65 protein-coding genes (2 of these 65 running past the window's edge) are annotated in these 53,940 nt (G+C 70.3%); 59 read left to right on the plus strand and 6 right to left on the minus strand.

Going from position 1 to position 53,940, the window contains the following annotated elements:
* The 47 genes from WFJ01_RS05540 to WFJ01_RS05770 form a co-directional block, all read left to right on the plus strand.
* Positions 1–1,616: the 3' portion of a phage tail protein gene (locus WFJ01_RS05540; protein ID WP_336628445.1), read on the plus strand. The gene continues 1,261 nt to the left of window position 1, outside the view; 1,616 of the gene's 2,877 nt are visible here — the last part of the coding sequence; the start codon falls outside the window, past its left edge; its stop codon occupies positions 1,614–1,616.
* Positions 1,617–1,636: 20 nt separating this feature from the next.
* Complete coding sequence (locus WFJ01_RS05545) at positions 1,637–2,503, plus strand: hypothetical protein (protein ID WP_336628446.1); 867 nt, start codon at positions 1,637–1,639, stop codon at positions 2,501–2,503.
* Positions 2,500–4,200 (plus strand): Gp37-like protein, encoded by a 1,701-nt coding sequence (locus WFJ01_RS05550; RefSeq protein WP_336628447.1) that lies wholly within the window; start codon positions 2,500–2,502, stop codon positions 4,198–4,200. The genes WFJ01_RS05545 and WFJ01_RS05550 overlap by 4 nt, the downstream gene beginning before the upstream one ends.
* A gap of 76 nt (positions 4,201–4,276) precedes the next feature.
* On the plus strand, positions 4,277–5,170 hold the full coding sequence (locus WFJ01_RS05555) for a hypothetical protein (RefSeq protein WP_336628448.1): 894 nt from the start codon (positions 4,277–4,279) through the stop codon (positions 5,168–5,170).
* 3 nt (positions 5,171–5,173) lie between these two features.
* The gene (locus WFJ01_RS05560) at positions 5,174–5,986 is read left to right on the plus strand and encodes a fibronectin type III domain-containing protein (protein ID WP_336628449.1); all 813 of its coding nucleotides are present in this window, start codon (positions 5,174–5,176) and stop codon (positions 5,984–5,986) included.
* 69 nt (positions 5,987–6,055) lie between these two features.
* Positions 6,056–7,504 (plus strand): peptidoglycan-binding protein, encoded by a 1,449-nt coding sequence (locus WFJ01_RS05565; RefSeq protein WP_336628450.1) that lies wholly within the window; start codon positions 6,056–6,058, stop codon positions 7,502–7,504.
* Positions 7,501–7,749, plus strand: coding sequence for a hypothetical protein (locus WFJ01_RS05570; RefSeq protein ID WP_336628451.1), 249 nt, complete (start codon positions 7,501–7,503; stop codon positions 7,747–7,749). Before WFJ01_RS05565 ends, WFJ01_RS05570 begins: the two co-directional genes overlap by 4 nt.
* A gap of 8 nt (positions 7,750–7,757) precedes the next feature.
* Positions 7,758–10,520 carry a hypothetical protein gene (locus tag WFJ01_RS05575; RefSeq protein WP_336628452.1) on the plus strand — a complete coding sequence of 921 codons (2,763 nt, stop codon included), beginning with the start codon at positions 7,758–7,760 and terminating at the stop codon, positions 10,518–10,520.
* Positions 10,517–10,846: a hypothetical protein gene (locus WFJ01_RS05580; RefSeq protein WP_336628453.1), complete on the plus strand. Its 330-nt coding sequence runs from the start codon at positions 10,517–10,519 to the stop codon at positions 10,844–10,846. The genes WFJ01_RS05575 and WFJ01_RS05580 overlap by 4 nt, the downstream gene beginning before the upstream one ends.
* Entirely contained in the window at positions 10,843–11,118 is a 276-nt protein-coding gene (locus WFJ01_RS05585) for a holin (protein WP_336628454.1), read from the plus strand. The genes WFJ01_RS05580 and WFJ01_RS05585 overlap by 4 nt, the downstream gene beginning before the upstream one ends.
* Before the next feature lie 243 nt (positions 11,119–11,361).
* On the plus strand, positions 11,362–12,216 hold the full coding sequence (locus WFJ01_RS05590) for a hypothetical protein (RefSeq protein ID WP_336628455.1): 855 nt from the start codon (positions 11,362–11,364) through the stop codon (positions 12,214–12,216).
* 92 nt (positions 12,217–12,308) lie between these two features.
* Complete coding sequence (locus tag WFJ01_RS05595) at positions 12,309–12,899, plus strand: hypothetical protein (protein ID WP_336628456.1); 591 nt, start codon at positions 12,309–12,311, stop codon at positions 12,897–12,899.
* A gap of 185 nt (positions 12,900–13,084) precedes the next feature.
* Positions 13,085–13,921: a hypothetical protein gene (locus WFJ01_RS05600; RefSeq protein WP_336628457.1), complete on the plus strand. Its 837-nt coding sequence runs from the start codon at positions 13,085–13,087 to the stop codon at positions 13,919–13,921.
* Positions 13,918–14,316: a hypothetical protein gene (locus WFJ01_RS05605; RefSeq protein ID WP_336628458.1), complete on the plus strand. Its 399-nt coding sequence runs from the start codon at positions 13,918–13,920 to the stop codon at positions 14,314–14,316. The genes WFJ01_RS05600 and WFJ01_RS05605 overlap by 4 nt, the downstream gene beginning before the upstream one ends.
* Positions 14,313–14,498: a hypothetical protein gene (locus WFJ01_RS05610; protein ID WP_336628459.1), complete on the plus strand. Its 186-nt coding sequence runs from the start codon at positions 14,313–14,315 to the stop codon at positions 14,496–14,498. The genes WFJ01_RS05605 and WFJ01_RS05610 overlap by 4 nt, the downstream gene beginning before the upstream one ends.
* Positions 14,495–14,905 carry a DUF4406 domain-containing protein gene (locus tag WFJ01_RS05615; protein ID WP_336628460.1) on the plus strand — a complete coding sequence of 137 codons (411 nt, stop codon included), beginning with the start codon at positions 14,495–14,497 and terminating at the stop codon, positions 14,903–14,905. The genes WFJ01_RS05610 and WFJ01_RS05615 overlap by 4 nt, the downstream gene beginning before the upstream one ends.
* Positions 14,902–15,183 carry a hypothetical protein gene (locus WFJ01_RS05620; RefSeq protein WP_336628461.1) on the plus strand — a complete coding sequence of 94 codons (282 nt, stop codon included), beginning with the start codon at positions 14,902–14,904 and terminating at the stop codon, positions 15,181–15,183. The genes WFJ01_RS05615 and WFJ01_RS05620 overlap by 4 nt, the downstream gene beginning before the upstream one ends.
* Positions 15,176–15,406, plus strand: a complete 231-nt coding sequence (locus WFJ01_RS05625; RefSeq protein ID WP_336628462.1) for a hypothetical protein — start codon at positions 15,176–15,178, stop codon at positions 15,404–15,406. The genes WFJ01_RS05620 and WFJ01_RS05625 overlap by 8 nt, the downstream gene beginning before the upstream one ends.
* The gene (locus tag WFJ01_RS05630; RefSeq protein WP_336628463.1) at positions 15,403–15,792 is read left to right on the plus strand and encodes a hypothetical protein; all 390 of its coding nucleotides are present in this window, start codon (positions 15,403–15,405) and stop codon (positions 15,790–15,792) included. The genes WFJ01_RS05625 and WFJ01_RS05630 overlap by 4 nt, the downstream gene beginning before the upstream one ends.
* A gap of 136 nt (positions 15,793–15,928) precedes the next feature.
* Positions 15,929–16,285: a hypothetical protein gene (locus tag WFJ01_RS05635; RefSeq protein ID WP_336628464.1), complete on the plus strand. Its 357-nt coding sequence runs from the start codon at positions 15,929–15,931 to the stop codon at positions 16,283–16,285.
* A complete protein-coding gene (locus WFJ01_RS05640) occupies positions 16,282–16,527 on the plus strand; it encodes a hypothetical protein (RefSeq protein WP_336628465.1) in 246 nt (81 codons plus the stop codon). The genes WFJ01_RS05635 and WFJ01_RS05640 overlap by 4 nt, the downstream gene beginning before the upstream one ends.
* Positions 16,524–16,760 (plus strand): hypothetical protein, encoded by a 237-nt coding sequence (locus WFJ01_RS05645; RefSeq protein ID WP_336628466.1) that lies wholly within the window; start codon positions 16,524–16,526, stop codon positions 16,758–16,760. The genes WFJ01_RS05640 and WFJ01_RS05645 overlap by 4 nt, the downstream gene beginning before the upstream one ends.
* Positions 16,757–16,987 (plus strand): hypothetical protein, encoded by a 231-nt coding sequence (locus WFJ01_RS05650; RefSeq protein ID WP_336628467.1) that lies wholly within the window; start codon positions 16,757–16,759, stop codon positions 16,985–16,987. Before WFJ01_RS05645 ends, WFJ01_RS05650 begins: the two co-directional genes overlap by 4 nt.
* 11 nt (positions 16,988–16,998) lie before the next feature.
* A complete protein-coding gene (locus tag WFJ01_RS05655) occupies positions 16,999–17,400 on the plus strand; it encodes a hypothetical protein (RefSeq protein WP_336628468.1) in 402 nt (133 codons plus the stop codon).
* Entirely contained in the window at positions 17,397–17,642 is a 246-nt protein-coding gene (locus WFJ01_RS05660; protein WP_336628469.1) for a hypothetical protein, read from the plus strand. The genes WFJ01_RS05655 and WFJ01_RS05660 overlap by 4 nt, the downstream gene beginning before the upstream one ends.
* Positions 17,639–17,887 carry a hypothetical protein gene (locus WFJ01_RS05665; RefSeq protein WP_336628470.1) on the plus strand — a complete coding sequence of 83 codons (249 nt, stop codon included), beginning with the start codon at positions 17,639–17,641 and terminating at the stop codon, positions 17,885–17,887. The genes WFJ01_RS05660 and WFJ01_RS05665 overlap by 4 nt, the downstream gene beginning before the upstream one ends.
* Complete coding sequence (locus WFJ01_RS05670) at positions 17,884–18,306, plus strand: hypothetical protein (protein ID WP_336628471.1); 423 nt, start codon at positions 17,884–17,886, stop codon at positions 18,304–18,306. The genes WFJ01_RS05665 and WFJ01_RS05670 overlap by 4 nt, the downstream gene beginning before the upstream one ends.
* Before the next feature lie 34 nt (positions 18,307–18,340).
* Positions 18,341–18,688 (plus strand): hypothetical protein, encoded by a 348-nt coding sequence (locus WFJ01_RS05675; protein WP_336628472.1) that lies wholly within the window; start codon positions 18,341–18,343, stop codon positions 18,686–18,688.
* Positions 18,689–18,956: 268 nt separating this feature from the next.
* Positions 18,957–19,688, plus strand: a complete 732-nt coding sequence (locus tag WFJ01_RS05680; RefSeq protein ID WP_336628473.1) for a recombination directionality factor — start codon at positions 18,957–18,959, stop codon at positions 19,686–19,688.
* Between the two features lie 113 nt (positions 19,689–19,801).
* Entirely contained in the window at positions 19,802–20,086 is a 285-nt protein-coding gene (locus WFJ01_RS05685) for a glutaredoxin family protein (RefSeq protein ID WP_336628474.1), read from the plus strand.
* The gene (locus tag WFJ01_RS05690; protein WP_336628475.1) at positions 20,083–20,367 is read left to right on the plus strand and encodes a hypothetical protein; all 285 of its coding nucleotides are present in this window, start codon (positions 20,083–20,085) and stop codon (positions 20,365–20,367) included. The genes WFJ01_RS05685 and WFJ01_RS05690 overlap by 4 nt, the downstream gene beginning before the upstream one ends.
* A complete protein-coding gene (locus WFJ01_RS05695; RefSeq protein ID WP_336628476.1) occupies positions 20,364–20,627 on the plus strand; it encodes a hypothetical protein in 264 nt (87 codons plus the stop codon). Before WFJ01_RS05690 ends, WFJ01_RS05695 begins: the two co-directional genes overlap by 4 nt.
* The gene (locus WFJ01_RS05700) at positions 20,620–20,988 is read left to right on the plus strand and encodes a hypothetical protein (protein ID WP_336628477.1); all 369 of its coding nucleotides are present in this window, start codon (positions 20,620–20,622) and stop codon (positions 20,986–20,988) included. The genes WFJ01_RS05695 and WFJ01_RS05700 overlap by 8 nt, the downstream gene beginning before the upstream one ends.
* Positions 20,989–21,150: 162 nt before the next feature.
* Positions 21,151–23,655 carry a phage/plasmid primase, P4 family gene (locus WFJ01_RS05705; RefSeq protein WP_336628478.1) on the plus strand — a complete coding sequence of 835 codons (2,505 nt, stop codon included), beginning with the start codon at positions 21,151–21,153 and terminating at the stop codon, positions 23,653–23,655.
* Positions 23,656–23,741: 86 nt separating this feature from the next.
* Positions 23,742–24,146, plus strand: coding sequence for a hypothetical protein (locus tag WFJ01_RS05710; RefSeq protein ID WP_336628479.1), 405 nt, complete (start codon positions 23,742–23,744; stop codon positions 24,144–24,146).
* Between the two features lie 11 nt (positions 24,147–24,157).
* Positions 24,158–26,023, plus strand: coding sequence for a DNA polymerase (locus WFJ01_RS05715; RefSeq protein ID WP_336628480.1), 1,866 nt, complete (start codon positions 24,158–24,160; stop codon positions 26,021–26,023).
* Between the two features lie 129 nt (positions 26,024–26,152).
* The gene (locus tag WFJ01_RS05720) at positions 26,153–26,470 is read left to right on the plus strand and encodes a DUF7169 domain-containing protein (RefSeq protein ID WP_336628481.1); all 318 of its coding nucleotides are present in this window, start codon (positions 26,153–26,155) and stop codon (positions 26,468–26,470) included.
* Between the two features lie 236 nt (positions 26,471–26,706).
* A complete protein-coding gene (locus tag WFJ01_RS05725; RefSeq protein ID WP_336628482.1) occupies positions 26,707–27,591 on the plus strand; it encodes a hypothetical protein in 885 nt (294 codons plus the stop codon).
* Between the two features lie 132 nt (positions 27,592–27,723).
* The gene (locus WFJ01_RS05730; protein WP_336628483.1) at positions 27,724–28,329 is read left to right on the plus strand and encodes a hypothetical protein; all 606 of its coding nucleotides are present in this window, start codon (positions 27,724–27,726) and stop codon (positions 28,327–28,329) included.
* 157 nt (positions 28,330–28,486) lie between these two features.
* Complete coding sequence (locus WFJ01_RS05735; protein ID WP_336628484.1) at positions 28,487–28,720, plus strand: hypothetical protein; 234 nt, start codon at positions 28,487–28,489, stop codon at positions 28,718–28,720.
* Positions 28,721–28,775: 55 nt separating this feature from the next.
* Positions 28,776–28,982: a hypothetical protein gene (locus WFJ01_RS05740; protein ID WP_336628485.1), complete on the plus strand. Its 207-nt coding sequence runs from the start codon at positions 28,776–28,778 to the stop codon at positions 28,980–28,982.
* Positions 28,979–29,272, plus strand: coding sequence for a hypothetical protein (locus WFJ01_RS05745; protein ID WP_336628486.1), 294 nt, complete (start codon positions 28,979–28,981; stop codon positions 29,270–29,272). Before WFJ01_RS05740 ends, WFJ01_RS05745 begins: the two co-directional genes overlap by 4 nt.
* Positions 29,269–29,481, plus strand: a complete 213-nt coding sequence (locus WFJ01_RS05750; RefSeq protein ID WP_336628487.1) for a hypothetical protein — start codon at positions 29,269–29,271, stop codon at positions 29,479–29,481. The genes WFJ01_RS05745 and WFJ01_RS05750 overlap by 4 nt, the downstream gene beginning before the upstream one ends.
* Entirely contained in the window at positions 29,478–30,332 is an 855-nt protein-coding gene (locus WFJ01_RS05755) for a DUF2637 domain-containing protein (RefSeq protein WP_336628488.1), read from the plus strand. The genes WFJ01_RS05750 and WFJ01_RS05755 overlap by 4 nt, the downstream gene beginning before the upstream one ends.
* Before the next feature lie 20 nt (positions 30,333–30,352).
* Positions 30,353–30,832: a hypothetical protein gene (locus WFJ01_RS05760; RefSeq protein WP_336628489.1), complete on the plus strand. Its 480-nt coding sequence runs from the start codon at positions 30,353–30,355 to the stop codon at positions 30,830–30,832.
* 113 nt (positions 30,833–30,945) lie between these two features.
* A complete protein-coding gene (locus WFJ01_RS05765) occupies positions 30,946–31,209 on the plus strand; it encodes a hypothetical protein (protein WP_336628490.1) in 264 nt (87 codons plus the stop codon).
* Positions 31,210–31,291: 82 nt separating this feature from the next.
* Entirely contained in the window at positions 31,292–31,534 is a 243-nt protein-coding gene (locus tag WFJ01_RS05770; protein WP_336628491.1) for a hypothetical protein, read from the plus strand.
* Here the strand turns inward: WFJ01_RS05770 and WFJ01_RS05775 are convergent.
* The 3 genes from WFJ01_RS05775 to WFJ01_RS05785 form a co-directional block, all read right to left on the minus strand.
* Positions 31,495–33,288 (minus strand): ComEC/Rec2 family competence protein, encoded by a 1,794-nt coding sequence (locus WFJ01_RS05775; RefSeq protein WP_336628492.1) that lies wholly within the window; start codon positions 33,286–33,288, stop codon positions 31,495–31,497. The two genes, WFJ01_RS05770 and WFJ01_RS05775, sit on opposite strands and share 40 nt — an antisense overlap.
* The gene (locus WFJ01_RS05780) at positions 33,285–33,920 is read right to left on the minus strand and encodes a ComEA family DNA-binding protein (RefSeq protein WP_336628493.1); all 636 of its coding nucleotides are present in this window, start codon (positions 33,918–33,920) and stop codon (positions 33,285–33,287) included. The genes WFJ01_RS05775 and WFJ01_RS05780 overlap by 4 nt, the downstream gene beginning before the upstream one ends.
* Before the next feature lie 180 nt (positions 33,921–34,100).
* A complete protein-coding gene (locus WFJ01_RS05785; RefSeq protein ID WP_336628494.1) occupies positions 34,101–35,192 on the minus strand; it encodes a zinc-binding dehydrogenase in 1,092 nt (363 codons plus the stop codon).
* A gap of 221 nt (positions 35,193–35,413) precedes the next feature.
* Here WFJ01_RS05785 and WFJ01_RS05790 point away from each other — a divergent pair, with 221 nt between their 5' ends.
* From WFJ01_RS05790 to WFJ01_RS05805, 4 genes are all read left to right on the plus strand, one after another.
* Entirely contained in the window at positions 35,414–36,358 is a 945-nt protein-coding gene (locus tag WFJ01_RS05790; protein WP_336628495.1) for an alpha/beta hydrolase, read from the plus strand.
* Positions 36,355–37,833, plus strand: a complete 1,479-nt coding sequence (locus WFJ01_RS05795) for a flavin-containing monooxygenase (protein WP_336628496.1) — start codon at positions 36,355–36,357, stop codon at positions 37,831–37,833. Before WFJ01_RS05790 ends, WFJ01_RS05795 begins: the two co-directional genes overlap by 4 nt.
* Before the next feature lie 84 nt (positions 37,834–37,917).
* Positions 37,918–39,237 carry an MFS transporter gene (locus WFJ01_RS05800; protein WP_336628497.1) on the plus strand — a complete coding sequence of 440 codons (1,320 nt, stop codon included), beginning with the start codon at positions 37,918–37,920 and terminating at the stop codon, positions 39,235–39,237.
* Positions 39,238–39,256: 19 nt separating this feature from the next.
* A complete protein-coding gene (locus WFJ01_RS05805) occupies positions 39,257–40,852 on the plus strand; it encodes an AMP-binding protein (RefSeq protein WP_336628498.1) in 1,596 nt (531 codons plus the stop codon).
* Here WFJ01_RS05805 and WFJ01_RS05810 read toward each other — a convergent pair.
* Positions 40,790–42,100: a PucR family transcriptional regulator gene (locus WFJ01_RS05810; RefSeq protein ID WP_336628499.1), complete on the minus strand. Its 1,311-nt coding sequence runs from the start codon at positions 42,098–42,100 to the stop codon at positions 40,790–40,792. The two genes, WFJ01_RS05805 and WFJ01_RS05810, sit on opposite strands and share 63 nt — an antisense overlap.
* A gap of 203 nt (positions 42,101–42,303) precedes the next feature.
* On the opposite strand from WFJ01_RS05810, the gene WFJ01_RS05815 reads away from it, so the two are divergent.
* The 6 genes from WFJ01_RS05815 to WFJ01_RS05840 all read left to right on the plus strand — a co-directional run bounded on the left by WFJ01_RS05815 (position 42,304) and on the right by WFJ01_RS05840 (position 48,009).
* Positions 42,304–43,335 (plus strand): LacI family DNA-binding transcriptional regulator, encoded by a 1,032-nt coding sequence (locus WFJ01_RS05815; protein WP_336628500.1) that lies wholly within the window; start codon positions 42,304–42,306, stop codon positions 43,333–43,335.
* The gene (locus tag WFJ01_RS05820) at positions 43,332–44,588 is read left to right on the plus strand and encodes an extracellular solute-binding protein (protein WP_336628501.1); all 1,257 of its coding nucleotides are present in this window, start codon (positions 43,332–43,334) and stop codon (positions 44,586–44,588) included. Before WFJ01_RS05815 ends, WFJ01_RS05820 begins: the two co-directional genes overlap by 4 nt.
* A 17-nt stretch (positions 44,589–44,605) precedes the next feature.
* Positions 44,606–45,502, plus strand: a complete 897-nt coding sequence (locus WFJ01_RS05825; RefSeq protein WP_336628502.1) for a carbohydrate ABC transporter permease — start codon at positions 44,606–44,608, stop codon at positions 45,500–45,502.
* Positions 45,502–46,338, plus strand: a complete 837-nt coding sequence (locus tag WFJ01_RS05830) for a carbohydrate ABC transporter permease (RefSeq protein WP_374208765.1) — start codon at positions 45,502–45,504, stop codon at positions 46,336–46,338. The genes WFJ01_RS05825 and WFJ01_RS05830 overlap by 1 nt, the downstream gene beginning before the upstream one ends.
* A gap of 15 nt (positions 46,339–46,353) precedes the next feature.
* A complete protein-coding gene (locus tag WFJ01_RS05835; protein ID WP_251441633.1) occupies positions 46,354–47,328 on the plus strand; it encodes a glycoside hydrolase family 130 protein in 975 nt (324 codons plus the stop codon).
* Between the two features lie 78 nt (positions 47,329–47,406).
* A complete protein-coding gene (locus WFJ01_RS05840; RefSeq protein ID WP_336628503.1) occupies positions 47,407–48,009 on the plus strand; it encodes an HD domain-containing protein in 603 nt (200 codons plus the stop codon).
* 19 nt (positions 48,010–48,028) lie between these two features.
* Here the strand turns inward: WFJ01_RS05840 and WFJ01_RS05845 are convergent, their stop codons facing one another.
* Entirely contained in the window at positions 48,029–49,768 is a 1,740-nt protein-coding gene (locus WFJ01_RS05845) for a GDSL-type esterase/lipase family protein (RefSeq protein ID WP_336628611.1), read from the minus strand.
* Positions 49,769–49,811: 43 nt separating this feature from the next.
* A complete protein-coding gene (gene leuS / locus WFJ01_RS05850) occupies positions 49,812–52,409 on the minus strand; it encodes a leucine--tRNA ligase (RefSeq protein WP_292885867.1) in 2,598 nt (865 codons plus the stop codon).
* 145 nt (positions 52,410–52,554) lie between these two features.
* Here leuS and WFJ01_RS05855 point away from each other — a divergent pair, with 145 nt between their 5' ends.
* Positions 52,555–53,601 carry an App1 family protein gene (locus WFJ01_RS05855; protein WP_251441639.1) on the plus strand — a complete coding sequence of 349 codons (1,047 nt, stop codon included), beginning with the start codon at positions 52,555–52,557 and terminating at the stop codon, positions 53,599–53,601.
* Positions 53,598–53,940: the start of a 3-methyladenine DNA glycosylase gene (locus WFJ01_RS05860; protein WP_336628504.1), read on the plus strand. It continues 566 nt past the right edge of the window; only the first 343 of its 909 coding nucleotides appear in the window; the start codon lies at positions 53,598–53,600; its stop codon lies beyond the right edge, outside the window. The genes WFJ01_RS05855 and WFJ01_RS05860 overlap by 4 nt, the downstream gene beginning before the upstream one ends.

The following is a 53,940-nucleotide window of genomic DNA, read 5'->3' on the forward strand; positions in this document are numbered from 1 at the left end:
CCGCGCAGCTCCTCCTGACCGCCGCCACTTACGGCACGCAGGGAGCCATGCTCCTTGCGGGCAACAGCGCCAAGGTCTTCGACATCGGCCTAAAGGCGTGGTCCGCAACCACCAAGGCCGCTGCCGCCGTGCAAGCCGCCTTCAACGTGGTCATGTCCGCGAACCCCATCGGGATCATCATCACGGCCATTGCCGCCCTGGTGGCGGGCCTCATCTACTTCTTCACCCAGACCGAGACCGGCAAGGCGATCTGGGCGGCCTTCACGAAGTTCCTCTCCGAGGCCTGGACCAACATCGTGAACTTCGCGAAGACGGTTTGGGGCGCGCTGGCATCGTTCTTCACCGATCTGTGGACGAACATCTCCAGCTTCTTCACGACCGTCTGGACGGCCATCGCGGACTTCGCCGTGGCCATCTTCACGCCCATTGTGGACTTCTTCGTGGGCCTCTGGACGGGAGTCTCAAATGCCTTCACGGCGACCTGGGACGCCATCGTGGCCTTCCTCACGCCGGTCTTCGAGTTCATCGCCGCCCTCATCAAGGGCTACATCGACATCTGGGTGGGCATCTTCCTGATCCTGGCCGCCGCGCTCAAGGTCGTCTGGGACGGCATCGTAACCGCGGTCACCACGGCCTGGAACGCCATCGTGGCCTTCGTTACGCCCATCGTGGACGCCATCGTGGCCTTCGTCACGTCCTCCTTCGAGACGTTCCTCAAGGGCTGGCAGGTCATCTGGACCGCGGTCAGCTCCTTCTTCTCGGATATCTGGAACGCCATCGTGGCCTTCGTCACGCCGATCATCAACGGCATCCGCGACACCATCACGACCGTAGTCGCCGCCATCCGCCTGGCGTGGGAGACCTACTGGAGCGCGGTCAGCGCCGTCTTCTCCGCGATCTGGAACGGCATCGTGTCCTTCCTCACGCCGATCATCAACGGCATCCGGAACACGATCACCAGCGTGGTCAACGGCATCCGTTCCACCTGGGAGAGCGTCTGGAGCGCCATCAGCTCCTTCTTCTCCGAGATCTGGAACGGCATGGTGTCCGCAGTCACCGGCGCAGTCGGAAACGTCGTGTCCGTCGTCTCCGGCATCCAGAGCAAGGTCATGTCCGCCATCAACGGCATCGGCGACTGGCTTTTCTCGGCGGGTGGCGACCTCATCCGGGGCCTGTGGAACGGCATCACGAACGTGGGCGACTGGCTCCGTAGCAAGATCACCGGCTTCTTCGACGGCGCGGTGGGGTGGGCCAAGGACATCCTGGGCATCCACTCCCCCTCAAAGCGCTTCGCAGAGCTGGGCGTCTACGTCGGCCAGGGCTTCGGCAACGGCATCGACTCAATGACGTCCAGCGTGGCCGCATCCGCGCGCGGGCTGGGTCAGGCCGCCATCGACGCCGTGGACGGCATGCCGGACCTCGCCATCGGTGCCCACCTGAACGGCACCGCGGACATTGCCTCCTCCGTCCCCGAGGGCGGCATGTACGGCGTGATGGCAAGCGCCCGAGCTGGAGGAAGCTCCACGACCCTCAACTACACCCAGGTGGGCGGTCAGGGACTCACCGCCGCTCAGGAGCTTGTGCGCGCCTCTCGCCAGCTCAAGCACATCCCCTAACCCCTGCAAGGAGTCCCGCAATGCATCCCACGTTCGCTATCGTCTCGCCGCGCGGCGAGCGGATCGAGCTGGCTACGTCCAGTGCCTCCGCCTCGCCCTTCCACCTGGACGACGAGACGACCGGGCTGGGTTTCGTTGGCCGCGAGGTGCAGGTATCCGCATCCACCGGCGACGGGGGGCGGCTTCGCGCTACGCGGACCGCCTCCCGCACCTTCAAGCTCGTGGTGGACGTCTGGGGCCGCACGGTCGCCGCTCGGGATGAGAACCTGGCCACTCTTGCACGGGTCGTGCGTCGAGTCACCGGCTTCCCGCTCCCTCGGCTCCAGGCGACCATGCCCGACGGCGTCGTGTTCGAGCTGCCCTTCGTCCACGAAGGCGGAGGGGACGACCTCAAGCGCATTGTCGCCGGAGGTCCGCAGGTGGTCCCGCTCGCGTGCATCGCTCCGGACCCCTACTGGGTCGCGCGCGACGCCACCCCCTACGTCATCGAGGGCCTCCAGTCCACGGGGACCTTCCTCCCCAAGCTGGCCCAGATGCACCTCACCAGCTCCGCGTCCTCGGGCATCCTGTACGTCGAGAACGACGGCGATGCCGACGCGCTGCCCGTGTGGCAGCTGACCGGCCCCACCACGCTGGCCACCATCGCGCTGGGCACCCGCCGTTTCACCATCGGCCCGCTCGCCGCGGGTGACGTCGTCACCATCGACACCGCAGCACGCACCGCGACCTTCGCGAACGGCTCCAACGCCTATCAACTCTTCGGTCCAGCCCCCTACCTCTTCCCCATCCCTCCCGGGTCGAACGAGCTGGGCGTGGTCATGAAGGACGCCACCGCTAAGACGTCCGCCGTGTGCTTCTTCCGACCGCGAAAGGAGGTCATCCTGTGAACGCCTCCGACCTTGTCGTGGAGGTCCGTGACGCTGACCTCACGCGCGTTGCGCAGCTCGCCGAGTCGGATCTGTCGGGACTCAACATCACCTCCCGGCACAACGACGTTGGATCCTGGCAGCTCACGCTCCCGGACACGGTCCTGGACGCGGAGACCGGGCAATGGGTCGAGCACGCCGCAGCCCAGCATCTCCGCAAGGAAGGCGCGGGCCTCATCGTGACCGCGCCGGGCCAGTCTCCCGAGACGCTCATCTCCGGGCCGATGACCTCCGCGACCTACGTGGCCGACGAAAACGACCTGACCGGTAAGTGGTCCTTCACCGGCGTTTCAGACGCGGTGCTCCTCTCCGATGCGCTCGCCTTCCCCGACCCTGAGACCTCCGCCGACCCGGCGAACCAGACTCGAGCGAACGACACCCGTACCGGCAACGCCGAGGACCTCATCCGCCAGTACGTCGCGTACAACATCGCGGCGACGAGTGCGCAGCCTGGCCGCATCGTCGGACTCCGCTCCCATCTTCGCCTCCGCGGCACCTCGCTGGGGCGCGGCAAGTCGCTGACCAAGTCGCCCCGCTTCCAGAACCTCCTGGAGCTGTGCCAGGAAATCGGCTTCGCGGGCGGCGTCAACTTCGACGTCCTCCAGACGGGCACGGTGCTGGAGCTAGTCATCACGGAACCGGCGGACCGCACCAAGACCATCCGCATGGACATGGCCAATCAGCTCCTCAAGTCGGTGACCTACGGCTATGGCGCTCCGACCACCACCCTGGCTCTGGTCGCGGGCCAGGGCGTCGGGACCGAGCGCCAGCTCATCGCCTGCACCAGCCCCGACGCCTCCGGCGCTGAGGAGCGCTGGGGTCGCCGCGTCGAGCGCTTCATCGATCAGCGCCAGACAGACGACGAGGCTGAGCTGACCCAGAAGGGCAATGAGGAGGTGCTCGCCGGGGCGGCTTCAACTACCGGCCTTGAGGCCGAACCGACGGATACCGACGCCATGCTGTACCTCCGCGACTGGCGAACGGGTGACCGTATCAGCGTCGTGGTGGAGGGCCAAGAGGTCGCCGCACAGGTGACCGAGGCTGCCATCTCCGTGCAGGGCTCCGCCGTCGTCTTCGTAGCCACGCTGGGCAACCCCGGGGCGTTCGACGTGGACGCCGCCAGCCAGCGCCGCTCCGCCGCGACCAGCTCGCGAGTCTCCGCCCTGGAGCGTAACGCCGAGGTCCCCCTCGCATCGCCCACGTCGTGGGGTGACATCGTCAACAAGCCCGCGACCTATCCGCCGTCCGCGCACACCCACGCGCTCGCTGACGGCACCGGCGACCTCCCCGTGGAGCGCGTCTCTGGAGACCTCCCCATCAGCCGGACGACGGGAGACCTGCCCATCAGCCGGACAACGGGAGACATCCCGGCGTCTCGCGTCTCGGGTCTGCCGACCCTGCCGCCGACCGCTGCCGGGACCTTCTCCTGGGGTCCCATCCCCGCGGCTCCATCCGGGGCCACCGCCGAAATCACCTTCCCCCCGGGCCGCTTCGCCACCCCGCCCCTGCTCCAGCTCACGTCCGCCACCAACGGGCCGATGTTCCTATACGTCGCGTCCGTCACCACCACGGGGGCGTCCATCCGCGTCTCCAACTGGACCGGCGCGAGCGGCATTGCGGCGGGCACCGGGCAGTGGTTCGCCACCGTCCCGCACTGATCCTCCCGTCCCTTGAGGGCCGTCCCTGCCATCTCCGGCGCGGGCGGCCCTTTCGCATGCCCGAAAGGACCTCCTCATGGCCACCACCTCCTGGCCTCGTGTAAACGAGGACACGACCGATGCCCAGTACGGCGAACTCTTCGACTCGATCATTGGCTCGGGCGTCCGCGACGCGGGCGGCCTCCTGGTCACCGCCGACTCCTCCGGCCTCACCGTCAAGGTGGCCGCAGGCTTCGCCGTCGTCGCCGGTAACGCCTTCCTCTCCACCGCCGTCGAGTCCCTGACCCTCGCCGCGAACCCCGGCACCACGCCCCGCACCGACCTGGTCTACCTCCGTCGCGACTTCACGGCTCCCGCTGGCCAGACGGTCCGACTCCTGGTCAAGTCCGGATCCACCAGCCTCTCCACCGACCCGCGCAGCGGCTACGACCTCCCGCTGGCCCACGTCACCGTCCCGGCTGGCGCGGTCACGATCACGTCGGGGAACGTCGCGGACCGCCGCCCCTTCCTCGCCACCACGGTAGGCGTCTGGGAGACCTCCGCCCGTCCGTCCAGCGCCCGTCTCGGCCGCGTCGGCTTCAACACCACTCTGGGAGTCTTCGAGGCCTACGCCGCAGGCGGATGGGGACCCCTGGTCACCTGGGCGACGATCCCCAACAAGCCTGCGCTCATCCCGGTTGCGGAGGGCGGCACGGGGGCCTCCGACGCCACCGGCGCGCGCACGAACCTGGGTGCAGCCGCCGCAGCGCACACCCACCCCTGGGCCGACGTCACCGGCAAGCCCACGTCCTACCCTCCGGCTGCACACGGCCACGACCTGACGGATGCCGCGGTCACCGGGATCCTCCCTATCTCCAAGGGCGGCACGGGGGCCTCCGACGCCACCGCAGCTCTCCAGGCCCTCGGCATCTTCGTTCAGGCCACCGCCCCGCCGCACGCGAACGGGCGCATCTGGATCAAGCGGGCGTAAGCCATGGCATCCAACGACGGCGTCTTCTCGGCGCGCAGCGGCTACCGACTCCGCCTGGTCGTGAACGAGGCCGGACAGTCCTACTCCGGCAATTACACGGACGTCAACTGGGCTCTCTACATCGTGGACACGACCGGGAACGGCTCGTGGGACTTCGGCTCCTACCCCTGGAGCGCGAGCATCTCGGGGCAGGGCTGGAACGGGGCGACGGGCTACGACTTCCGCGGCTACAACACCCTCCTACTCGGATCCGGCACGCGCCGCGTCGGCCACGACGGGAACGGCAACGCCAACATCGGCTCCTCTGCGAGCTTCGGCGGCAACTCCACCATCGGAACCGCCTACGTCGAGGTCTGGCAGACCCTCACGCGCATCCCGCAGTACCCCGGCGCGCCGCTCATCTCGGGCACCGTCGGCGGGACTCCGCTGGGCTTCTCCGACGTCACCCCGACGACCGCGCGCGTCCGCTTCTCCTTCACCACGGACGGCGGCTCGCCCATCAACGGCTGGCAGCTCCAGTACGCGACCGATGCGGCCTTCACCCAGAACGTAGTGACCATCTCCTCCTCCGGGACGTCCGATCTGACCGGCCTCCTGCCAGGGACGACCTACTACGCGCGAGCACGCGGGAGCAACCAGGCCCGCGGCTGGGGGCCGTGGTCCGCGACGGCCTCCGCCACCACGCTGCCCTCGCTGTCGGTCTCGGACGGCACCTCCTGGGGGTCCGCCCAGATCTTCGTATCGAACGGCACCGCCTGGACCTCCTACCCCATCCAGTACAGCGACGGGACCTCCTGGCTCAACCCCACGGTCTAGCGCCCTTCCTCATCGGGGCCGCTCTCTCACAAGGAGGGCGGCCCTTTCTCATCCCGAAAGGACCAGCCAATGGCAGCCCTCAAGAACCATCCCGGCATGTGGCTTCGCGACGACGCCGCAGCCGCCATCAACGCCCTGGAGGACAAGTACGGCGTCATCGTCATCAACTCCGCAGGGCGCACGGTCGAGGATCAGCAGAAGCTCATCGACGCCTACGACGCAGGCGACCCCAACGTCTTCATCCCTGCGCGGCCTCCCGAGACGTCCACGCACGTCATGGACGGCGGGATCGCGGTGGACGTCTACAACTACACGGACGACCGCGGCAAGCTCAACGAGTTCGGCTTCGAGTGGTACGGCAACGCCGACAAGGTCCACTACACCTTCCGCGGACGGCCCGGATCCGGCAACAACGCCGCGACGAGCTGGAACCGCACAGGGCGCAGCACCGCCGACATCCAGCGCCTTGTCGGGGCGAACCCGGACGGCATCCACGGCCCCGAGACGGACGCCAAGCTCCGCGCCTGGCAGGTCGCCAACCGCCTGGACGCCGATGGCATCTTCGGCGTGCTCTGTGATGCGGTGGGCTTCCCCATCGACACCGACGGGGATCCCGGCGTCCGCACCTTCGCGAAGCTCCAGCACCGCACGGGAGCGAAGATCGACGGAGAGCTGGGCGCGGACACCTGGGGCCGCCTCCAGACCGCCCTCGGCGTCCCGTCCGACGGCATCCCCGGCCCGGTCACTTACGAGGCCCTCCAGCGCGCCGTCGGTGCCAGCCCGGACGGCCTGATCGGCCCCGAGACGTGGCGCAAGACCCAGGCCTTCCTCAACACGGGGAAGCCGTTCCCGCGCGTGGGCGTCAACCCGACCTCGCCCGCGACGCCGACCGTGAAGGCCCCGGCTCGCCCGAGCGACGACACCGCCGTCCCCGGCGTGTGGCTCGGGAAGTGGTCCGATAACCGCGAGGCGCGCACCGACAAGGTCCGCTACTTCGTCGTTCACCACGCCGCCGACCCGCGGGACCCGGCCACCCAGGTGCAGCGCTTCATGTCTCCGAACGATCGCAGCGTCTCGCCCACGTGGTTCGTCGGTGCCGATGGCATCGCCCGGAAGATCGTTCACCCCGATGACCGGCAGTGGACGACCGGGCGCATCATCGACCAGCAGGCCGTGACCGTCGAGACGCAGAACGTCACCGGCGCGCCCACCTGGCTCATCTCCGACGAGTCGCACGAGCAGATCGCGCAGCTCGTGGTCTGGGCCGCGAAGCGCTACGGCTTCCCCATCGACCGCCAGCACGTCCTCGGCCACTCCGAGGCGCGCGCCGCGCTGGACCCGTCCATCGGGGCTACCGCGTGCCCCGGCCCGTCGATGGACCTGGACCGCATCGTGAAGCGCGCCCGCGAGCTGGCCTCCCCGGCTCCGGTCCCGACGCCGGACACCGTGCCGGTCAAGCGCTCCTGGCTGGAGTCGGTGCGAGACGGCATCAACGCCCTCCTGGGGCGTGTCGCGTGAGCACCGCCACCGGCCCCACCCCCGTCACCATCACGGTCCGCGAGGTCTACGACCTCCTCCTGGAGGTCCGTGACTCCGTCGCCATCGTCCCGACGCACGCCGACACCCTCAAGGACCACGAGACGCGCATCCGCGCGCAGGAAGCCCGCCGCACCGTCTCCCCGCGGGACCTGTGGACGGGCATCATCGGCGCGGCGTCCGCGGGCGCGGCCATCGCTTCCATCATCCAAGCCGTCATCAAGTAAGGAGCCCCATGTCCTCCGCCCATGGCTACGTTGTCGCCCACTACATCACGCCGCCTGGAGTCGCCCCGCTCCACGCTGAGGCGCAGGCTCAGGGCTCCGTCGTGTTCGCCCCGGACCGGGAGCAGGTCCTCCATGACCCGGCCCGGGGCGTCGCCCGCTCCCTCGTGGGCGCGACCATCAAGGACGGCGTCCTGACCGACAGCGACGGCGCGCCTGGCGTCTGGCTCGTGCATGGCGTTTACACGGTCACCGTCTCCCTCAAGGGCGCACGCCCGCGCACCTTCCCCATCCGCGTCGAGGACATCCACACCGCAGACGCTCCGCTGGATCTGAACCTCACGGCCACGCCCGACGTGGCCCCGTCCGTGGTCGTCATCGTCTCCGAGGCCGAACGCCTCCGTGCGGAGACCGCCGCGACGAGCGCCGAGGCCTCCGCCGTGAGCGCATCCGGGGCAGAGTCGCGCACCCTCGCCGCGCGGGATACCGCCGTCACGGCTGCCGCCTCCGCTGACACGTCCGCGGCCCAGGCTCATGCGTCCGAGACCCACGCCGCCGAGGTCTCGGCCCTCGCGCAGGCCGCCCAGACCGCAGCCTCCCTCAGCGAGACCCGCGCCGCCGCCTCCGAGACGACGGCTTCCGCCGCCGCCACCTCCGCAGCGTCGAGCGACCGCACCGCCGCCGAGAGCGCCCAGACCGCCACCACGAGCGCTACCGATGCCCTCGCCTCCGCGGGCGCTGCCAAGGCATCCGAGACCGCCGCCAAGGCATCCGAGACGGCCAGCGCCTCGGCGAAGACCGCCACAGAGGCCGCCCGTGACGCCACCCTCGCCGCCGCCATCCGCGAGCTTCGGGGGCGGGGCGCTCCCGTGGGCCGTGTCGCTGCCGCCCCCGGCACCTACTACACCGACGAGGACGGCACGAGCGGCGCGTGGCGCTGGCTCAAGACGGGCGGGACCGTGGCCTCCACCACCGAGTGGAGCGTGATCCACGGAGACTTCCGCGCTACGTCGTTCCGCCGACTGGGCGCTACCTGCTGGCTTGAGCGCACCCTCGCCGCCCCTGCGGCAGCGGGTGAGCTTCTTTGGTCTCAGAGCGGCCCCGGCGCGACCCCCGGCGTTCGCCGTGTCGGCGCGCAGGTCACCGTCGAGAGCGCCACCAACCTCCTCGCGGACCCGTCCTTCGAGAACGCCGGACCGGCTGTCGTCGTGCGGACGAACATCCTGACGAACCCGGCCCCGGCGTCCGTATCGAGCTGGGCCTCTCAGCTCGCCGCGACGATCGCTTACGCCGCGGGCGAGGTTACCGTGACGTGCTCCGGCACGACGGCAAATGAAGGGGTCGTCACCAACGCGGTGAACGACACGACGGCCCGACCGAACGTCTCGGGCGGCATGTGGGTGAGCGCTCCGGCTGGGACCTCGCTCTACATCCAGGCGCGAGCGAACGGCAGCACCACCGGCTCCGCACAGACCAATTTCACGGCTACCGGCACGTGGCAGTGGGTGAAGGCCGAGAACGCCAGCTCTTCCACCTCCGGCGCGCACGTCCTCATGGTGCGCACCCTGACCACGCAGGCCGTGGTCTTCAAGGTCAAGCAGGCCATCATGGAGCTTTCGCCCGTCGTCGGGAGCTACTTCGACGGCGCGACCCAGCCCGTGCTCGCCACCAACCTGGCGCTCAACCCGAACGCGAACGCCGCAGGCCCCGGCTTCAACAACAACAACGGGGCCATCTGGACGAGCACCCGGAACGCGCCTGTGCCCGCCGCACACCCGCAGGGGATCACCACGTGCGCCTCAAGCACGGTCGCGCCCGGGCAGACGTCCACCCTGGTGCTGTCGCTCTACAACATCGATGCGCTGACGAACACTGGCCCTGCCCGTGCCATTGGCGCATGGTTCTACGTCACCGCGGATGGCTACCAGGCGCGGATCCTCAGCAATGCCCCGGTGGCGCTGGCCGCGAACACCTGGACGTGGATCACGGGCCAGGTTGCCGCGAACGCTTACGCCAGCGCAGCCGTCGAGAAGATCACCGGCAACGCTGGCGCGTCGGACATCGGCTACATCACCGGCGTGACGGCCTACGCAGGCAGCACGGCACCGACGCGCACCCTCGCGGGAGGCGTGACCCCGCCTCCCGGCTTCGCGTCCGCCTGGACCGGCACGGGCAACGCCTCGCCGACGATCCTCTGGGACGCGGACTTCACCATCCGCTGGACCGCCACGGCGAACGCGAGCACGAGCGAGCTTCGAGGCACGAGCATCCCAGGGCTCTCCATGTCCGGATGCGTCGCGATCCGCTCCGCGCGCTGGGCGAAGTACGGGACGTACTCCATGCGGCTCATCGCCACCGGCCCGCTGGCCAACACCTACGTCTACTTCAACAAGACGGGAGCGGTCACGGGCGTGGCAGTCGCCCACCTGGAGGCTCCGCTGGCTGAGCCGCTCGCGGCGTACTCCCGAGCCCTCCGCATCAACGGCGGCACCACGCCACAGGCCCAGGCCCCGAACGTCGCGGGAGATACCGAGCTTCGCGTCTACCAGCCCGACACGTCGGCCAGCGCCGCTGTGATCTTCGGCCACGGCGGACGCGCCGGGACCGCGGATGTCTGGTGGGACGCCGCGACCATCGTGGCGGGCAACTACTCCGGCCCTGCGCTCCCCGCAGCGGGCCTCAACACGGTTGCCTCCGCTTCCGTCGCCCTCCCTGCCGGGACCGCTGTCCGCGAGTCCTGGCCCACCACCGACACCTGGATTGGAACCGCATGACCTACAACGCCATTGCCGAGATGACCCGGGACCCGGACCTCCGCCAGCGTCTCTACGCCTGCGCGGGGTCCGAGGGCCTCCCGGATCCTCAGCACTTCATCGACCGGCGCATCTGGGAAATCGTCGCTAACCCCGACTTCGCCGACGCATACAAGGCCGCGAGCGAGACCGGCGTGCCCGCCCCGGGCAAGGACGAGGGCGTGATCCCTGACGCCGTGATCCTCGCGCACGTCCAGCCCCTCATCCAGCCCCCGGCCCCCGCGCCGGAACCGGAGGCACCCACCGAGACCCCCATCGAGACCCCCACGGAGGAGACCCCCGTATGACCAATCCCCTCACCCGCGCGCAGCTCCGCGAAGCCAGCCAGCGGCCCCTCTTCACGGCCCGCTTCTGGGCGGACCTCGCCGAGCGCGTCATCACATCGGCAGCAGGCGGCGCGCTCGCCGTCATGACGCTGGACGGCTTCGACCTCATCGCGGGCGACACCCCGCTTGCTCTCGCCATCGGCGCGGGCACCGCAGCGCTCATGTCCCTGCTCAAGGGCGTGGCGGCAGCGGGCGGCGGGACTGGCTCCGCGTCGCTCGTGCCGAGCGTCTGACCGCATGACAAAGGCCCCCGTGCTGGCTCCCCACGAGCCCCGCACGGGGGCCTTTCGCCGTTCCCCCAGCAGATCGGCGAGGGCGTCCCCGCGAGCGACCATACCGCGAACACCCGATCCCACGCAAGGAGACTTGCGCGCGTTTAAACGCCCCGACCCCAAGAGTCGGGGCTTTTCGTCGTCCTGGGCACCCACGCGCCGCCAGGCGCACTCCTCCGGGACACCTATCGAGAGGAGCGCCGCATGGCGACCGACACCTACCCCATCGCCCACCCGACCGAGCCGGGGCTGTACGAGGCAGCGGGCTACCCGCTCAGTGCCGACTTCTGGCCCATCCGAGTCTTCGAGGACGGCAGAGCCGCCGAGGTCCCCCTGCCCCCGCGAGACGAGCGCACCTGGATCATCGAGAACTTCGCGAGCTACGCCAAGGACGTCGGCCCGTTCCGGCGCATCGACGCCGACGGCAAGCCGCTGCCGACCGCCCCCCACGTCATCGGCCTGGTGGGCAAGAAGCGCACCGGCAAGGACACGACCGCCCGCGCCCTGGTCGAGCACGGCTACACGCCCATCGCCTTCGCGGATCCGCTCCGCGACATGGCCCTCGCCATCGACCCCGTCGTCGGCTGGCAGGAGGCCCCCGCCTCCTCATGGGAGCCGCGCGGGATGCCGACGCCGATCTACTACTCCGACGCCCTCCGCCTCTACGGCTACGAGAAGGCCAAGGAGCACTTCCCGGAGTTCCGTCGCTTCCTCCAGCGCCTCGGCACGGAGGGCGTCCGCGACGTCCTGGGCAAGCAGTACGGCCTCCGTGACCTGATCGGAGACGACCTCTGGATTGTGCTCGCCGAGCAGCGCATCCAGGCTGCCGAGACGCCCCTGGTCTTCACGGACGTGCGCTTCCCGAACGAGGCCGAGCTGATCGAGAAGTACGGCGAAACGGTCCGCATCGTCCGCCCGATGCTCGCGCCGTCCACGGACGATCACCCGAGCGAGACGGCGCTGGACCACTACTCCACCACCTACGTCCTGACGAACGACTCCACGCGCGACGGCCTCGCCTCCGCCGTGGATGACATGGTCACGGCGCTGAAACCCTGACCGCCTATGATGAAGCCCTCCATGCACCAGCGTGGGGGGCTTCTGGCGTGTGGAGCCTTGCGCAAGGAGCCTTCGGTGCTACCGTGGGCAACATGACCACTTCTGCAGTCCCTTCGGCTGTAGCCGAGCTACAGCGGCGTGCCGCTGACGGCATGCGCACGTTCATGCACTCCAAGGAGCGCGAGGTGCGGACCATGGCCGCTAGGGCCGCCGCCGTCGCTCTCGTGGACGCCCGCCCTCACTTCCAGATGCGCGACGGATCCCCCGACCTTCTGGGGCGCTCCGCCGAGTATCGCGAGTTCGTCACCCGGGCGCAGGACGAGGCGGGGGTCCCCCGCGACGACCGCGCCTCTGTCCAGGCAGCCATCCGCTACCATGTCTCTCCGCTCCTCCGAGAGCGCCACGCCAAGGAGGTGGAGGCGCTGGGCCTCTCCGCTGGATCATCCGTCGAGCGTGGCCGCCGCCGTAAGGAGCGTGACAGCCGCGTAGTGTCCCTCTTCGCTGGCGGCTCTGAGCTGGACGACGTCCACGACGTGTCCATGGTCGCCAACCTGGCGCGGCTGGGCGTCTCGCGCGTCTCCGGGTGGCCGGAGGGGACGACGCCGCAGCAGCAGAAACGCATCCTCGCCGAGTTCGAGAACCTCGCCGCAGCCGTCGCCGCGGCGCAGGAGCGGCTCTCCTGACGATCTGACGCAGAAACCGTCATTTCTCTTTCCACCTTCTAGGGATCTCTCCTTCAAGGCGGGATAGGGAAATGACGGTTTCTGCGTCATAGCGTCACCGCCCCGCCCCGACTGGGCACTGGCACCTCGCCAGGCGCACTCCTACGTGTCACCAATCCCCGACACGCAAGGAGGCCCCTGGCCCCATGACGACCCCCAAAGTAAAGACTCTGAGCCGCGCCGCTGGCCGGTTCTACGTGGACCCCGGAAACGGCACCAAGCACCCCGGCGTCACCTCCATCCTCAAGAACATCAACAAGGACTTCCTCCAGCACTGGGCCGCCAAGCTCGTGGCCGAGGAGGCAGTCAACAACCTTGACGAGCTGATCCCTCTCATGCGGCGCAACCCCGAGGCCGCCATCGACATGCTCAAGGGCACCCCCCGTCGCTTCACCAAGAAGTCAGCCGACGAGGGCACCGCAGCGCATGACATCTTCGAGCGCATGGCGGGCGGCGAGGACGTCAAGGCACGCTTCCTGCCCGAGTTCCTCCGCCCGTACCGCGACCACTTCGCTGAGTTCCTGGACGTGTGTCAGCCCGAGTACCTCGCCATGGAGGACACGGTCTGGAGCGACAAGTACGGCTACGCCGGATCCTTCGACGCCAAGGCGAAGATCAACGGTCAGGTCATCTGGCTGGACAACAAGACGACTCGCAGCGGCGTTCACGATGAAGTCGGCCTCCAGCTCTCCGCGTACCGCTTCGCGGAGTTCATCATGTCGCCCGACGGCACCCGCACGGCGAACGACCCCGGAGACGGTGCCGCCGTCCTCCACGTCCGCCCCGAGGGCTGGCACCTGACGCCCGTCCGCGCCGACGAAACCATGTTCGAGATGTTCCTGGACCTCCGGCGCGTCTTCGAGTGGGACGACCTCAAGAGGACCGTCGTCTCCACGCCCGTCGCCAGCGGCCCCGATGGGGCCAAGCTCGTGCGCCGCCACCGTACCCCTCACGCACAGACAGGAAACACCCTCCGCCCATGAGCATCATCGAAATCCGCCTGGATATGTCCGAGGTGACGCGCGATACCACCACCTATCTCCGCGCACTCGCCGACGCCATCGACCCGCAGTCGAGCCCACCGAGCGACCCGCCGACGGAACCCGCCGCTCCCCAGCGCTTCGTGGAAGTCATCGACCGCACCGGCGATCATGGCATCCGGGACAACGAGCGAGGCCGCGTGGCCGACTTCCTCACAGGCCGCAGCGGCTCCGCCGAGCCCGCCCGGATCGCGCACATGCGCTACTCGCTCGCGATGCTGAACGCCGGGACGCTCCGCCCCGAGGACGTCACCTACAGCGCCGATGAGGACTCCGGCAACGTGGCGTGGTCGCTCCCCTCCGACCTGTACCCGCCGTACACGGAGGCTTCTGCATGAGCACCTCATCCGCAGTCCGTGAGGCCCTGACCCAGGCCCGCGACAACGCCCAGCGCACGGCGGACTCCCTCGCCGCCGACATCAGCTACCACGAGCGCGAGGTGGCGCGCCTCCGCGACCGGCGCGCCCGCGCGCTCTCCGAGGTGGCCGACCTGGTCACCGCTCTGGAGGCCGCCAAGTGAGCGACGCCCCAACGCCGGACGTCGAGACCGTAGAGGGTGAGGCCGACCGCTTCACCCTCTACATCTCCGGCCCCATGACCGGCATCCCGCACTGGAACTACCCCGCGTTCATCGACGCCGCCGCGGAGCTTCGCATCTGGGGCTTCAACGTCATCAGCCCGCACGAGCTGGATCAGGACGCAGGCGTAGACCCCGCCGCCGAGTGGACAGGGGCCATGCGCCGCGAAGCCATCGCCCGCGACGTCGAGGCCGTGGCCAAGCACGCCGACGGCGTCGCAGTCCTGGACGGCTGGGCCGCCTCCTTCGGCGCTCGCGCTGAGGTGGCCGTGGCCGGTGCCCTTCAACTCCCCATCCAGACGATCCACGAGTGGATCGCAGAAGCCCGAGAGGATGCAGCCGCATCATGAGCTACCACCTGTCCGCCACCCTCGCCGAGGGACGTCCGCACGTCCTGGTCTCGCTGACCGCCATCAGCGTAGACGGCAGCCTGGAGGCCAACACCCTGGACGAGGCCCGCCAGCTCCGTCGCGGCCTGGGCCAGGCCTTCCACGAGGTCACCCAGGCCATCCGTGCCGAGAAGCGCCGCCTCCGCGCCGAGGCTCGCGCAGCGCGCGCCCGCCGTCGCCAGGACACCCGCGACCTCGCGCGCGTCTCCGCCTACGCCACGGGGGCCGCCCGTGGCTAGGCGGGCGAGCGACGACACCGGACGCGCCTTCTACGTCCGCGCGGTCTACGAGCTGGCGAGCGGCGACCACACGACGATCTACGGCCCCTACGCGACCCGCCCCGCCGCCAAAGCACAGGCGACCCGCGCGCTCGCCATGGGGTCGCGCAACGGTCGCCGCGTGCATGCGTTCATCCAGACGCTCGTGGTCGCCAGCGAGCGCTACGTGGGGACCGACGAGTGACCGCTGACCTCCCTATCCACGGGGACCGCGCCGCCCTCATCTGGCTGGCCGGTCTCCTGGAGGGCGAAGGCGCGTTCGACCTTCACCGGCAGCGCTACCCGCGTATCCGCCTCCAGATGACCGACCGCGACGTGGTAGACCGCGCCGCGCAGCTCATGGGAACGTCCGTGCGCGCCTCGCTCAAGCGGCCCCCGGCCTCCACGACCTGGAACGCCGAGGTATCCGGAGAGCGCGCCGCTACCCTCATGGCGCAGCTCCTCCCCTACATGGGAGCGCGCCGCTCCCGGCGCATCGGCGACACCCTCGCTGGCTACGCCTACTACAAGGGCCACGACCGCCCGAGCCTCCCCGGCCCGAGCCTGGAGGCCCTTCCCGCCGCTGCCTAGCGGGACTCCCCGACAGGCCCCCGTCGCCCCTCTTCACGAGGTGGCCGCGGGGGCTTTTCGCATTTTCTGGGCAGCCCCGAGCACCCAGGCCCACTCCTCTTCGTCACCAACAACAACCCCAGAGGAGTGAAACCCCATGGAGTACCCCATCACCACGCCGAGCGAGCCGGGACAGTACGAGTCCGAGAAGCTGGGCGACCGCGCGCACCTCCAGATCAACGAGCGGGGCCAGGCTTCCACCGTGGTCAGCCGCTACGGCGTCGAGTACACGCACCCCATCCTCAACCTCGCCGCCTGGGCCGCCGAGTACGGCCCCTTCCGCGAGCTGAGCGACACCGACCCCGAGCCGGACCCCGAGGCGCTCGCCGCCGAAGCAGCCCAGGTCGCGGCTGAGCTGGATGTAGTGCTCACGACCCTGGACACCGCCCAGATCGAGACCCTCGCCGCCCAGATCAAGGCCGACGCCACCGAGACCGAGAAGGCCGCAGCGTGAACGAGACCACCGAGACCACCGAGGCCGTGACGATCGCTCCCGGCGTCTACCACGACCGCGACGGCGATGTCTGGGCCGTCCTCCTGGATCAGACCGCCGTCGCCCTGGCCGACCACGCCGAGGGTGCGCCGACATACCAGGAGTTCGCCCGCATGGCGTTCGTCCCGGTCGACGCGGCGGCTCTGGCCGCCGACTTCGGCCCACTCACGGCCATCCACCTCTTCCCGGAGGCCCAGGCATGAGTACCGCAGAGCAGCACTTCACCGCCGTGGTGACCGTCCACGCGACGACGAGCACTCCGGAGACGGACTCACTCCGCGACAGCTACGGGCGCGAGGTGCGCAAGGTCACCACCGGGAAGGTCCGGAAGGACTCCACCGAGGTCCTCAAGCTCCAGCTCCGTGGCTCCAGCGTGGACGAGGTCTCCGACAAGGTCACCGCCGTCATGGCCGCCATCAAGGGGACCGAGCTGTGACCCGCTCCGAGACCCAGCCCGACGACCTCGCCCCCGGCGTCTATCGCGACTTCGAGGGCGACCTCTGGGCCGTGGACCGCAACGGCATGGCCGTGGTCCTGACCTCCGTCCTGGAGGCCGACCTGTTCGGGTCCCCGCGCATCATCCCCGCGGACGAGCTGGGCAGCGGCATCCGCGCCGACGAGGCCCACGCCGCCTACCACCTCCGACTCATCAAGCCCTTCTGAAAGGCCAGCACATGACCGAACGCACCTTCTCCCCCGTCAATCTCGCAGACCTCCGCGAGGGCGACATCGTCCGCATCTCCAAGGGCGACGCCGCCCTGGTCGCCCCCGTGCGCAAGCACGCCCACTATGGCCTCTACGTCGATGTCCCTGGCCTGAACGTGGACACCGACGACATCGAGCTGGACGAGATGGCCGCTGCCGACGGCGTCACCCTGGAACGCGCCAACCCGCAGCTCCCGACCGAACCGGGCTTCTACCGCAACGCCTCGTGGGGAAGCCCCGCTCTGGGCTACCACCTCAACGAGCGCGGCGACTGGCACGTGCTCTGGTCCACCTCCGGGGCACCCGAGCCCCGCACCCCGCACCCCAGCGACCTGCCCCTGATCCGCCTCACCGAGGAGACCGCACGATGAGCCTTCCCAAGATCAACCCGTTCCAGCGCGCCATCCTGGTGGCCCTCAACCGCCTGGACAAGCACGTTTACGCGGGCCAGGAGACGCCCGCCGAGCGCGCGACGCGCCGTCGTGGTGATCGCCTGGACAGCGCCATGCGCGTCCCGGGCCAGAACCGCAAGGCCCGCCGCAGCGTCGCGCTGGCGCAGCGCTCCATCGAGCGCGCCGCCTACCGCCGCGCCATCAAGGAGGCGAGCAAGTGACCGCGCCCCGCTTCCGCCCCGGGACTGTCCGGGACGGGGCCGGAAGCGCGCGCGCCGTGATCGACACCGAGCGCGAGCTGGCCGCCGTCTTCGTCATGTTCGCCCCCGAGGTCGCAAGCATCGCCGACACCTTCAACTCCGATGCCGAGCACGCCGAGCGCGTCTACGAGTGGACGCCCTACGTGCACGCGCTCCTGGACGGCCCCGCCGACCCGCCCACGCCGCAGAACGGGGCTGCTCTGTGAAGCTCCGAACTCGGATCCTCTCCGGCGTCGGCGTGGCGGCCATCGCCGCGCTAGCCCTGACTGGCTGTGCCCCGGCGAAGTGCGATGCCTCCGCGCCGCGCGCGGCCATGGTGCCCGCGGTCTCCGTGATCCCTCACGTCCCCGTGATCCCGCATGTCGCCCCCAAGCCCGCTCCGGCACCCCGGACGACGACTCCGCGGTACAACCCGCCTCCCGCGCCCAAGCCAGCACCGGCACCCCAGCCCAAGCCCAAGCCCAAGCCTGCGCCCGCGCCGGTGCCCAAGCCCGTCCCGGCACCGTATCCGGTGGCACCGCGGCAGCAGCCGACCATCATCCACCAGGACTCCACTCCGTGGTTCCTGTGGTTCCTGATCGGCCAGTCCGCGGCCAGTCACGGCGGCGGCCCCTCGTGTCGCTAACCAGCCCCAGCAGCTCCAAGACGAAGGACAACACATGAAGATCAAGACCCGCATCGCCACCGCCCTCGCCGGGGTCGCGCTCGCCGCCGTCGCTCTCACGGGTTGCGGCGTGCCGTACAGCGGCGGCCCGACGACCGGCTGCACCGTCACCGACAAGTACGTGGACGTGCAGTCCAAGTCGTCGCGCAAGGTGATCGCCACTTCATGCGGCGTGTTCATGGTCGAGGACGAGCTGTCCACGGGCCAGTGGAACAGCGCCGACCTGTACGCCAAGATCCGCGTGGGCAAGACCTACGATCTGACGGCCTACGGCCCGCGAAACGGCTTCCTGTCCCTGTTCCCGAACGTCGCCGCCGCCACCGAGGTGGGCGCGGCCTCGTGACCCCGGACGAGCGTTGCGACCTCCTCGCAGCGTATGAGCCGGACGACCCCAAGCTGTACTCACTCCTGGAGGCTGCATGAGCACATCTGACCTCTGACCCCCCACCTAGAAGGCCCCTGCCCTCGCCACGATCCGGCGAACGGCGGGGGCCTTCTTGCGTTCCCGGCGCACATCCGATATGGGCAGCTAGCCCCCTCCAGGCCCACTCCTCCTTGTCACCCCGACACGCCCCCGCGAGGGGGTCCAACACACTGACAAGGACCACCACATGGCACTCAAGATCTTCGGCACCGACCCCGAGAACCAGCCCAAGCCGCGCCAGCGCTTCTCCGATGACTTCGTGGGCCAGCTCCACTCCGGCTACTCCCTGGACGGCGTCCCGTCCGCCCTGGAGGAGTGGCGCATCACGACCGGCGACCCGGACGTGGCCGAGCGCGTTCACGAGCTGTACGAGGGCGAGGCTCCCGAGGAGTGGGAGACCAAGTCCGAGCGCAACCTCCAGGTCTTCACCGACGCGAAGGCCATCGACGTCATCGTGGAGAGCGCCAAGGCCATCCGCCAGCGCATGATCCTCTGGGGCACCGACCGGAAGCCGGTCTACATCTCGGATGGCGAGTTCATCCTGGACGACGCCGGACACCCGACCGAGCAGCGCGACCCGGACGCCGACCTGACCTTCCAGGAGCGCAAGGACAAGAAGACCTGGGGCGCGAACCCCTCCGCCGAGCTGACCTTCCGCCTGGCCGACGACCCCGAGCTGGGCATCTTCGTCCTCAAGTCCAACTCCTGGGGCCTGGCGCACTTCCTCGCCGCCGAGGACATCGAGGGCCAGATCGAGAACGTCGGCGGTCCGGCGCTCCTCCGCCTCAAGCTCGTGCCGGTCTCCTTCAAGGCCAAGACGGGCGAGCGCAAGGGCAAGATGGTGAGCTTCACCGCCACGGAAATCGAGGTCCTGGGCGCGGCTCCGGCCATCGAGACCGCGGAGGCCGCCGCAGCCTGACCGGCACCCCTCCAGCTAGTTCCCTCCCTCTCTGAGACCCCCGCTCTGCCGTCTGAACCGACGGGGCGGGGGTCTCTCCGTATCGAAAGATCCCCATGCTTTACCCCCCTCTCATGACCGTTTACACCAAGCCCGAGGACGCACGCCCCGCGTGCCAGCAGTGCAACGCCACCAAGCGCAAGCTGGACCAGCTCCAGAAGGACGGGTGGCGAGGTGCCTACATCTCCGTGGACGTGACGGACCCGCGCAATGCCTCCGCCGTCGCCATGCTGGAGGCTCGTGGCGTCCGCCAGACCCCCTACGTCATCGTCACCCAGGAGGAAGGCGGCGTCGGCAAGACCGAGCTGGACGCCTGGGGCGGCTACATCCCCGACAAGCTCGTGGAGTGGGCACGATGAGCGCCGCCCGCCCCACATCCTGGATCGAGGATGTCGAGGAGGTCACCGACGCCGATGGGCAGACCGTCCGCGCAGGGGATCGCGTCGTCTACGCGACCACCTGGGGTCGCTCGCCGCGTCTCCGCTTCGGCCACGTCCTCCACATCGCCAGGCATGAGCGCGGCTACGGCAGCTCCCACGTCAAGATCCGGATCCAGCCCGAGGACGACGCCTGGGGACCGGCGCAGACCGTCTACATCGAGGCAGCGCTTGGCCGCTTCGTGAAGGTAGCCGCCCGATGAGGCCCGCCTGCACCATCGTCCTGGCCACCTCCGTCCATGACGGCAAGGGCTACGCCGAGGCCCTGGGCATCGAGGAGTTCCGCATTGGCACGCCGCTGAACGCCAGTAGCCTGGAGGGCCTCATTACCCGCGCAGTCGTCGTGACTCCGCGCTTCGCCATCCTGCTCGTGCGCGAGTCGCTGGATCCGGACTCCCGCGCGCGGCGCGTCTTCGACACGGCGAACCGCAACGCCATGCACTCAGGAGCGCCCCGTGGCTAACGCCGCCAAGCGCAAGGGCACCGCCTACGAGTCCGCCGTGGTCAAGTACCTCCAGGAGCACGGCATCCCGGCGCGTCGCGTCGCCCAGACCGGCCAGCTCGATACCGGCGACATCCACGGCATCGACCCCTTCGCAGGCCAGTGCAAGGCCTACAAGGACATGGCCTCCGCGCTCCGCGACGGCGTCGCCGGTGCCAACGTCCAGGCCCCGCGAGCAGGCCAGCCCTACGGCGTCGCCTTCATCAAGCGGCCCGGAAAGCCCATCGCCGACGGCTACGCGGTCATGGACGTGGCGACCTTCGCCAAGCTCCTCCGCGAGTTCAAGGACCGCCACGCGCGAGGGCTGCCGATCCCGCGCTGAGCACCCACCCCCGACAGGCCCCCTCCTCACTCCCGAGGCGGGGGCCTTCGTCGTTTCTGGGCACCGCCACGCCCCCAGGCGGTATCTCCCCGTGCCCCGCGCCTGGGCACCTCCAAGCACCCAGGCCCACTCCTCTTCGACCTACCGAAAGGACCCGCACCTATGCGCCTCTCTGACCTTCTGTCCCGACTCCCCGACGTGGAGGAAGCCGCCGACGGCTACCTGGCGACCTGCCCCGCCCACGACGACTCCCACGCCTCCCTCCGCGTCACCGTCTCCGAGGCGGGCAAGGTCCTGGTTCGTTGCCGCGCCATGTGCGAGACCCCCGCCGTCATGACGGCCCTCAAGCTGACCATGCGCGACCTCGCCCGCATGACCCCGGGCGACGAGGTCCCGCGCAACGTCAAGGCGACCTCCGCCGTCGCTGCCTCTCCTGCCGCCATCGCCTCTCTCGCCGTGAAGCTGGACGGCTACGCCTCCGTCATCAGCTCCGCCGAGGCCTTCGGCGACTCCTACGAGGGCGAGCTGAACGACGCGCGCGAGGCGCTTCTGTATGCCGAACACCGCTTCGGCATCAACGCCTCCGACGCTGAGCGCCTGGGCCTGGGCTTCGTGGACGACATCGGCGGCGGCCCCCGCCTGGTGGTCCCCTTCCGTACGCCCGACGGCGTCGCCCGAGGCTTCCAGGCCCGTGCCCTGGACAAGGAGGCCGCCGTCCGCTGGCAGGGTCCCAAGTCGCCCGAGGGCGGCGCATGGTCCCCGCTGGGCTACTTCCCTGGCGCGTCCGGCTGGGACGAGGTCCTCATCTGTGAGGGACCCGGCGACGCGCTCACCGGCGCAGCTCTGGGCTACGACACCATCGGCATCGCTGGAGCCGCGCGCGTCAACAACCCCGCCATCCTGGACGAGGTCGCGAGCTGGATCGGCGACCGCGAGGCCGTCATCGCTGGGGACGGGGACCCGGCTGGCCGCCGCTTCTCCGCCACCCTCGCCGAGGGCCTGACCAAGCGCGACATCCGCGTGCGCGTCCTGAACATGGACGATGGCCTGGACCTCACCGACTGGCGCGCCAAGGACCCCCAGGGCTTCTCCCGCGACGTCATCCGGGCCATCACCCAGGCCAAGCCCGTGAAGTCCCGCGAGGCGGCCCTGCTCGCCTGGGACGAGGACACCTACGCGCTCTCCGACCTGGGCGGCGCGCGCTACCTCCGCGACTACCTCAAGTCGCGCAGCTCCGGCGTCAAGTACACCGCCGAGGCTGGCTTCCTGATCCTGGAGGCAGGCGTCTGGCGGATCGATGACCGACAGACCGTCCGCACCCACGCCCAGGCCGTCGCCGACGTGGTCAAGCGCCTGGCTCGGGAAGCGAACGTCGCCAAGGACGCCGGAGGCACCGACGAGGAGCGCGACCGCGCCAAGGCCCGCGCTGGCCGCTTCACCCGCTACTCCCAGCACGTCCAGACGTCGCGCGGCATTGACTCGATGCTCCGCGAGCTGCAAGCCGTCGAGGGAGTCCCGGCGTCCATCCAGGACTTCGACCAGCACCCCGACCTCCTGGCCGTCAACAACGGCGTCATCGACCTTCGCACCGGCGAGCTCCGACCGCATGACCCGGACCTCCTCCTGTCGCGCAAGATCTCGCTGACCTACCGTCCGGAGGCCAAGGCACCGCGCTGGGAGGCGTTCCTGGCCGAGGTCTTCCCGCGCGACAAGCACATGCCCGCCTTCATGCGCCGCCTGATCGGCTACGGCATCACCGGCCTGACGACCGAGCAGTGTTTCGTCATCCACCTGGGCAAGGGCGCGAACGGAAAGAGCGTCTTCACGGACACCCTCACCGAGGTCTTCCGAGAAATCACCACCACCACGCCCTTCTCCACGTTCGAGTCCAAGCCCTCCGGAGGCATCCCCAACGACCTGGCCGCCCTCAAGGGCGCACGCCTGGTCATGGCTTCCGAGGGCGAGCAGGGCAAGCGGATGGCCGAGGCCATGCTCAAGCGCGTGACCGGGCGCGACCTCATCGCGGCCCGCTTCATGCGGCAAGAGTTCTTCGAGTTCCGACCTGCCTTCCTCCTCCAGCTCGCCACCAACTTCGAGCCCGGTTTCCGCGGCCAGGATGAGGGCCTCTGGCGGCGCGTCAAGCTCGTGAACTGGGAGCGCTACTTCGCCCCCGAGGAGCGCGACCCCCGCCTGGGCGACAAGCTCCTGGCGGAGGCCGAGGGGATCCTGACGTGGGCCGTCCGCGGCTCCCGCGAGTGGTACGCCGAGGGGCTGGGAGACCCCGCCACCGTCCGCGATGCGTCCAAGCAGTACCGCGACACCTCCGACATCCTCCAGGGTTTCCTCCCCGGCGTCTTCGAGCGCGCCGACGAGGAGCACAAGGTCAAGGGCGCGGACCTCTGGGCCGCCTTCCAGGCCTGGGCCGAGGAGGAGAACCTCCGGGACCTCCAGGGCTGGAGCCGCCGCGCCTTCTATGGCGCTCTCAAGGAGCGCGGCATCCACGTCCGCAAGGAGGCCGTCGGCCAGGTCTTCGCCGGGATCAAGCGGACCCCGCGCATCTCTGCGCACCCCGAGCAGGCCGCCCCAGAAATCGCTCGGGTAGGAGTGGGCACCCAGGCGCACTCCTCTGCAACACCAATCAGCGGCGCGGACCTCTCCGCGCTCTGACCCCCCGGCCCCGCCGCACCGCTACCGACCTTTTCAGGCAAGGGGCGGCGGGGCCACGCCCACATCTCACACGTCTGGAGCATCTCATGCCCGTTTCCCGTACCCGCGTCTGCCCGAGCTGCAACGTCGAGAAGAACACCCCCGCCGACTTCCGCGACCGGGGCGAGACCGGCGCGGGCCGCCCGCCCAAGGTCTGCCGCCGCTGCCGCCGCAAGTCCCCGGCGCTCCGTGAGCAGCAGGCCCGCAACGTCGAGCGCCGCGAGCTGGGCCGCAGCTACCGCCATGACCTCGCATCCCGCGACGTGCTCCAGCTCATCGCCGACCAGTGGGCCGCCCACCCCCACGACATCAAGACGTGCCCGCCCGTTGGCGGCTGTGGCCTGACCAAGCCCACCGCGGACTTCCACACCAACGTCCACCAGATGGACGCCCTCTCCCCCATCTGTGCGGAGTGCTGCCGCAAGGCCGCCGAGCTTCGCCGCACCGCCTGAAAGGCACCCCCATGCAGACGTACCGCTACACCCTCGCGGGCGAGGAGTGCGTGATCTACTTCCCCGAGCGGCGCGCAGAGCTGGCCGCCTACCGGCGCTTCCTCGCCGAGGGCGACAAGGTCCTGTGCATCGACACCGAGACCTCCGGACTCGACATCTACGCCCCCGGCTACCAGGCCCGTCTCTTCCAGATCGGCAATCGGCGGGAGGCCTGGGTCCTCCGCTGGGACCTCTTCCCGGACACCATCCGCAAGACCCTGGAGCAGGATCGGCACTTCACCGCCCACAATGCGCCCTTCGACTTGAAGGTGATCGACGCCCACGGTGGCGTGCCCCTTGAGGTCCTCGCCTCCCGAGTCTTCGACACGCGGATCTTCGCCCACCTGATCGACCCCCGCTCGCAGCACGAAGGCGGCGCGGGACTCTCCCTCAAGCCGCTGTCCGCGATCTATGTGGACGAGACCGCGCCGGACACCGCCGAGGGCCTCAATGCCGTGTTCCGCACGATCAAGCACCCCGTCACCGGGAAGCCCTGCACGAAGGACAACGGCTGGGCGCACATCCCCATCGACCACCCGACCTACGTCCTCTACGCCGGTCTGGACGTGCTCCTGGGCCGCCGCCTCTTCGATGAGCTGGCGGAAATCATCAAGGGGATGGGGCTCTCCGACCTCTCCACCTTCGAGCACCACCTCCAGGTGCTCCTGACGATCATGGAGCGCCGCGGCATCCTCCTGGACGTGCCCTACGTCCGCGAGCTGGACGGCAGGCTGGCCGACGAGGCCGAGCACTTCGGCACCATCGCCAAGCGCTACGGCGTCGAGAACGTCAACAGCACCGTCCAGGTCTCCGAGGCGCTAGTGGCCATGGGCGAGACGCTCACCGCACGGACCGACGGCGGCGCGCTGGCTGTCGGCAAGGACGTGCTCATGCCCCTGGCCGACCTGGACCAGGACTGGAACCTCCGCGAGTCCCGCCAGCCCAACCCGCTGGCGGACGCCGTCCTCCGGGCCAAGCGCGCGGGCAAGTGGCGCAAGAGCTACGTGGAGTCGTTCCTGGGCCTCAAGGACTCCAGCGATCGCATCCACCCGAGCATCGGCGGCCTCCAGGCGCGGACCGCACGCATGAGCATCTCGCGCCCGCCGCTCCAGCAGCTCCCCTCCGGGGACTGGACGATCCGGCGCGCCATGATCGCCGACCCGGGCAAGCTCATCATCGCCAGCGACTACTCCCAGGTGGAGATGCGCGTCCTGGCGGCGCTCTGCCAGGACAAGACCCTGGTGGAGGCCATCATGTCCGGCACCGACCTGCACGACTTCACAGCCGCCAAGGTCTTCGGTCCGGACTTCACCAAGCGCCAGCGCAAGATCGCGAAGTCCATCGGCTTCGGCAAGGTCTACGGCGGAGGCGCGGCCACGGTCTCGAAACAGACCGGCGTCTCCGAGGCCGACGTGAAGCCCGCCATGCTGGCCTACGACAAGACCTTCCCCGGCATCAAGCGCTACGGGGCACGTCTGCAATCCCGCGCCAAGCACGGAAAGCGCGAGGTGGTCACGGTCTCCGGTCGCCACCTCCCGCTGGACCGTGACCGGCTCTACGCCGCGACCAACTACGTCGTCCAGAGCACGGCGCGAGACCTCCTCGCCCAGGCCATCGTGGACATCCACGACGCAGGCCTGGGAGACACGCTCCTCCTGCCCGTGCATGACGAGCTGATTGCGCAGGCCGACGCCCGCGAAGCCGAGGAGGTCATCCGCGAAATCGGACGCCTCATGGACAGCACCTTCTACGGCATCCCGATCATCTCCGACCCCGAGGTGTACGGGCGCTCCTGGGGCTCCGGCTACGGCGTGCCCGCTGAGCTGGACGCCGCTTGACCAGCAACGCCCCGACCATCCAGGAGGCGCTGGAGCGTTTACACGTTGCGCCCTCCGCCTCCTGGTGGTCGCCGTCTATCTCCCCTTCGCCCGCCCCACCCTCCGCTATCTGACCCGAAAGCTCACACGATGAAGACCCCCACGACCGCCGAGGCCCTCCGAACGCTGGGCGAAGCCGTTACCGAGTTCGCCGACGCCCTGGCACATGCCGAGGAAGTCCAGTGGCTCCGGCCCGCCGCCCCCTCGCTCCGCCAGGAGACCTCCGAGAAGGCAAAGGGCGGCATCTCCAACCCCACCGCCGACATCACCGCCGACGAGCGCCGCCTCCGGGTCCGCGCCGCCGTCATCACCGGCGAGGTGGTCGCGCAGAGCGTCACACAGGACCTAGCCACCTCAGCGACCACCCTCCGCGAAGCCGTCACCGACTGGGCCGGAGTGCGCGCCTAGCACCACCCACCGACACGCCGCATCTTCGCATCCCACGTAAGGCTCCTTCCGCACGTAGACTCACTGGGGCTCCTCCTCTGGAGCCTTCCCACCCGGCGCACCTACGCCAGGAGTCGGTCTCACCCGCCCCTAGCGCGCGCATCTCAGAGCCCCAACCAGGGCGCTAACTGTCGCGCCCGCGACATGCGAACCCCACGCAAGGCTCCTTCCGCACGAACCCCACGAAAGGCCCATCCATGTCCTCCATCACGCTCCGCGCAATCTTCGATGCCAAGTCCCCCCGCTTCGAGCCCCTCACCCTGGAGGCCGAGCTGGCCCTGATCGCAGACGCCCAGGGCGGATCCGAGGAGGCCAAGCTCCAGCTCCTCGCCCAGTACGCCAATGGCCTGCGCTCGCTCGTGGCTCGCGAGCACGCCCGCGCCGGTGGACGCGATGCCGGAGAGGATCCCGAGGAGACGCGCGCCAACGTCCTGATCGCCTTCATGGAGGCCCTGGCCGCATGCGACGGAACCACCCGCCTCGCAGCCCGCCTCAAGGGCGCGACCCTGGAGGCGGCCAACGCCTACCACCTCCGCAGCACCTTCTCCGTTCCGGCCCGCACGCGCGCCCGCTACTTCCAGGCGCTCCGCGAGGCGGGCGTGAACGGCAACGCCGAGGACAAGGCCGTGGAGCTGGGCATGTCCCGCGAGGTCTTCCGCGAGGTCCGCGCAGCCTTCGCCACCGTCTCCATCGAGGGCATGGTGAGCGACAACCAGGACCGACGCGGCGACGACTACGGCGCGGACTACTTCACCGCCCCGGTCCAGGCGGCCAGCCCCCTGGCGTCCGGCTCCGACGAGCGCAGCTACGCCACCACCGAGGATCGCCTGACCCTGGCGCGCGCCTACGCAGCCGTGGACGAGCTGACCCTGGGCGTGATCGAGGACGCCTACGGCTTCGCCTTCTACGACGATGACAGCACGCCCACGGACCCCAACCGGGACCGCGACCCTTACGCGGGCTTCGACCCGATCCCGGACACGCAGATCGCCCACCTCCGCGGCATGTCCCGGTCCGTCGTGCAGCGCAAGCGCACCGAGGGACTGGCCGCCATGCGGGTGGCCGTCGGCGCATCCGCCTAGCCCCTCCCCCCGAGGCCCCACCACGACGCCACCAGCGTCTTACGTGGAGCCTCCTTGCGGAAGGCTCCTTTCGTATGTATAGTCCTATACATACGGACGGCAGTCCAGCCCCTTCTCCCGAAAGGAAACGCCATGACCACCACCTACAACACCCGCGAGGAGTGGCTGATTGCCGCTGTCGAGGCCCTCCGCCCGTACTTCGCCGAGCAGGGCGCGGACCTCCCCGCCGTCCGCGTCTCCGTGGGCTTCGCAGGTGGTCGCGGGAACAAGAACGCCACCATCGGCCAGGCATGGGCCAAGGAGGCAGCCGCCGACGGCGTCGCCCAGGTCTTCATCTCCCCGGTCCTCTCCGACGCGGTCGAGGTCCTCGCCGTCCTGGTCCACGAGCTGATCCACGTCTGGGACGAGAACAAGAGCGGCCACCGCGGCGCGTTCGCCAAGCTCGCCAAGGCCATGGGCCTGGAGGGCAAGATGACGGCCACCGTCGCCGGTGATGCCCTCCGCGACAAGCTGGCCCTCATCGTCCTGGAGCTGGGCGACTACCCCCACGCCGCCCTCTCCCCCTCGCTCTCCGGCGTCAAGAAGCAGGGCACCCGGATGCTCAAAGTCGAGTGCAGCGAGGGCTCCGGCTACATGGTCCGCATGACCAAGAAGTGGCTGGACGAGTACGGCGCTCCGACCTGCCCCTGCCACAGCGTGCGCATGGACGCCCCGAGCACCGAGGACGGCGACGAGTGAACCCGGACATGCTCATCTCCCCCGAGGCGGGGCTGCCCCTGGCGGCCCTCCTCTGGGCAGCCCTCGCACTCTCCCACATCGCACGCTGGAACCGAGCCCGTCGTGCATCACGCAAGGAGTCTTGCGCAAGTCTCCTTCCGCATGTATAGTCCTATACATGAACACCGCAGCCGCCACCGCCGCCACGATCCTGGACCTTACCCGCGCGCTTCCCGAGGTCGTCGCCGGATCCATGATCTACGCCCAGGGCTACGTCCCCACCCGTGACGAGCACGCGGCCATCGTTGCCCTCGCCGACGCCTTCGAGGCCCTGGGCCTCTCCCGCCGCGTGAGGGTCCGCGTCCACGACTTCCAAGGCGCGCGCATCGGCTCCCTGGACTTCCACCTCTAACCCGCCGGGGAGGGGCACCGCCGCCCCTCCCTCTCTCTTCTCCGAAAGGCCCGCCATGCTCCCGCACAACGCCACCCAGCCCGCGCCCATCGTGCACCACGTCGGCCGCGCTCCCCACGCCCCCGAGGACATCGCCGAGAAGGTGGACGTGGCGGACGCCATCGCCTCCTTCACCGCCGCGGGACTCATGCCCTCCGGCCAGCTCTGGGAGCGCGAGGCTGAGCGCAGCGCCTCCAGCAGAGTCCGCGAGGCCCGTGCATGACCGCCCCCATCATCTTCGCCGCCCTGGATCGCCCCGCGACTCCCGAGGAGCTGGAGAACGCCTCCGCGCTCATCGCTGACGGCTTCCTGGACGGGCAGCCGATCCCCGCCCGGTACGGCCAGCTCTGGCAGCGCGCAGCCGAGCAGGAGCGCGCCTACATGGGTCGCCCCCGCTTCATCGCCTGGACGCTCATCGTTCGAGCCGCTCGCCGCGGACGTCGCGGCCCCCGCGCCGCCACAGCCACCCACGCCACGCACGGCGTCATCATCGCCGGAAAGGCCCGCTCATGACCGGCGCAGCACGTCGCGTCATCTGGCGCGGCGCGGACGGCATGGGAACCACCTTCACCATCACCCGGGAGGGGATCGTGCATCGGATCGTGGCTACCGAGTCCATCCCGCACGGTCTCGGCAGCGCGGTAGGTCTTCGCCTGAGCGTCGCAGACCTCCGCACCCTGCACGCCGCACTGTCGGACTACTTCGGAAAGGCCCGCTCATGACCACCGCTTCCCGCATCCAGCCGGACTCCCGGCCCGTCCTCATCATCGCCACGGTCATTACAGCCCTCCTGGCCGCGGTCTCGTTCCTCCTGAGCTTCAACGGCCTGGCCGAGGCCGCGAGCTGGGCGAACGTGCCCGCCTGGCTGGCCTGGGCGCTCCCCGCCTATGTGGACGGCGCGATCCTGGTCTACACGGTCGCCGCCCTGGTCTTCCGCTCGCGCGGCGACGACGCCCGCCTGGAGTGGGCCGCCCTCGCTCTCTTCGCGGCGCTCTCAGTCGCGGCCAACGGCGTCCACGCCTGGACCGCCGCCCCCGCCTGGCTCCAGGTCGCCCTCGGCGTCACCCTGGCGGCCCTCGCGCCGGTCTCCGTCCTCCTGACCACGCACACCATCGCGAAGCTGATCGTGGCCCCGCCACACGTTGCCGAGGAGACATCCGATGAGCGCCCGCAGGGCCGCCAGGGGCAGCGGATCACCCATGCCGTCATGGACGAGACCCAGGGGTGGGCCGCGCGACGCGCTGCCGTCCTGGAGCGCGCCGAGGCGAACCCCGACGTAGAGCCGGACCACCAGGCCCCAGCCCGCCCCGTGGGCGACATCCACGAGTGGGCCGCTGCCGTCAAGGCGGGCGAGGAGGTGCGCTTCCAGCCGGAGACCGGCCCCGTAGGCCCCATCACCGCTCAGGCCGTCGGCTCCACCGCCGAGCGGAACGCCCGCATCCATGAGCTGGCCGCCGAGGGCGACAGCCTCCGCACCATCGCCGCCAAGGTCGGATGCTCCAAGTCCAACGTGGCGCGGATCCTGGGCAAGCGCCCTGACGCCGACGACGACACGGACGAGGCCGCCGCATGAGCGCCGCTAGACTCCTTCCCATGATCGACCGCAAGGACGCCCGACGGCGCGAGCGCTTCGCCCGCGACTATCCCGACATGGCCGCCGCCGCCTTCAAGCTGGAGGACGAGCTGGGCCGTCCGCTCACCTCCGCCGAGATGACCGCGGTGGGTCGCGCCGTCCGCACCGGCGAGGCCGTGGAGCTGCCCACCGAGCCCGCCGAGCTGGAGTCGCTCGCGGCCCCCGCCGTGCCGAGCGTGCAGGAGCCGGAAGCCTCCGCCGCACTGAACGCCGAGGTGGCCAAGTACATCCGTCAGGGCTATGCCGTCATGGACCGTACCCTTACTCAGGTCGTCCTCCAGCGCCGCAAGCGGATCGGCGCAGCGCGCACCGTCGCCGCTGCCCCCGTCGCCGTCGTCGGCGGTCTCTTGACCGTCGGCGCGCTCGCCGCCTGGCGCAAGAGCAAGAAGGACACCGTCGTGCTGACCGTGGATGCCACGGGCCGCGTCAGCAAGTCCTAACTCCCTCCCCCAGCCCCTCACGCCATGACCGGCGTGGGGGGCTTTCGCGTACCCGCGACACGCCGCGTAAGGAGACTTGCGTGGGAAGTGGCTACCTCTGTATAGTTCTATACATGAACAACCCCCACATCACCCGCGAGGACCTCCCCCGCTTCCGCTTCTCCCGCCACGCGCGCGAGGTCATGGCCCGCCGCCAGATTGCAGAGGTCGAGGTGGCCCGCGCTCTGGTCCGCGGCTCCTCCCACCCGCACGAGGGCCTCCAGCGCTACATCCACGGTGGCCTGTGCGTGGTTGTTGACCTGGCCGCTGAGGTCATCGTCACCATCCTCCTGGCTAGGGCTGACCAGTGGACCGACGAGGACGCCCGCAACCGCTGACCGACAGGGAGGCCCCCACGGGGGTCTCCCTCCTGTATCCTGAAACGTTCACCTCCACCGAGATGAGAGCACTGTGACCGCTATGACCACCGAGAACCCCGCCGCCCGCCGTAACGATGAGTTCACGCGCCTGGACAGCTACACCGAGGAGCCGCTACCCAGCTTCTCCCCGCTGACCGCCGACTACGCCGCCGAGCGCGCGGCACAGCTCTACCCGGACGACGCCTGGGAGCGCTACGGCTCCACGGCGGCGCTCCTCATCGCACGGCGTGCATACGCCCGTGGCTACGACGACGCCCTGGCGGCCACCTCCGCCGAGCGCTGATCGCGCGCCAAAGGCCCCCAGCTCATCCCGAGCCAGGGGGCCTTTCTCATGCCTTGACCGTTCCGGCTGGCATCTCCCTGGCCGACGTCGCACAGGCCGATGCCCCAGTCCGCGGGGCGCTGCAGCACGGCCACCGGTCCGGTCACGATTCCCCATCCGGTCACCGAGCCGAGCACCACCGCGACGAGACCGCCGACCAGAGCCCGCCACGGGCCGCGGAGAGGGCGATGCGAGGCGATCGCCCAGAACGTCGCGGCGCTCAGCACCGCCATGATCAGGGCCATGCCGACCCCGGCCGGCGCCTCGATCGTCGCCAGCGGGAGGCCGGCGGTGACGAGTGCGGTCTGGGCGATCCAGGCGGAGGGCAGCCAGGCGGCCGCCGCGAGCAGATCCGCGAGCGGCGGTATCGGCATGGCGAGGCAGGCGAGCAGTCCCAGCACCGTCGCGATCGGCGAGGCGGGCTCGGCGAGCAGATTCGCGACCACCGAGATCAGGGACTGCTGCGCGGCGAAGAGCGCGATGATCGGCCCGCACGCCAGCTGGGCCGAGAGCGGTACGGCGACGGCGAGGGCCACCGGGCGCGGCAGCCACCGCGAGAGCCCTGCGGCGAGCGGCGGGGCGAGCACCACGAGACCCGCGGTCGCGGCGGCCGAGAGCGCGAACCCCGGTGCGGCCGCGAGATGCGGATCCGCGAGGAGCAGGACCGTCACGGCGAGCAGCAGGACCGACAGGCCCGCGCGCGGTCGTCCGAGCAGCAGCGCGCTCAGGGCGACGCCCGCCATGGCCGCGGCCCGGATCACGCTCGGCTGCGGGGTCACGAGCACGACGAACCCGGCCAGGGCGACCACCGCGGCGAGGACGCGCAGCCGCCGTCCTCCGCCGCACAGCGCCACGACGCCGAACGCCGCGGCGGCCACGAGCGCCAGGTTGCTGCCGCTGACCGCGGTGAGGTGGGAGAGGCCGCTCGCCTTCATCGCGGCGTCGAGCTCGTCGCTCACCGCGCGGACGTCGCCGACCGCCAGTCCGGGCAGCAGCTCGGATCCTGGCTCGGGCAGCAGCCGGGTGCGCGCGATGAACGCGGCCCGCACGTCGCCCGCGATCGTCTCGATCGGCCCTCCCCGGGACACCTGCACCACCGCTCCGCGCGCGAACAGCACGGCAGCCGCCCGCTCGCCGGCATCGGCGCCCTTCACCTCGGCGGTGAACCGCAGCGCCGTCCCCGGCCCGAGCGTGGCCAGGGCCGGGCCGGGCGGCACTCCGATCCGCACGGGGACGGACAGCGCTCCCGGGTGTTCCCCCGGGCCGATCCGGATCGTGTCCGCGTCGGCCCAGAGACGTCCGTCGGCGCCGACCGACGGCAGCGACCGCACGCTCACCTCCACGGTCACCGCATGCCCCGCCAGCGCCGCCGCCTCCGCTCGTGCCGGGGCCGCCCACGCCGCCGAGAGCCCGATGGCACCGGCTACGGCGAGGCAGACGGCTCCGAGAGGCGCGGCACCGACCACGACCGCACGCAGCCGCGCACCGCGCCGGCACCACCGGAGCACGACGAGCGCCGAGACCGTCCCGATCACGGACCCGCCGATGAGGAGTCCGGCAGACCACGGGAGGAACGAGACGAGCAGCGCGACCGCCCACGCGGTCACGGCCACCGGCACCATCCGCACGTCCCGCAGCCTGCCCGGTGCGGGCGGGCGCTGCGCGCGCGGACCTCCGGGGTGCGCCTCCGCACGGCCCCCGGTGCGCGCGTTCACACCCGCACCCGGTCGCGGATGCCGGCGAGCAGCTTCTCGCCGATGCCGGACACGCCGAGAAGGTCGTCCACGCTCGTGAACCGCCCGTTCGTCGTGCGCCACTCGACGATGCGCTGGGCGAGAGCCGGCCCGATCCGCGGCAGCTCCTCGAGCGCCGTGGCGTCGGCGGCATTGAGGTCGAGGAGCCCTCCGGCCCCCGCGCTGTGTCCTGCCCCGCCTTCGGCTGCGCCCGACGGCGCGGCCCCGATCGCGGGGACCAGGATCTGCTCGCCGTCGACGACCGCCCTCGCCAGGTTCACCGCCGTCAGATCCGCCGTGGGCAGCGCGCCTCCCGCCGCCGCGAGGGCTTCGGCCACCCGCGCGCCCTCGTCGAGCACGTAGACCCCCGGCTTCGCGACCTCGCCCAGCACGTGGACGTACACGCTCCCCGCCGAGATCCCGCTCGATGCGCTCGGCTCGGGTGTCACGGCGATCTCCTCGCCCGCGGTCGCCCTGCCCAGCAGCCCGATGCCCACGACGATGGACACCGCGGTCAGCGCCAGCACCACCGCGGCCCCCAGCCCGAGGCGCAACCGGCGCGGCGCGGGCACGGGGTCCGGTCCCGGGCCGTCGGTCTTCGTCTGCTCGCTCACACGCCGAAGGTAGGCTTCCGCGACGGCGGGCGATGCCGGGCCGGCGGAACATGGGGAGAACGGCCGGCCCCGCTCCCCTGTGGAGGCCGGAGGCGGGGTCGGCGATCGTCACGTCACGGGGACTCGAACTGACCGCCGAACGACCCCCGTATCGGGCCTTTGCGAGGGAAGCACGGCGGACTACCCGTCCCGGCGCCTGTGCACTCTCCGCCCCGTCGCCCCGTCTCCGCGATCCCCGGGGGCGACGAGGATGCGGACGGGCCGCTCGTCATCCGAGCGAAGCCGATCGATCGCGGCGGCGATGTCGTCCAGCGCGACGACATCGCTGATGGAACCGCTGAGATCCAGACGCCCGGTCTCGACGAGGCGCAGCAGGGCGGGGATGTCCGAGTTGCGGTACCCCAGATGCCCGAGCACCCTCTTCCTGGTCACCGCGAACGTCGCACTCGGCCCCAGCGGCACCGGGTCGGCACTCAGCCCGATGAGGACGAGGCGGCCGTCGTTGCGGATGCTCGCCAGCGCCTGAGTCATGGTCGCGGTGATCCCCACGGAGTCGAACGCCACGTCGACGCCGGCGCCGCGCGTCAGCTCGTCGAGGCGGGCGGGGGTCGACGGATCGCGAGGATCCAGAGCATGGTCGGCCCCGACCTCCAGCGCGCGGGCGCGGACACGCGGATCGACGTCGAGCGCGATGATCGGTGCAGCGCCGACCAGCCGGGCGATCTGGACGAGGTGCGTCCCGACGCCGCCGATGCCCCACACGGCGACGGACTCGCCCACGCGCACGTCCCCGGTGTGGACGACGGCGCCATACGGCGTCGCCACGGCGTCGGCGAGGATCGCCGCCTGATCCAGCGGCACGGCCTCGGGTACCCGGCTCAGGCCTCCGGCGTGGACGACCGCGTACTCCGCCCACGCACCGTCGAACTGGAAGGCCATGACATCGGGGCTCGCGCAGTCTCCCTGCTCCTGGAGACAGGAGCGGCACGTGCGACAGGGCCGGCCTGCGGGCAGCACGACGCGGTCGCCCGGCGCCCAGCCGCGGACGCCCTCCCCGATCTCTGCCACGATCCCCGACGCCTCGTGCCCCTGCGTGATGACGGGAAGGGGCGAGGAGAGCACGCCATCGATGAGGCTGAGGTCCGAGTGACAGATGCCGCAGTACGCGACGCTCACGAGGACCTCGCCCGCGCCAGGGCGTGGAAGGGGCACCTCCTCCACGGCGAACGTGTGGGTGGCGGTGTTCAGGCGCTGTGCGCGCATGCTGCGCATGATTCTCCTCGTCGAGCGATCGCGGGATGCGGGTGCACCCGCACCCCGTCGTAACACCCGTCGGCTCGGCCGCACAACGTCGGGACCACAAGTTCCCCGAGCAATGCGCAAACCTTGTGCGCGCAGGCCATACCCGCGACACGAATTGGTCTCCCGGGGACATGGTTCGACGCGAGTCCGATTCCTAGCGTTGGGGGATCCCCTTCCCCGAACGAGGAGCAATGATGCTCGATCCGCAGCTTGCCGCCGTGATCGCTCCCGGCGCCGGCCCCCGCCTGGAGGACGTGACGCCCCCTGAGGCCCGCCTGATCTACCGCGAACAGTGCCAGGCCCTCGCCGCAGCCGTTCGGGACGTCGCTCACGTCGACGTGCAGGACTTCACGGTGCCCGGCGCCGAGGGGCCTCTCGCCGCGCGTGTCTACCGGACGCCCGAGGAAGGATCCCGGCCCACCATCGCCTTCTTCCACGGAGGCGGGTATGTCGTCGGAGATCTCGACTCCCACGACGCGATCGCCCGTGTTCTCGCGCGGGACCTGGGCGCGGTCATCGTCTCCGTCGCCTACCGGCTCGCTCCCGAGCACCCCTTCCCCGCTGCGGCGGAGGACGCGATCGCCGCCGCCACCTGGATCGCGGAGCACGCGGCCGGCCTGGGCGGGGAACCGGCTTTCGCCGTCGCGGGCGACAGCGCCGGCGCGGCCCTCGCCGCGGTGGCGGCGCTCGCCCTGCGCGACGACGCAGCCGCCGTGGCTGGCCAGCTCCTCTTCTATCCCGCCGCCGATCCGGCGACGGAGTACGCATCGGTCCGCGAGAACGCCGAGGGGTACCTGCTGGAGCGGGCCACGATCGCGTGGTTCCTGTCCCACTACGCACCGGAGGCGCAGCCCGACGACCCGCGCCTCGCACCCCTGCGCGCCGACGCCCTCGCCGGGGTCGCACCGGCCGTCGTCGTGGTCGCCGAGCACGACCCTCTGCGCGACAGCGGCGAGGCCTTCGCCCTCGCCCTCGACGCGGCCGAGGTGCCCCTCACGCTCCGCCGCTGCGACGGCATGGTGCACGGATTCCTCTCCTTCGCGGGGGTCTCCGATGCCGCAGCGGCGCACACGCACGGTGCACTGGCGAGCTTCCGCGAGATCCTCGACGCGGCCCGGGAAGGTGCAGAGCGATGAGCGTCTCCCGACCGGAACACGTCGACACCCTCATCGTCGGAGGCGGCCTCTCCGGAATCGGCGCCGCCTGCCGCCTCCAGCAGCGCTTCCCCGGACGCTCCTACGCGGTGCTCGAGGCCCGGGACGCCGTCGGCGGAACCTGGGATCTCTTCCGGTACCCGGGCGTCCGGTCGGATTCGGACATGGCGACGCTCGGCTATCCCTTCCGTCCCTGGCATGACGTCAAGACGCTCGGCAGCGGCGCCGGCATCGCCGAGTACATCCGCGACACGGCGCACGACACCGGGGTCCTCCCGCACATCCGCGTCCGTCATCGGGTCGTCTCGGCGCAGTGGTCCACCGCCGACGCCCTCTGGACCGTCGACGTGGACACCCCGGGCGGACGCCGGACGATGACGACCCGATTCCTCCTCCTCTGCAGCGGCTACTACCGCTACGACCGGGGATACCGACCCGACTTCGCCGACGAGGACGCCTTCCACGGCTCCGTCATCCATCCGCAGCACTGGCCGGAGGACTACGACTATCGCGGGAAGCGCGTGGTCGTGATCGGCAGCGGAGCCACGGCGGTGACGCTCGTACCGGCGATGGCGCAAGACGCCGCACACGTGACCATGGTGCAGCGTTCGCCCACCTACATCGTGTCGGCGCCGTCCGTCGACCCGGTCGTGGTGCGTGCGCGGCGCTGGCTCCCCCGTCGTCTCGCGTCCTCGGTGGTGCGCTGGCGCAGCATCATCCAGGGGCAGCAGCGCTATGCGTATCTGCGCGCCAACCCGGAGAAGGGCGCCGCCGCCATCAAGGCGGGCGTGGCCGCGCAGCTTCCCGATTTCGCACGCTACGAGGCCGACTTCACCCCGCGCTACCGGCCCTGGGATCAGCGCCTCTGCCTGGTGCCGGATGGCGACCTCTTCGCGGCGATCCGGGATGAGCGCGCCTCGATCGTGACCGGCCGCATCGAGCGGTTCACCCCGTCCGGTCTGCAGCTGGAGGACGGACGCACGATCGACGCGGACGCCATCATCACCGCGACCGGGCTCGAGATGCACGCGGGGGGCGGGATCCGCCTCGAGGTGGACGGGCGTCCCGTCAGCCTCGGGGATTCGATGCTGTACAAGGGCGTGCTGCTGACCGGCATCCCCAACGCGGGCTTCTGGCTGGGGTACGTGAACTCCTCCTGGACCCTCCGCGCCGACGCATCGGCGCGCTACGTCTGCCGGCTCCTCGCCCATCTCGACCGCACGGGCTACGACTGGGCGGTGCCGGTTCCCGAGGGGACGCAGCACGCCCGCCCCGCCCTCGACCTCGCGTCCGGCTACGTGGAACGCGGATCCGCCGCGTTCCCGAAGGTCGGCGAGAAAGCGCCCTGGACGCGCAGTCATTACGTCCGCGACGTCATCGAAGCACGGTTCAGCCGTGTCACCCGATCGATGTCCTTCGGACGCCGCGTCCCGCACGCGGCCTCCCCCCGCTCCTGACCCGGCTGCGGGATCGCCGGGCGCCGCGTCCGCCGATCCCGCAGCAGAATCCCGACCCCCATCCGTTTGCCGAAGGAGACAGACATGACCATCCTTTCCCGTACGAAGAGAAGGACGCAGGTCAACGCCGGCGCCGGCGGACCGACCGGCTCGCGTCGCGCGTGGGCGATCACCCTGCTCCTGCTCGGGTTCATGCTCGTGAACTTCGGCGACCGGGCGGTGCTCGGGCTCGCCGCGGCGCCGCTGATGAAGGAGACCGGGATCAGCCCGAGCCAGTACGGACTGATCTCCAGCGGCTTCTACCTCCTGTTCAGCGTGTCGGCCATCGTCGTCGGCTTCATCGCGAACCGGGTGTCGAACAAGGTCCTCATCCTGATCATGGCGATCGTCTGGTCGCTCGCGCAGCTGCCCATCCTGTTCGTCGCCAACGTCGGCGTCCTGCTCGCGAGCCGCGTCGCGCTCGGGGCGGCGGAGGGGCCGTCGGCGCCCGTCGCGATGAACGCCGTGCAGAAGTGGTTCCCGGACCACAAGCGCAACGCGCCGACGGCGCTGCTGAACTCCGGATCGGCTCTCGGCGTGGTGATCCTGGCCCCCGTGCTCGGGGTCGTCATCGGCCAGTTCGGCTGGCGGGCGGCCTTCGGCGTGATGTGCGCCCTGGGCGTTCTGTGGGCCGCTCTGTGGGCGGTCTTCGGCCGGGAGGGCACGGCCGACCGCACGCCCGGGCCCGCGACGATCGGGGAGACGGAGACCGGCGGTCTTCGCGTGCCCTATCGACGGATCTTCCTCACCGGCACCGCGCTCAGCGTCGTGTTCTCCGGCCTGGCGCTCTCCTTCGGCCTGGCGACGCTGGTCTCGTGGATCCCGGTGTATCTCGCGGGTCCGCTCGGATTCGACGCGGGCACCGCCGCCCTCCTCATCATCCTGCCCTGGCTCGCCTCCGCGCTCCTGATGTCCACGCAGGGCGCCGTGAGCGACGCGCTCATGTCGCGCGGCGTCCCTTCGCGCGCGGCCCGCGGAGTGCTGGGAGCCTGCGGAATGCTCGCCGCCGCCGCCTGTCTGGTCGGTGTCGTCGCCGCACCGTCCCTCCCGTTCAAGATCGTCTGCATCACTCTGGCGTTCTCGGTCTCCGGGATGCAGTTCACCATCGGCACGACGATGATGGCGGAGCTCGCGCCGCCGCGTCAGCGCGCCGCGGTCCTCTCGATCGTGGCAGCCGTCACGGCGCTCGCGGGTCTCGTCTCCCCGGCGATCACCGGCGTGCTCGTCCAGGCGCACGGCGTCGCCTCTCCGACGGGATTCCACCAGTCCTTCCTGCTCAACGCGGCCCTCCTCGGTGCGGCCGGACTCGTGGCGCTTCTCCTCGCCCGCCCGGCGCGGGACGCCGCCCGCATCGCGGCCCGCTGACGTACCGAAAGGAACAGAGATGCCCTTCTCCGGCCCCTATCCCGACCTCGTCATCCCCGAATGCAGCGTCTACGACCTGCTGTTCGCCTCCCTCGAAGGATCCGACGAAGGACGCACCGCGTTCATCGATGCGACCTCGGGCGACAGGACCACCTATGGCCGCCTGCGCGAGCAGGTGGATGAGCTGGCGATGCTGCTGGCGCGGAACGGCATCCGCCCGGGCGACGTCGTCGGGCTGCTCTCCCCGAACTCGCCCCGCTTCGGCGTCGGCTTCCACGCGATCCTGCGCGCGGGGGCCGTCGCGACCACGCTGAACGCGATCTGCACGGCGGGTGACGGCGCGGCGCAGCTGACGGACGCGAAGGCGTCCGCCCTGCTCACCGCCGAGGCGACCGCGGAGACGGCTCGGGCCGCGGCCGCCTCCGCCGGCATTCCGCCTCATCGTGTGTTCGTGCTCGACGGAGCCGACTCCGTCATGGAGCGGGCGCGCACCGAACGCGACGCGGTCGTGGACCTGCCCACCGTGACGGCGGGCGATCTCGCGGTCCTCCCCTACTCGTCCGGGACCACAGGCCGCCCCAAGGGCGTGATGCTCACCCACGGCAACCTCGTGGCCAACGTCTGTCAGGTCGAGCCGCTCTTCCCCGTCGCGCGAGAGGACGTCGTCAGCGCCATCCTGCCGTTCTCCCACATCTACGGCATGACGATGCTGCTGAACGTTTCCCTCCGCGCCCGCGCCGCGCTGGTCACCCTGCCCCGGTTCGAGATCCAGGCCTTCCTCGGCTCCATCGAGACCCATCGGTGCTCCCTGCTCCTGGTCGCCCCGCCGGTCGCCGTGATGCTCGCCAAGGGCTCGGCCGTCGAGGAGTACGACCTGACGTCGGTGCACACCGTGTTCTCCGGCGCGGCACCGCTCGACAGAGCCCTCGCCGGCGTCGTGGCAGAGCGTCTCGCCTGCCGCATCCGGCAGGGCTACGGCATGTCCGAGATGGCACCGGTCAGTCACCTCGTGCCGTTCGAACGCGATGACGTCGATCCGAGCTCGGTCGGCTTCACGGTGCCCAACATGACCTGCAAGCTCGTGGACATCGAGACCGGCGAGGAGATCCGCGTGCCGGAGGAGGGATGCAGTCCGCCGGGCGAACTGTGGTGCGCGGGGCCGAACGTGATGTCCGGCTACCTCGGCAACGAGGAGGCGACGCGGCAGACGATCGACGCCGAGGGGTTCCTGCACACCGGCGACATCGCGACGGTCGACGCTCGCGGAGTCGTCACGATCGTGGATCGCCTCAAGGAGCTGATCAAGTACAAGGGCTATCAGGTGCCGCCGGCAGAGCTCGAGGCGCTGCTGCTCACGCACGACGGCGTCGCCGACGCCGCGGTCGTCGGGGTGCGGGATGCCGAGGGCGAGGAGGTCCCGAAGGCGTTCGTCGTGCGCCAGCCGGATGCCGACGTGGATGCCGACGTCATCATGGGCTTCGTGGCCGCGCGGGTCTCTCCGCACAAGAAGGTGCGCGCGGTCGAGTTCGTCGCCGCGATTCCGAAGTCCCCCTCAGGAAAGATCCTCCGACGCGAGCTTCGGGCGACCGGTGCGGCCACGACCCGGTCGTCGTGAGCGATGCTCCGCGTCCACGAGGACGGCTCTGCCCAGCAGGCGCGCCGTTCGCAGCGCGAGCTCCACATCCGCCCGGTGCGTGGCGAGAGGTGCGGGGAGCAGATGCTTGGCCTGATCGACGCGATATTTGACCGTGTTCCGGTGCAGGGTCATCTCCGCCGCTGTCGCCACGAAGCTCTGCTCCCGCCGGAGGAACGTGGCGAGGGTGTCGCGCAGGCGTTCGCCGGCGGCCGTGTTCTCCGCGAGAGACCCGAGCGTCGACGTCACCCACGCGCGTGTCACCGTCAGGTTCTGCGCGAGGATGCCGACGACGCCCGCGTCCTCGAAGGTCACGGCGTTCGGAGCCGCATCCGCCCCGGCGATCTCCAGGACGGAGAAGGCCGTCAGGGCTTCGGAATGGGTGAGGCGGAAGCCGGCGAGACCGGTGCGCGGGGTGCCGGTCGCGAGCAGGAGCCCGGTCTCCCGGTCCGCGCTCCTGGCCGCCGCGACCAGCGCTTCCGCCGCCGGGGGCTCGGGGAACCATGCCCACGCCGTGCTCTCGTCCTGGAGCGTGATCAGCGGAGCGGGCGTCCCGACGACGGAGGCCAAGCGGCTGATCGAGGGGGCCAATGTCGCGGGATCGGGATCGGGGCCCGCCAGACGCGCCACCACCCCGAGCTGCGGACCGCTCAGCCGGTATCCGAGAGCGTGTTCGGCATCCGCCGCGTCCGCGTCGCTGCCGGCGAGCAGCTGGAGCACTCTCGCCTTGCGGGTGGCTGCGCGCGTCTGGGCGAGCTTCTCGATCTCCGCGTCGTAGGTCTCCGCGATCTGGAGGAGGAAGACGCGCTGATGCAGCCCCGCGCTCAGCTCGTTGATCCGGAGCACTCCCGAGATCGCCAGTTCCCGGGAGGGGCTCGCCGCGTCGATCCGCGCGACGAACTGACGCATCAGCAGCGACTGCTCGCCTTGATAGGCGCGCAGAATCGAGCTCAGCGGGTAACCGCGCTGCGCGACCCGGCGTGCCCACGTCGTCACCGACGGCGGCGATGTGACCTCCATCGGATCCAGGCCATGAGCGACGAGGTCGAGCTCGGTCGCGAGCGTGTCCCGGATCGTGGAGCGCATCAGGGTGAGGAGCGGCTGATCCGTGGCGATCGCGGGGAAGGCCGCAAGCTGGTGCCGCACATGGTCGCCGACCAGTGCCTCGAGATCAGTGCGCATCGCCTGCGCCACCTCGGCCAGGAACGAATCGACGACCTTGTCTGCCACGCACTCAACTTAGCCTCGGACGCCGCGGGCCCGAGCGCCGGCCTGCCGACGCGGGGGTTCCCGCGATCCGGATCGCGTCCACGGCAAAGCGATCAACGCCGCCCGCGGGATCCGGCACCGCTTCTTGACACGGTAATCAAACCGGTTTACCGTCAAGGCATCAAACCGGTTAACCGCACGGTCTGGGATGGTAGGGGGACGCCATGAGCAAGGCCACGATCGCTGACGTCGCGCGCATGGCGGGCGTCACCAAGGCGACCGTCTCGCACGCCCTCAGCGGCAATCGGCCCATCTCGGAGGAGACCAGGGCCCGGGTCCTCGCCGCCGCGGAGGAACTGAACTGGGTTCCGAGCCAGAGCGCACGCGCGCTGGCGACCCGCCGCGCGAACGCGATCGGGGTCGTGCTGGCGCGGGATCCGGACGTCATCGCGAACGACTCGTTCTTCGCCGCGTTCATCTCGGGCGTCGAGTCCGTGCTCGCCGAGACGGAGACCGCCTTGATGCTCCAGGTGGTCCCCGATCGCGCGGCCGAGGAGCGCGCCTACCGGACGATGATGCACGGACGCGCCGACGGCGCGATCCTGCTGGACCTGCGGGTGGACGACTGGCGCGTGCCGCTGCTCGAGGAACTGGATCTGCCGACGGTGATCGTCGGCGCCTACGATCAGCGCCACGACTTCTCCTGCGTGCGGACCGATGACGGCGCGCCGATCCGCGAGATCGTGGAGCATCTGAAGGCCCAGGGGCATCGCCGCATCGCGCATGTCTCCGGTCCGCTGGACTACGTCCACTCGCGCGTGCGAGCGGCCGCATACGTCGGCGCCGTGGGAGATGCCTCACTGCTGCGCGAGGGCGACTTCACGGCGCGCAGCGGTCGCGAACGGACCGCGGAGCTGCTCGCGCTCCCCGAGAAGCCGTCGGCGATCCTCTACTCGAACGACACCATGGCGATCGCCGGCCTCTCCTACGCGCGGGCACAGGGGCTCGTGATCCCCCGTGACCTCGCCATCTCCGGCTTCGACGACGATCAGCTGTCCGCCTACCTCTCGCCAGGGCTGACGAGCGTGTCGTCGGATCCGGCCGCCCGAGGACGTGCCGCGGCCCGCCTGCTCCGCGCCGAGATCCTCGGGGCCCAGCCGCGCACGGAGGTCGTGGACTGCAACGTGGTCCATCTCCGCGAAAGCACCCAGGGACCCGCGGCAGCGGGCCCCGACATGTCAAGGAGGACATCATGAAGAAGCTCAGCGCCGCGGCGGTCATCGGGGCCGCGGCCCTCGTCGTCACCGGCTGCTCGGCCGGCAACGGCCCCGCGCAATCGTCCGACGGCACCGGCCCTATCGACGTCTGGCTGTCGAACAACGAGCAGGAACTGGCCTGGGGCCACTCGGTGGTCGACGCATGGAACAAGGCGCACCCCGATCAGAAGGTCAAGGCGCAGGAGATCCCGGCGGCGAAGTCGTCCGAAGAGGCGATCACCGCCGCGATCACCGCCGGGACCGCTCCCTGTCTCGTGTTCAACATCGCTCCCGCCGCGGTCTCCGGCTGGGTGAAGCAGGGCGGCCTCGTCGATCTCAACACGATGAAGGACGGCGCGGACTACATCTCCGGACGCGGCGGCGACGTCGACGCCTACGCGACGGACGGACACTTCTACCAGCTGCCGTGGAAGTCCAACCCCGTCATGGTGATGTACAACAAGAAGCTCTTCGCCGCGGCCGGCGTGGATCCCGCCACCATGAACACCTACGACGGATTCCTCGCCGGGGCTCACGCCCTCGTCGCCTCGGGCGTGCAGAGCGCGATCTGGCCGGCTCCGACCAGCGAGTTCTACCAGCCGTGGTTCGACTACTACCCGCTCTACCTCGCCGAGACGAACGGCAGGAAGCTGGTCGAGAAGGGCAAGGCGACGTTCGACAGCGCCGAGGGCAAGAAGGTCGCCGACTTCTGGGCAGAGATGTACGCGCAGAAGCTCGCTCCCCAGGAGGCCTCCACCGACGATGCGATGTCCGCGGGCACCACCGCCATGCAGCTCGCCGGCCCGTGGGCCATTCCGTCGTACGCGGACACGGTCGACGTCGGGTTCATGCCCGTGCCCACCTCCGACGGTCGCGCGAACCCCACGACGTTCGCCGACTCGAAGAGCGTGTCGATGTTCACCTCGTGCAAGAACCAGGGCACGGCGTGGGCCTTCCTGCAGTTCGCCACGGACGAGGACAACGACGGACTGCTGCTGAAGACCACCGGTCAGATGCCGATGCGCACGGGACTGGCGAAGACCTACTCCGAGTACTTCACGGCCAACCCGAGCTACGTCGCCTTCGCCGCGCAGTCCGAGCACACCGCGGACGTTCCGAGCATCCCCAACTCCGTCGAGGCATGGCAGGCCTTCCGGGATCAGTACTCGGCATCGGTGATCTTCGACAAGAAGCCCGTCTCGGCGTTCCTCAGCGACGCGTCCCAGAAGATCGACACGCTCGTGAGCAAGTGAGCCGGATCGAGCCGACCATGTCGCACAAGACACGGCTGCGCACCCGTCTGCTGGGTGCGCAGCCCCTCGGCGGGCTGTTCGCGCTGCCCTACTTCGTCTTCGTCCTCGCGATCTTCGCGTATCCACTGGCCTTCGCCGTCTACATCGCGTTCCACGACTACTTCTTCACCGCGCCGGGCGTCGAGCCGAACCGGCCGTTCGTCGGCTTCGACAACTTCGTGACGGTCCTGACCGACCCCAAGGTGTGGGACGCGTTCCGCAACACCTTGGTGTTCCTGGTCATCAACGTCCCCCTGACGGTCGTGCTCGCGATGGTGCTCGCGACCGCGCTGAACTCGGGCATCCGAGGGGTGGCCGCGTACCGGGTCGCCTTCTACGTGCCCTACCTCACCGCCAGCGTGTCCCTCGTCGGCGTCTGGATGCTCCTGTTCTCGAAGAACGGGCTCGTGAACACGGTTCTCGGCCCGCTCGCACCCCACCCGTCCTGGCTGGTCAACAGCGCCCTGGCGATGCCGATGATCGCCCTGTACGTCACGTGGAAGCAGCTCGGCTTCTCCATCCTCCTGTACCTCGCGGCCCTGCAGAACGTGCCCAGGGAACTCTACGAGTCGGCCGAGACGGACGGCGCGGGAGTGCTCGCACGCTTCCGCCACGTCACGGTGCCCGGGGTGCGCAACGCCACCGCGCTGGTCCTGATCCTCTCGATCATCACGGGCGCGAACCTGTTCACCGAGCCCTACCTGCTCACCAGCGGCGGCGGGCCCGACGGGGCGTCGACGACTCCGGTCCTGCTCATCTACCAGCAGGGCATCCAGCAGCAGAACCCGGACACGGCGGCGGCGATCGGCATGCTGCTCGTGCTCCTCGTCGGGGCTCTGTCCCTGGTCGCCAGCCGAGCCACGAGGGAGAGATGATGCACACCCGCCGTCCCGCCCGATGGATGAGCATCGCCCTGCTCACCGTCGCCGCGATCGCCTTCGCCTTCCCGTTCTACTTCATGGTCGTCGGAGCGTTCCAGGAGAACCCGACCAACTCCCCGGCATCCCTGATCCCCACGGGCGGGTGGACCTGGGACAACTTCGTCCGCATCGACTCGCGCATCGACCTGCTCGGCTCCCTGGCGAACTCCCTCATCTTCACGGGCGGGGTCCTGCTCGGCACCGTGGTGTTCGGCCTCCTCGCCGGATTCGCCCTCGCCCGGCTCGACTTCCGCGGCCGCGGGGTGCTCTGGGTGCTGATGATGCTCGTGCAGATGGTCCCGTTCCAGCTGCTGATGATCCCCCTGTACGTGCAGATCACGCGCAGCTACGGGCTCGGGGACTCGTACGCGGGCATGATCCTGCCGTTCGCGATCAACACGACGGCCGTCTTCATCTTCACCCAGTTCTTCCGTTCGCTGCCCGCCGAGATCTTCGAGGCGGCGCGCATCGACGGCGCCGGCGAGCTCCGCACGCTCGTATCCGTGGCGGTGCCCCTCATCCGCCCCGTGCTCGTGACGGTGATCCTCGTCACCTTCATCGGACCCTGGAACGAGTTCCTCTGGCCCTTCCTGATCACCAAGGACGCGGCCCTGCAGCCGCTCGCCGTGTCTCTGGCCAACTACATCTCGAACGTCGCCCAGTCCACCGCGAATCCGAACGGCGCGATCCTGGCCGGGGCCACGGCCCTCGCTCTGCCCGTGGTCGTCCTGTTCGTCGTCTTCCAGCGCTTCTTCACCGCAACCGACCTCGGCGCAGCCGTCAAGGGCTGACGCAGAAAGGGCCCCATGTTCACCGGCGCCGCCTTCCCCCTCGGACCGTTCACGCCCTACGCGGGCAACCCCATCCTGCGCCCGCGCGGCGACAGCTGGGAGTCCTCGAACCTGTACAATCCCGCCGCGCTCGTCGTCGGCGACGAGGTGCTGCTGCTGTACCGCGCGCATGCGGAGGACATCGTCTCGCACATCGGCCTCGCCCGCTCGAGCGACGGGATCCACTTCACCCGCGAGGACGCTCCCCTCCTGTCGCCGTCCGAGGACTACGAGCGCTTCGGCTGCGAGGACCCCCGCATCGCGGAGATCGACGGCACCTACTACCTCACCTACACGGGGTGGGATCGCCGCAGCGCGCAGCTGTGCCTCGCCACGTCGACGGACCTGCGCACGTGGACCAAGCACGGCCCCCTGTTCGACGACTTCGACACGTTCAGAACCGTGGATCCCCGCGGATTCAACTGGTCCAAGGCCGGGGTGATCGTCCCTCGCCGCATGCACGGCAAATGGTGGATGTACTTCGGGGAAGGGGCGATCTACTGGGCCACGAGCGACGATCTCCTCCACTGGACCCCGGGCACCCCGGACACCGAGCCGATGTACTCGCCCACCCCCGGCACGTGGGACGAGGCCCTCGTGGAGATCGGCACGTCCCCGGTGCTCGCCGACAACGGACTGCTCGTCATGCTCACGAACGGTGCGACCCGCCTGGTGCACGAGGACGGCACGGTCGACGTCGACTACCGCTGCGGGCAGATCGCCATCGACCCCGACGATCCCACGACCGTGATCGCCCGCATGCAGGAACCCTGGCTGCAGCCGCAGACCTTCGAGGACACGCACGGACTCGTGTCGAACGTGACGTTCGTGGAGGGGCTGGTGAAGTTCCGGGGCACGTGGTTCGCCTACTACGGGCAGTCCGACACGACCCTCGCCGTGGCCGTGCACGATCCTCGGAAGGCCTGGGGGCGAGCGCTGCGGGAGGTCTGAAGGGAGAGAGGCCGTGCCCGTCCGACCACCGGATACGCTGATCCCACTCGCCTCTCCCGCGAACGACCGGAGCCCTCCATGCGCCTGCACGACTTCCTCCCGCCGGACACCGCAGCCGCCCGGGGCGCCCGGGAACTGGTCGCGCAGTTCCATTCGCCGGGGCTGGGCAACCACGTGCAGCGCAGCTGGCTCTGGGCGGAGGCCTTCGCGGTGATCGAGGGACGCACGGGCATCGACCACGAACTGCTCTACACCGCCGCGCTGCTGCACGACATCGGACTCGCGCCGGCGTACGACAACCACCTGCTCGGGTACGAGGAGGCCGGCGGCTTCGTCGGCGAGGCCCTGACCGCCGGCGCCGGCTGGCCCGCCGCACGCCGCCTGCGCGTGAACGAGGTCATCGTCCGGCACAACTGGCCGTCGGTGGATCCGGCCGTGGATCCGGAGGGCTATCTGCTGGAGACGGCGACCGGGCTGGACATCTCCGGACGCCGCGACGAGGAGATCCCCGTGGACTTCCGCCGCGAGGTGCTCGCGGCGTATCCCCGCCTCGACCTCGCCGAGGAGTTCGGCACCTGCGTGAGCGCGCAGTCGCAGCGCAAGCCGCACAGCCACGCCCGGCGGCTCGTCGACGGCGGGCTGATCGGGAAGCTCGCGGCGAACCCCCTCGAGCGCCTCTGATCCGAGCCCGGCCTCCGGCTCAGCGCCCGAGCGCCGCGCGCAGCGCCTCGGCGTAGTGCGGGGCGATCTTGTCGTGCCCCGCAGGGGTGAGATGCACGGTGTCGGCCTGCGGGGCCGAGTAGTCGCTGACCCACCCCGCGACCGAGATGGCGTGCACTCCGGCGCGACGGGCCTGCTCGGTCACGGCGGCGTCCATCGCCCGGCGCGCGGCATGGGCCGCATCGCTGCGGCTCATGACGCCGTTCACGACGATCGCCGCATTCGGGTAGGCCTGGCGGAGCAGCCCGATCAGCTGCTCCTCGGCCGCGGTCACCTCCGCGACCGGTCGTCTCTGCGCGGCGTCGTTGCCCCCGAGAGTGATGATCACCGCGCCGGGATCCCCCTCCGGAAGCAGGACACGGTTGCTCGACACGCTCTCGGTGAACCCCGCCCCGATCCCGCTGATGGGGGCGAGATACCCGGACCCGCCGAATCCGAACTTCACGACGTTCGCGAACCCCGCCCCGCGCGCGCCCTGTTCGATCCAGGAGTTGCCGCTGCACTGCGAGTCGCACAGGAGGACCGCGGTCGACGCGTCGACCGGCGTGGTCGGAACCGTGAGGAGCCGTCCCGAGCGCAGCACGGTCTGTCCCTTCTCCCAGACCTGGTGCGTCCCGCGGTCGTCGGCCCACGAGTCCTTCGCCGGCCAGCCGAACCGGGCAGGATCCGCCGACCAGATCGCGAAGCTGTCGGCGTCCAGGCGGAACACGCCGGCGCCCTCGTGCCACAGCAGCACACCGCCCGCGAAGCTCTGGTAGCGCCCGCCGGGCACGTCGACCTTGTCCCCGGTCGGCAGGCCCAGCTCGCCCTCGGGCCCGCCCAGCTCCTCGTAGCGGTTCTGGATGTCGCCCGCCGTGGTGGCCCGGATCGCGTCCTCGCCGTCCGTCCGGTACAGCGCGCCGCCTTGGAACGACTGCATCGCACCGCCCTCGAGCCGCGACGCCTCCGCGGTCGGCAGGCCCAGCCATCCGCCGGCACCGCCGCGGTCCCGGTATGCGGCGAGGAAGGCGGCCTGCACCGAGACGGCGCCGGTGCCGGAGGACCACCACACCTCGCCGCCGTCGAACTCCTGCACCAGACGGTCGCCGACCGCGCGCTGAGTGCTCTTCGGGTAGCCGAGGGTGCCGAAGGCTCCCCCGGCGCGACGATGGGCCGCCGCGATGTCGGAGATCGTCGGCACGGGAACACCGGAACGGAGGTAGATCGTCCCGTTGATGAAGTCCTGCACGCGGGTACCGCGGCGGTCGGAGTGCGCCGGGCCCTTCGGGAAGCCGAGGCCGCCGCGCTCGTGGGCGTACCGCAGCCAGGAGCTCCAGAAGGGGCCGCGGACGAGGGTCGTCGCTCCATCGGCGGCGAAGACCCCGCCCCGCTGGAACGCCTGCCACGGCCGATCCCGCGATCCGCTCTCCGCCGCGATCGGAAGGCCGAGCACCTCGACGCCGCCGAGATCGTGGAAGGCCTCGCCCACCGCGTCGTCGTGCACGATCTGCGCGAAGCCCGCGGGACCCGCATAGATCGAGCCGCGCCGGTAGTCCTGCGAGCAGACGCCCTTCGTGCACGTCTCGCGATTCCACGCCGCGCCCAGCTCGTCGCCGTGCCGGTGCCAGAGCGCACCGACCGGGCTGGTGGTGCTGATCGGCCGCGGCAGTTGCCATGCCAGCAGCAGCCCGGCGCCGGCCAGCACCGCCACCACGACGGCCGTGCCGAGCACGCGCCGCATCACCCGGAGGGCGCGCGCTCCTTTCCCCCCGGAGCGCACGGACTCAGCCCTTGACGGCGAAGTTCACGATCTTCGGGGCGCGCACGATCACGCGCACGATCTCCTTGCCCTCGAGAGCGCGCTGCACCTTCTCGTCCGCCCGCGCGAGCGCCTCGAGCTCGGCCTCGCCGATCCTGGCGGGGACGTCGAGGGTGGTGCGCACCTTGCCGTTGACCTGCACGGCGCAGGTCGCGGTGTCCTCGACGAGCAGCAGCGGATCCGCCTGACGCCAGGTGACCAGTCCCACGGACGGCTCGTGCCCGAGGATCTCCCAGATCTCCTCCGCGGTGTGCGGGGCCACCAGGTCGAGGATCACGGCGACGGTCTCGGCGGCCTCGCGCACAGCGGGGTCCGCCGCGCCGGCGCCGGTGTCGATCGTCTTGCGGATCGCGTTGACCAGCTCCATGAGCCGCGCGACCACGACGTTGAACTTGGTCTGCTCGACCAGGGCGGGCGCGTCGGCCAGCAGGTGGTGCGTGACCCGGCGCAGGGCGGCGTCGCCGCCGTCGAAGACCACGTCCACCGGGCTCGCGACGTCATGCGCGACCCGCAGTGCGCGGGCCAGGAACTTCTGCGCGCCCGTCGTCGAGACGTCCTTCCAGTCCTTGTCGTCCTCCACCGGACCCGCGAAGGCCAGGGCCACGCGCAGGGCGTCGGCGCCGTAGGCGTCCAGCTCCTCCTGGAAGAGCACCAGGTTGCCCTTGCTCTTGGACATCTTGGCGCCGTCCAGGATCACCATGCCCTGGTTGATCAGGCTGGAGAACGGCTCGGTGAAGTCGATCAGGCCCATGTCGAACAGCACCTTGGTGATGAAGCGCGCGTACAGCAGGTGCAGGATCGCGTGCTCGACACCCCCGATGTAGGCGTCGATCGGAGCCCAGCGGCGTGCCTCGTCCACGTCGAAGGCGACCGTGTCGCTGTTCGGCGAGAGGAACCGCAGGTAGTACCACGAGCTGTCCACGAACGTGTCCATGGTGTCGGGGTCGCGCAGCGCCGGCTCGCCGGTCGTCGGGTCGACGGTGCGCACCCACGACTCCGCCGCACCCAGCGGGCTCGACCCCTTCGGCGACAGGTCCAGGCCCTCGACGCTCGGCAGCCGCACGGGCAGCTGGTCCTCAGGCACCGGGACGATCTCCCCGTCCTGCGTGTGCAGCATGGGGATCGGGGTGCCCCAGAAGCGCTGACGCGAGATCAGCCAGTCGCGCAGGCGGTAGTTCTTCGCAGCGCGCCCGGTGCCGGCCGCCTCCAGCTGCTCGATCGCACGGGCGATCGCGTTGCGCTTGGAGAGTCCGTTCAGCTCGCCCGAGTTGATCATGCGGCCGTCGCCGGTCAGGGCGATGCCGGTCTTGGCCGGGTGCTGGTCGTCGAGGGAGTCGAGGGATTCGATCGGGACGCCGTCCTCGTCGACCTCGATCACCGGCAGCGCACCCGTGATCGGCGCGGTCGTGTCCACGACGACCTTCACGGGCAGGTCGAAGGCGCGGGCGAAATCGAGGTCGCGCTGGTCGTGCGCGGGCACGGCCATGACGGCGCCGTGGCCGTAGTCGGCCAGCACGTAGTCGGCGGCCCAGATCGGCAGACGCTCGCCGTTCACCGGGTTGATCGCGAAGCGGTCGAGGAACACGCCCGTCTTCGGCCGGTCGGCCGACTGACGGTCGATCTCGCTCGTCTTCTGCACCTGGGTGAGGTAGTCCTGGAAGCGCATCCGCACGTCCTCGGACGCGCCGGCGGCCAGCTCGGAGGCCAGGTCCGAGTCGGGCGCGACGACCATGAAGGTCGCACCGTGCAGGGTGTCCGGACGCGTGGAGAACACGGTCACCACGCCCTCGCGGCCCTCGATCGCGAAGTCCACATCGGCGCCGATCGAGCGGCCGATCCAATTGCGCTGCATCTGCAGCACCTTGTGCGGCCAGAAGCCCTCGAGCTGGTTCAGGTCGTCCAGCAGACGGTCGGCGTAGTCGGTGATCCGGAAGTACCACTGGGTGAGGTTCTTCTTGACGACCTCGGCGCCGCAGCGCTCGCAGCGCCCGTCGACGACCTGCTCGTTCGCCAGCACCGTCTGGTCGTTCGGGCACCAGTTCACCGGGCTCTTCTTGCGGTAGGCCAGGCCCCGCTCGTAGAGCTTCAGGAACAGCCACTGGTTCCAGCGGTAGTACTCCTCGTCGGAGGTGTGCAGCTCGCGGGTCCAGTCGAACGAGACCCCGTAGGCCTGGAAGCCCGCCTTCTGCTGGGCGATGTTCTGGTAGGTCCACTCGCGCGGATCCGCTCCGCGCCGGATGGCCGCGTTCTCGGCGGGCAGTCCGAAGGAGTCCCAGCCGATCGGGTTCAGCACGTTGTGCCCGCGGTGACGCCAGAAGCGCGCCACGATGTCGCTGTAGAGGTAGTTCTCGGCGTGGCCCATGTGCAGGTCGCCGGACGGGTACGGGAACATCGCCAGGACGTACTTGCGCGGGCGCACGTCGTCGGCGCCGCCGGCGGTGAACGTCTCGTTCTCCGCCCAGTAGGTCTGCCACTTCCTCTGGAGCTCGTGCACCGACAGCGACTCGTCATCCTTCGACGGGCTGGCGGGGTGGGACGGGTTCTCAGACAACGCGACGACCATTCTCTGCGGCAGGGGAGAAGAATGCCCGGAACAGGGCAACCTCCAGATTATCCCAGCCTGCGCGGAGCCGGGTTCCCGCGGACCCCCGTGCACATCCTGCGATCGGCATGAAAGAACCGGACGGGCATGAAAGACTAGGGAAGCTATGCCCTCGTCCTCATCCCGACCGGAGCGGATCCACTGGTTCGCCCGCCTGGAGCACCGCTTCCACGCGTGGCGCGAACGGCGTGCCCGCAAGCGCGGTCGCACCGCGACCGTCGTCCCCTTCCCCGGCTACGGCGGGCCCGGGTGGATCCGCGTCGTCGGACGCGTGCTGATCCTGCCGAAGACGCGGCGCGGCGGCAAGGATGCGAGCGTGCGCGGCTGGCGCAGCTTCGTGGGCATCCCGGTGAGCTTCGCGACCGTCACGATCACCGTCGCCGGCCGCACGCACGAGGTACCGGCCGACCGCGGCGGCGTGATCGACTGCCGCATCGAGGCCGACCTCCCGAGTGGATGGCAGCAGGTCGACATGGCGGTCGAGGGCCAGGATCCGATCCCCGCCCGCGTCTTCGTCGTCGCCGATGACGTGCGCTTCGGCGTGGTCTCGGACGTCGACGACACGGTCATGGTGACCGCCCTGCCGCGCCCCCTGATCGCCGCATGGAACTCGTTCGTCGTCGACGAGCACGCCCGCACGCCCGTCCCCGGCATGGCGGTGCTGCTGGAGCGGCTCATGCGGGACAACCCCGGCTCGCCGATGATCTACCTCTCCACGGGGGCGTGGAACGTGGCGCCCACGCTCAACCGCTTCCTCTCCCGGCACCTCTTCCCTGCGGGATCCATGCTGCTCACCGACTGGGGGCCGACGCACGAGCGCTGGTTCCGCAGCGGCCGCGAGCACAAGCTGCGGAACCTCTCCCGGCTCGCCGAGGAGTTCCCGCACGTGCGCTGGCTGCTCATCGGCGACGACGGCCAGCACGACGAGGCGATCTACGGGCAGTTCCTCGTCGAGCACCCGGAGAACGTCGCCGCGGTCGCGATCCGCCGTCTCCTCCCCGCCGAGGGCGTGCTCGCCGGGCGCCGCGCCGCGGGACGCGGAGACGGCGACCCGAGCGACGCCGACGACCTCGCCCCCTGGGTGAGCGCCGAGGACGGCGCGGGCATCCTCGACGAGCTCATCGACGCCGGCGTCGTCCGCTCCGAGCCATGACGCCCGCCGTCGGTGCGGCGGCCGCCACCCGGACGGACGCGCCGGGGACGGTGCTCGACCGTGCGACCTGGAGCGCGCGTGCCGACGCCCACGCCGAACGCGCCGATGCCCTGACCGCCGCGCATCGCGCCCGGCAGGCCCGCCGCGAGAAGCACCCCGTGCACGACTTCCTCTTCACCTACTACGGCTACAAGCCGGCCCAGCTGCGCCGATGGCATCCCGGCGCCGGCGTCGTGCTTCAGGATGCGCCCGAGCGCGCGGGATGGCGCTGGTACTCCCCCACACCGGGCTCCGGGGACGCGGCGTACGCACCCGACTCGGCCGCCCATGCCGCGGACA

The organism is Microbacterium sp. MMO-35 (assembly GCF_037147555.1).
In the GTDB taxonomy this organism is placed as follows: domain Bacteria; phylum Actinomycetota; class Actinomycetes; order Actinomycetales; family Microbacteriaceae; genus Microbacterium.

Bases quoted from the DNA above. Each gene is read 5' to 3' on its own strand.
- WFJ01_RS05545 (WP_336628446.1), top strand. From the start codon at position 1,637: ATGCATCCCACGTTCGCTATCGTCTCGCCGCGCGGCGAGCGGATCGAG.
- WFJ01_RS05555 (WP_336628448.1), top strand. From the start codon at position 4,277: ATGGCCACCACCTCCTGGCCTCGTGTAAACGAGGACACGACCGATGCC.
- WFJ01_RS05560 (WP_336628449.1), top strand. From the start codon at position 5,174: ATGGCATCCAACGACGGCGTCTTCTCGGCGCGCAGCGGCTACCGACTC.
- WFJ01_RS05565 (WP_336628450.1), top strand. From the start codon at position 6,056: ATGGCAGCCCTCAAGAACCATCCCGGCATGTGGCTTCGCGACGACGCC.
- WFJ01_RS05575 (WP_336628452.1), top strand. From the start codon at position 7,758: ATGTCCTCCGCCCATGGCTACGTTGTCGCCCACTACATCACGCCGCCT.
- WFJ01_RS05580 (WP_336628453.1), top strand. From the start codon at position 10,517: ATGACCTACAACGCCATTGCCGAGATGACCCGGGACCCGGACCTCCGC.
- WFJ01_RS05585 (WP_336628454.1), top strand. From the start codon at position 10,843: ATGACCAATCCCCTCACCCGCGCGCAGCTCCGCGAAGCCAGCCAGCGG.
- WFJ01_RS05590 (WP_336628455.1), top strand. From the start codon at position 11,362: ATGGCGACCGACACCTACCCCATCGCCCACCCGACCGAGCCGGGGCTG.
- WFJ01_RS05595 (WP_336628456.1), top strand. From the start codon at position 12,309: ATGACCACTTCTGCAGTCCCTTCGGCTGTAGCCGAGCTACAGCGGCGT.
- WFJ01_RS05600 (WP_336628457.1), top strand. From the start codon at position 13,085: ATGACGACCCCCAAAGTAAAGACTCTGAGCCGCGCCGCTGGCCGGTTC.
- WFJ01_RS05605 (WP_336628458.1), top strand. From the start codon at position 13,918: ATGAGCATCATCGAAATCCGCCTGGATATGTCCGAGGTGACGCGCGAT.
- WFJ01_RS05610 (WP_336628459.1), top strand. From the start codon at position 14,313: ATGAGCACCTCATCCGCAGTCCGTGAGGCCCTGACCCAGGCCCGCGAC.
- WFJ01_RS05620 (WP_336628461.1), top strand. From the start codon at position 14,902: ATGAGCTACCACCTGTCCGCCACCCTCGCCGAGGGACGTCCGCACGTC.
- WFJ01_RS05635 (WP_336628464.1), top strand. From the start codon at position 15,929: ATGGAGTACCCCATCACCACGCCGAGCGAGCCGGGACAGTACGAGTCC.
- WFJ01_RS05645 (WP_336628466.1), top strand. From the start codon at position 16,524: ATGAGTACCGCAGAGCAGCACTTCACCGCCGTGGTGACCGTCCACGCG.
- WFJ01_RS05655 (WP_336628468.1), top strand. From the start codon at position 16,999: ATGACCGAACGCACCTTCTCCCCCGTCAATCTCGCAGACCTCCGCGAG.
- WFJ01_RS05660 (WP_336628469.1), top strand. From the start codon at position 17,397: ATGAGCCTTCCCAAGATCAACCCGTTCCAGCGCGCCATCCTGGTGGCC.
- WFJ01_RS05675 (WP_336628472.1), top strand. From the start codon at position 18,341: ATGAAGATCAAGACCCGCATCGCCACCGCCCTCGCCGGGGTCGCGCTC.
- WFJ01_RS05680 (WP_336628473.1), top strand. From the start codon at position 18,957: ATGGCACTCAAGATCTTCGGCACCGACCCCGAGAACCAGCCCAAGCCG.
- WFJ01_RS05685 (WP_336628474.1), top strand. From the start codon at position 19,802: ATGACCGTTTACACCAAGCCCGAGGACGCACGCCCCGCGTGCCAGCAG.
- WFJ01_RS05690 (WP_336628475.1), top strand. From the start codon at position 20,083: ATGAGCGCCGCCCGCCCCACATCCTGGATCGAGGATGTCGAGGAGGTC.
- WFJ01_RS05695 (WP_336628476.1), top strand. From the start codon at position 20,364: ATGAGGCCCGCCTGCACCATCGTCCTGGCCACCTCCGTCCATGACGGC.
- WFJ01_RS05705 (WP_336628478.1), top strand. From the start codon at position 21,151: ATGCGCCTCTCTGACCTTCTGTCCCGACTCCCCGACGTGGAGGAAGCC.
- WFJ01_RS05710 (WP_336628479.1), top strand. From the start codon at position 23,742: ATGCCCGTTTCCCGTACCCGCGTCTGCCCGAGCTGCAACGTCGAGAAG.
- WFJ01_RS05715 (WP_336628480.1), top strand. From the start codon at position 24,158: ATGCAGACGTACCGCTACACCCTCGCGGGCGAGGAGTGCGTGATCTAC.
- WFJ01_RS05720 (WP_336628481.1), top strand. From the start codon at position 26,153: ATGAAGACCCCCACGACCGCCGAGGCCCTCCGAACGCTGGGCGAAGCC.
- WFJ01_RS05725 (WP_336628482.1), top strand. From the start codon at position 26,707: ATGTCCTCCATCACGCTCCGCGCAATCTTCGATGCCAAGTCCCCCCGC.
- WFJ01_RS05730 (WP_336628483.1), top strand. From the start codon at position 27,724: ATGACCACCACCTACAACACCCGCGAGGAGTGGCTGATTGCCGCTGTC.
- WFJ01_RS05735 (WP_336628484.1), top strand. From the start codon at position 28,487: ATGAACACCGCAGCCGCCACCGCCGCCACGATCCTGGACCTTACCCGC.
- WFJ01_RS05740 (WP_336628485.1), top strand. From the start codon at position 28,776: ATGCTCCCGCACAACGCCACCCAGCCCGCGCCCATCGTGCACCACGTC.
- WFJ01_RS05745 (WP_336628486.1), top strand. From the start codon at position 28,979: ATGACCGCCCCCATCATCTTCGCCGCCCTGGATCGCCCCGCGACTCCC.
- WFJ01_RS05750 (WP_336628487.1), top strand. From the start codon at position 29,269: ATGACCGGCGCAGCACGTCGCGTCATCTGGCGCGGCGCGGACGGCATG.
- WFJ01_RS05755 (WP_336628488.1), top strand. From the start codon at position 29,478: ATGACCACCGCTTCCCGCATCCAGCCGGACTCCCGGCCCGTCCTCATC.
- WFJ01_RS05760 (WP_336628489.1), top strand. From the start codon at position 30,353: ATGATCGACCGCAAGGACGCCCGACGGCGCGAGCGCTTCGCCCGCGAC.
- WFJ01_RS05765 (WP_336628490.1), top strand. From the start codon at position 30,946: ATGAACAACCCCCACATCACCCGCGAGGACCTCCCCCGCTTCCGCTTC.
- WFJ01_RS05770 (WP_336628491.1), top strand. From the start codon at position 31,292: ATGACCACCGAGAACCCCGCCGCCCGCCGTAACGATGAGTTCACGCGC.
- WFJ01_RS05785 (WP_336628494.1), bottom strand. From the start codon at position 35,192: ATGCGCAGCATGCGCGCACAGCGCCTGAACACCGCCACCCACACGTTC.
- WFJ01_RS05790 (WP_336628495.1), top strand. From the start codon at position 35,414: ATGATGCTCGATCCGCAGCTTGCCGCCGTGATCGCTCCCGGCGCCGGC.
- WFJ01_RS05795 (WP_336628496.1), top strand. From the start codon at position 36,355: ATGAGCGTCTCCCGACCGGAACACGTCGACACCCTCATCGTCGGAGGC.
- WFJ01_RS05800 (WP_336628497.1), top strand. From the start codon at position 37,918: ATGACCATCCTTTCCCGTACGAAGAGAAGGACGCAGGTCAACGCCGGC.
- WFJ01_RS05805 (WP_336628498.1), top strand. From the start codon at position 39,257: ATGCCCTTCTCCGGCCCCTATCCCGACCTCGTCATCCCCGAATGCAGC.
- WFJ01_RS05815 (WP_336628500.1), top strand. From the start codon at position 42,304: ATGAGCAAGGCCACGATCGCTGACGTCGCGCGCATGGCGGGCGTCACC.
- WFJ01_RS05820 (WP_336628501.1), top strand. From the start codon at position 43,332: ATGAAGAAGCTCAGCGCCGCGGCGGTCATCGGGGCCGCGGCCCTCGTC.
- WFJ01_RS05825 (WP_336628502.1), top strand. From the start codon at position 44,606: ATGTCGCACAAGACACGGCTGCGCACCCGTCTGCTGGGTGCGCAGCCC.
- WFJ01_RS05830 (WP_374208765.1), top strand. From the start codon at position 45,502: ATGCACACCCGCCGTCCCGCCCGATGGATGAGCATCGCCCTGCTCACC.
- WFJ01_RS05835 (WP_251441633.1), top strand. From the start codon at position 46,354: ATGTTCACCGGCGCCGCCTTCCCCCTCGGACCGTTCACGCCCTACGCG.
- WFJ01_RS05840 (WP_336628503.1), top strand. From the start codon at position 47,407: ATGCGCCTGCACGACTTCCTCCCGCCGGACACCGCAGCCGCCCGGGGC.
- WFJ01_RS05845 (WP_336628611.1), bottom strand. From the start codon at position 49,768: ATGCGGCGCGTGCTCGGCACGGCCGTCGTGGTGGCGGTGCTGGCCGGC.
- leuS (WP_292885867.1), bottom strand. From the start codon at position 52,409: ATGGTCGTCGCGTTGTCTGAGAACCCGTCCCACCCCGCCAGCCCGTCG.
- WFJ01_RS05855 (WP_251441639.1), top strand. From the start codon at position 52,555: ATGCCCTCGTCCTCATCCCGACCGGAGCGGATCCACTGGTTCGCCCGC.